Here is a 57,671-nt window from a genome sequence, read left to right on the forward strand (position 1 = left end):
GCGTAACCTGCACCTCGCAAGGGCTGGGTGACGACTATTTTGTAATATTGCTCTACCATTAAATAGATATTGATGATAAATTCGTCTATGGGCATCTCACAACTCCATTGTATTCTTGGTCGAAAACAATAGATTAGTGAGGTGCTCTTCTTTTTTCAATCACTTTCGAAGTTGAGAGTGGGGTTTATCTACTAAATTATAATAATCAGCCGTAGACAAACCCAAGACCTCTCCGACTTGTGACACTGCCGTAGTCAAACCGACTGGCTGCGCGCCCGTGATATTGCCTTTTAGTGTTTGGTATTCAAGACCGCCATATAGCCAGACATTATTGCTAATCTTACCGCCGCCCAAAAGCGTGATGCCAGTTGTCTCTACTCGCGCTTCAGTTGTACCCATGCGATTGTTAAATATATTTCCTGCAGGGTATTCGGTATCGACACCAAAGGGCTGCTCATAAATCACTGCCAATGCCGTATTGGCTGTCGGGGCAATTTTAATAGCCGCGCTGGGCAAATCAAAATCATCCATCATGTCACCGATTTTATTACCAGTGGCATCGGTGCCTTCTATTTTTGGATCAACATACGCATAAGATAGCTCGGCATAATTACCCGGCTCAAAAAAAGGCGCAACCGACTGTTTGCTGTATTCGATGCCAGCGGCATGCGCTGAGCTAATAGCGAGACTTAGCGCCGTTAAAGCACTAGCAGTGAGAAAATAGCGCGAAGAACGAGAAAGGGAAGCAGAATTCGTAAATCCTAAAAAAGGCGTTGAGCATGCGATTGTATTTGCTGGAGAAAAGCGCAGTTATTTGGTACAGAGCGCCAAGAGAGATCGTGAATTTATTGATATTTTAGAGCAAGTAGATTTGGCTTATTTTTCCTTTAAGCCCATACCAGCATTCAATGCGCCATATTTTAGAATAAGAATAGACGAGCAAGGCTGCAGCTCAGCGCAAAGATGTATTGCCACCATATTATGGTTTGAAAAACCGACCCATCTGCTAGCCGCAGGTGAAACGGCGAAGCTTGAAGGGTTTGATTTTACTTGTAATGATGGTTTTGCAGGTGGTAAGACACGCTGTACAAAAAATCTGTGGCGCCTTCCTGTGACAGTGGCACCGGCGGTGAAAAATATCGAGACGCTTACCTATCGCTTGCGCCAACCGACCACGCTAAAGTTTTATACGTATCAGCCGGACAAAGCATTAGCAGAAGAAAAAAGGCTTAAAACGCTGATGCCACTTGCCAAAGCGTTTGACATCATTACCATTCCCATTCAACTTATCATGGCAGAAGGTGCTAAATAAGTGGCATTGATTAAAAGGCTATTTATCAATTAGAAAAAAGCAATATCTTAGGATTTAAGCATCTTTTTAATAGACAGCTCTAACGACAGATAAGTACCAAACAATATCACCATTGAACCGATAATCGCTGGCGTGTCTAAAGCCTCACCAAGCAGTAGATAGCCTAAAATAATGGCAAAAATTGGAATCACTAAGGTAATGCTGGTCGCGCGCATCGGACCGATACTTTTGATGAGTTGATTCATAAAAATCAACGCGATGGCGGTAGAAAAGACGCCGATACAAATGACTGACGCCCAAGCCGTTAGGCTAATAGTTTTGCCATAGGGAAACTCATACACCGCTATCGGCAGCATAATTATACTGGCAATGATGAGCGAGCCTGCGGTAATCGCCACTGGTGAGACATCGTATAAATAATTTCTGGTGATATTGGCGCCGACTGCATAACCAACACAGGCCAATAATGCATAGCCCATCGGTAATAATGAAGAATCAGAAGCAGCGCTTTGGCTACCAAATAAGCTTTCACTCATTAAAATAATCACGCCCACTACGCCAATAATTAAGCCAAGTATCTGCTTTTTTGACAGCCTGTCTTTAAAAAAGGTGCTGGCAATAAAACCGCTCATCATTGGTACGGAGGCATTGAGCACTGCTAACACGCCAGCATTTACTGAGCGCGCCGAAAAAGCAAATAAGATAAAGGGGATAGCCGCAGAAAACATCCCGACTAGGGTCAAAACTTTCCAATTATCACGGATGCCCGCTCGGTTTTTTGGGCTGATTAAGACAAAAACCAGCATCACCAAACCGGCAAATACCACCCGCAAACTGGCAAATGCGAGCGAGCCAAATTCTGGCACGCCGATACGATAAAAAATAAACGACAGCGACCACATAAAGGACAATGTCATAAAAATAATGAGGTCGCGGTTGGACATGGGTGGATCCTATCAAGCGTTAGACTAAAAAAACCACGATGATAACTGGTTACACGCTTGAGAGCTGTTGTTTTTTTATACTGCTTGCAGATTTTTTATAGCTTTACCTTATCCAAAATAAAATCAATATCCTTATCGCCGCGCCCTGATAAATTGACCAGAATCGTCTCATCCGCTGACATATCTTTGGCGATTTTCATCGCATAAGCAATGGCGTGCGCCGACTCTAATGCTGGGATAATACCCTCAAGTCGAGATAGCGCCATAAAGGCTTGTAAACATTCTGCATCAGTCGCCGACTCATAGAATGAGCGACTCAGATTAGAAGTTCATGTCCTCAATACCACGGGCGGCATCGATAAAGTTGAGCATTACACTTGCGATAAGCTCTTCCTTAATGCTGGCAGTACGGGCACCTCAGAGCTATTATTAAAAAGCCAAGCGGAAGGCAAGCTTACTAAGCTAAACGAGCATATTGGCCAGCATTGGGGCCCAAACGGTAACATCATGACGGGGCGCAATTTTGTCCACGCCGCGGGCACCACCCAATCGACCATTCCGGTTAAAGGCATCAATATGTGGGACGGCGATAGAGATGGCTCAAAGTACAAAATCTTTGCCGAACTCGCGCCATTACCGCTAGGGCTTGAGACATGGACGACGCTATATCTCGCCATCACTGATAATCCAGAACGCGGCAACTATTACTATGATAAAGCCAGCAAAACCGTGAAACTTAACTGGAAACGTGAACAAAACGAGTACTCGGTAAATGCTGCCAAAGAGCTGATCGAAAAGCTCGCCAAAGCCAACGGCGGCTCGACATCAAGCTTACTGTTTACCAAAGGCTTCGGCGATGACTTCTGCTATCACCCGCTTGGCGGTTGTGTGTTAGGCTTGGCGACTGATGAAGTTGGTCGCGTTAAAGGGCACGAGAATATCTACGTGCAAGACGGCGCGTTAATCCCCGGTAGCGCTGGCGTTAATCCGTATGTGTTTATTACGGGGCTTGCTGAGCGTAATATGGCGGCTATTTTAAGGGAAGATTTTGGGTAGGTTATTAGAGTTTTAGAATTTTCTTAGGTGGAGAAATCTCTTGGTAGCATTTCTTTATAAATATATTCATGCCTATTGTGAATTAAGATAAAACTACTATGACTATATCAAAAATCATGTTTGGTCTTAAACGGTGGGCTACATATGCGCTAACCTATAGTCGAGTCTAAATAAAACAGATACATTATATATCAACGTGGAACTGGTATAAATTTTCTTTGCGTGCTGTGCTTGCGCTGCTCGATGCTGCATAAAACTCATCCCAGTCCCACTGTATCGTTTTTATACTGAACTCACTATACTTAGGCACAGCTCGTTAAGGCCAAACATTTTTTTAAGCGCTTACTTACAGTTGACTCTTTTCACTGATTGTCTTTAAGTATTTATTATTGCGGAATATAACCATAATAAGCTCGCAATACACTCTGACAGAGATTGCACCGAACACCATAACCATTAACCCTGCAAAAAATCCTGCCGCACCCATACCTGAGAACATCACACTAATACCGCCAACAAAAACGGCAAATAGCGATAGCCAATATATAATAGTTATAACTCTGGGTGTAATGAAAGAATCAAAGGATAATAACGAATTCATGTTCATGGTCTAATGTCCTAAATGGAATGCGGATTGTTAAAGCTAATGACAAAATAAAGCTTAATATTAAGTGTAATATTGTAGCAATATTATACCTATGTAGATTAACAAAACAATATAATTAGAGACATAAGTTCACTTTAGTCGTGATTAATTTTCATACTACTGTCAAATAATTGAAAAAGGACAAAAAATGAAACTACGCATCTTAAAATCTGCCGTGACCAACCCTTGGTTTAACCTCGCGACCGAGGATTGGATATTTAATACGCTCAATCCCGACTCGCACACGCTATTTTTATGGCGCAATAGCGAGACCGTGGTCATTGGGCGCTCGCAAAACCCGTGGGTGGAGTGCAAAATCGATAAGATGGAAGCCGACGAGGTGTTTTTGGCACGGCGGCAGAGTGGCGGCGGCGCGGTGTTTCATGATTTGGGCAATACCAACTTTACCTTTTTATCACCCAAAGACGACTATGACCAAGCAGCGAACTTTACCATTATCATCAATGCGCTAAAAAAATTGGGCATAGACGCGGATTTATCTGGGCGTAACGACATGCAAGTCGGCGATAAAAAAATATCAGGTAGTGCCTTTAAACACGCGGCGGATCGTAGCTTTCATCACGGCACGTTACTGGTCAATGCCAACATGCAAAAGCTGGGCGATTATCTCAATCCGCATCCGCTTAAACTCAAAGCCAAAGGTATCAAGTCCGTGCGTGCGCGCGTCGCCAACCTAATTGAGTTTAACGAAAATATCAATCATGAGATTTTATCTGATGCGATTATCGAGGCGTTTTGTGAATATTATCGTGACACTGAGTATGGCGACACTACGCCAGTAGAAGAATTGGATGAAGCCAGTCTCGCCAAGCAGCCGACACTCAATAAATACTATCAGCAAATGGCAGATTGGGATTGGCGTTTTGGTAAGACGCCTGAATTTAGCCATCATATCGAGACGCGATTTGATTGGGGCATTATTGATTTGCACCTTGATGTGAAACAAGCAGTGATACGCGATGTTGTCATTTTCTCTGATGCGCTAAACGTTGAGTTGATTGATTTGTTAAAAGAGACATTGACTGGCATTAAATATAATAGACATGAAGTAAAAGCCACGCTTGCTGAATTAAGCAAAGCGCATCCTGAACTGGCAGTACAAATTGATGACGTGTCTATGTGGTTAGTTAGTGAGATGGAGGGTTAAACAAAAAAACGGCAGAAAATATTTTTCTACCGTTTTTCACTCGAGATTTATTATTTTAAATCACTGATTAAATAATTGCCGCAACCTCAGCCCCATCACGAATGGCGCGTTTAGCATCTAGCTCAGCCGCTAGTTTTGCACCGCCAATGAGATGATATTGCGCGTCTGGCGCATCACCGACATTTGGCATCAGCTCAACCACTGATTCTTGACCAGCACAGACCACGATGCTATCGACACGTAACAGCTGGCTTTGACCTTGATTGTTAGTAATCCAAATACCTTCGTTGGTAATTTTGTCGTACTGCGCACCTGATACTTGGATGACGCCATGCGACTTAACATGAGCACGATGCACCCAGCCCGAGGTTTTATTGAGCCCACTGCCCAAGCGACCTTTAGTACGCTGCATTAAGTACACTTGGCGTACAGGTTTGATGCCTTCAGGTTTAATCAAGCCGCCATCTGCCTGATAGTTAGTATCAGAGGTCACGCCCCACTCTTCGCGCCAATCGCTGATTGACTGCGGTTTTGGACGATAGCTTGGGTCTTTTAGCAATTCAGGACCAAGCTCATCTAATGGCTGCCCATGATTGGCGGTTAGATATTCACTAACATCAAAGCCAATACCGCCCGCACCGATGACCGCGACGGTTTCGCCGACGGATTTTTCACCAGAGAGCAATTCAGCATAGCTAATGACTTGTGGTAAATCTGCACCTTCCAATTTGCCTTTTAGGCTTCTAGGAACAACGCCAGTTGCGACAATGACATGATGGAACTTGGCCTTCTCGAGCATCGCTTTATCAACTTTGGTATTAAGTTTAATCTCAACGCCTAAGTGCTCAAGCTCATTGATATAGTAGCGAATGGTTTCAAAGAACTCTTCTTTACCCGGGATAACTTTGGCGTAGTTAAACTGTCCACCTAAGATATCTTTTGCTTCAAATAAAGTCACATCATGACCGCGTAAAGCGGCGACATGAGCGGCTGACATACCAGCGACACCACCACCGATAACGGCAACCTTTTTAGGTTTTTTGGTCTTCTTATAAACCAATTCAGTCTCATAGCACGCTTGCGGATTGACCAAACACGTCGAGCGTTTGTTTTCAAAGGTATGGTCAAGACAGGCTTGGTTACAGGCGATACAGGTATTGATACGATCGGCTTGGCCTTCTTTAGCTTTGTTGACCCAATGCGGATCCGCTAAGAACGGACGCGCCATCTGAATCATATCCGCTTGCCCACTGGCAAGGATTTCTTCCGCCGTTTCTGGCATATTGATACGGTTGGCTGCCATCATTGGAATACTGATGTGCTTTTTAATTTCAGCGGTGAAATCAACAAACGCCGCGCGTGGTACGCTGGTGACAATGGTTGGAACACGCGCTTCATGCCAGCCGATACCAGTATTCATAATGGTCACGCCCGCTTCTTCTAGTGCTTTAGCAACGGTAATGACTTCATCCATGACGTTACCGTCTTTGACCAAATCAATCACTGACAAACGGAATAGGATAATAAAATCTTCACCCGTCGCTTCGCGAACTGCTTTCACGACATCGACCGCAAACTTCATGCGATTTTGAATATCACCGCCGTATTCGTCGGTACGTTTATTGACATGACGCGATAAAAACTGATTGAGCAAGTAACCTTCAGAGCCCATGATTTCAACGCCATCATAACCCGCTTGTTTGGCAAGTTTGGCACAGCGCGCATAGTCTTTAACGGTTTGTTCGATATTTTTGATGCTCATCTTACGCGGTTTAAACGGCGAGATTGGCGATTTAATCGGGCTTGCTGACACGGCAAACGGATGATAACCATAGCGACCACTGTGCAAGATTTGCATGATGATTTTGCTGTCATATTTATGCGCCGCACGGGTGACGCGTTGATGATTAATGACGTCAGCGCGGGTGTTCATGGTGCCGCCAGCAGGGAGCAACCAGCCTTCGCGATTGGGCGATATGCCCCCGGTAATCATCATCGCCACGCCGCCTTTGGCACGTTCGGCAAAATACGCCGCCAGCTTGCCGTAATTATAAAAACGGTCTTCAAGCCCCGTATGCATCGAGCCCATAACCATGCGGTTTTTAAGCGTAGTAAAGCCCAAATCCAGCGGCTCAAATAAATGCGGGTAGTGCTCGTTGGTGCTGGCGGTCTCAATGGTATTGGCAGTGCGGCTGGCGGTCATATCATTTTCCTTATGAATGAATTAACAAACTACGTTCTGAAAACAGAAAAGTCACGGGATTTAGCGTTGCTGCTATCGTAACACACCGCTATTATCATCAGCTATGCGGACAAGCGACTGATGAGTGAGCACTATCTTGATACCAATCCTAGACAGTCAGATGTTTACCTCGACTTTATGGCTTTTATTAAGCAAACCTCATAAAACCCGCCCAATTTTTGGGGCGATTGGCTATAATAGCGTGAGCGTTGTCAATATTTAACGTGTTTTATAACGACCGTTTTTATGACAATTGTTTTTATGACAACGGCTTCTATAATAGCCGCCTCGCTAAATCCCTGCACCATCGAATACCCGCAATACGATAAAGGACTATCCCCATGACAGACTTTCACACCGGTCTTGGCAAAAACGCTGCCAATCACCAACCGCTGACCCCTATCGATTTTATTATCCGCAGCGCGCAGGTTTATCCTGACAAGACTGCAATTATCTACGACGACCTAGAGCACAATGAGCTCACGCAGACATGGCAACAGACTTATGATCGCTGTCGTCAATTGGCTGATGGTCTGCGTAAATTGGGTATCAATAAAAATGACACGGTGGCGGTGATGATGCCGAACACGCCAGCGATGGTCGAATGCGCCTTTGGCGTGCCAATGTCAGGCGGCGTGCTTTGTACCCTTAATACCCGACTTGATATCAATGCCCTAACCTTTTGCCTGCAACACTCTGAAGCCAAAGTATTGATTTTAGACAGCGAGTTTGCTGAGCATGCTGAGATTATTGATGAAGCTTTTCCCAACCTCATCGTGATTCATGCGACCGATAAAGCGCTTGATATCGAGCGTTTTGGCACTATGAGTTATGAAGAGTTAATCGCCAGCTCAGACAATTTGGATAATTGGGAAAAACCGCTCGATGAATGGGATGCCATTGCGCTCAACTATACTTCTGGCACCACTGGTAAGCCCAAGGGCGTGGTCTATCATCATCGCGGTGCCACGCTCAATGCCGTGTCTAATATTTTAGATTGGGATATGCCCAAGCATCCCATGTATCTATGGACGCTGCCACTATTCCATTGTAATGGTTGGTGTTTCCCATGGACCATCGCTGAGCGCGCGGGCGTCAACGTCTGCTTACGTAAAATTGACGCTGATTTGATTTTGCAGCTGATTGCCAAGTATAAAGTCAGCCATTATTGCTCAGCGCCCGTGGTGCACAATATGATTGCGGGCGGTAAGCCTGAGTATAAAGAAGCCATTAACCATGAAGTCAAAGGCTGGGTCGCTGGTGCGCCGCCGTCTGAAACTATGCTCGCTGCTATGGAAGCCATGGGCTTTCATATCTCACATGTTTATGGCCTCACCGAAGTTTATGGTCCGGTCACTGTTTGTGCTGAGCAAGAAGAATGGGATGCGCTTGATGTCGCTGCTCGTGCGCAGAAAAAATCTCGTCAAGGAGTGACCTCGCATTTGATGACAGGCTTTGAGCTGTTTAAACAAGGGACCACTGAACCCGTTGCTGCTGATGGCGAAGAGATGGGCGAGCTGGCACTGCGCGGTAACATGGTGATGAAAGGCTATCTTAAAAGCCGAAAAGCCACTGAAGAAGCCTTTGTCGATGGTTGGTTCCGTACCGGTGATTTGGGCGTCAAATACCCTGACGGCTATATCAAAATCATGGATAGGCTTAAAGACATCATCATCTCAGGTGGCGAAAATATCTCTAGTATCGAAGTCGAAAACGTCTTATATAAAATGCCGGAAATCCAAAGCTGTGCGGTCGTTGCCGCGCCGCATGATAAATGGGGCGAAGTGCCCGTCGCCTTTATCGAAATTCATGCTGGTAGCACTTTGCAACGCGATCATGTCATGGAGCATTGCAAGCAATATTTGGCTGGATTTAAAGTGCCGAAATATATTATCTTTGCTGAAATTCCGAAAACCAGTACCGGTAAAGTACAGAAGTTTGAGCTACGCCAAGCCGCCAAATCATTGGCGCACGAAACGCCAAAAGTTACGGCTAGCGCTAAATAATAGCTTTTGAAAAACTTGCACTTTGAGCAATTTGCATAAAACAGGGTCAGTCTTATGATTAGGCTGACCCTTTTTTCTTGAACTAAGAACGTAAAACTTATTCTTGTAGACAGTCTGCTATAAAATAAACACAGAGCTACTGGTATTAATTTTGCGCAGCCTCTGTCTGGGTAGGCACAGCAAGCAAGGAAAATGAATACCAGTAGCGCGTTATCATACTTGTACTAATTTTATTTAGGACTGACTATAGCCAAACAACTAATTCAGCTTTGGTTCAAGCCATTGATAAACCAACATACCCATTATCATTGCTGGAATAAAAACATACGCTTGCCATTGTCCTGTCCCAAGTAGCACGATACCCGGTCCTGGGCAGATACCCACAAGTCCCCAACCGATACCAAACATCATCGCGCCGATTAGCAACTTTTTATCAATCACCGTCTTACTTGGCAATAAGATAAAAGTGCCCACCCAGCTGGTCTTTTGCCATTTGGCTAATTGCACACCGATTATCGCTACTATTAAACCGCCGCCCATCACCAGTGCCAAGGAGATATCCCACGCGCCAAAGACGTCCAAAAAGCCTTGTACTTTAGCAGGGTCAGTCATCCCTGATATCAGCAGTCCAAAACCGAATAATAATCCTGCTACTAATCCAATTATATTTTTCAGCATTTTTTCTCACACCTAATGTATTAATCCAAACAGTTATAAATAACGTGCTGTCTATGCGATTTTTAAATCAAACCCAAAACATGGCGACCGATATAAACGGTTAAGATACCAAACAACATAAAGGTCACTGTCGCCGCCATCGAGCGTGGTGACAGTCGCGCATTACCGCAAATACCATGTCCGCTGGTACAGCCTGAACCGAGACGCGTGCCAAAACCAACGAGCAGCCCTGCCGCAATTAATAACGGTATAGAGGTGCTGATATCTAGCACTGGTAACGGCTTGACCAAACGATATAATAACGGCGAGACGATAAGACCGGCGATAAATAAAACCTGCCACATCTCGACGCGCTTGGGTTTTAAGAGGCTTGAGAAAATACCACTAATCCCCGCAATACGGCCAATACCCAACAGCAAAATGGCAGTCGCCACCCCTAGCATCAGTCCGCCTACTAAGGAGATTGGCGTAAATGCCTGCCAGTCTATTTGTATACTCATAATGTTTACCTAAGCCAATTTTATCAAACACAGTTTTAAATTCGTTTTATATAAATACATTATATAATAAAATATAATAAATAGGTAAAAAAATACTGAGATCCGTTTAACAGAACTCAGTATTGTTACCTAACTTATAGTAAAAATTATGCAGGCTGCTCTGCCAATACTTCATCAAGCGCTTTTTCAAAACGCTGTACCGCACCGTCAACATCGGTCAATTTATCAAGACCAAATAGACCTAAACGGAAAGTTTTAAAGTTCTCAGGCTCGCCTACTTGTAGCGGGACACCAGCGGCGATTTGCATGCCAGCTTCAGCAAAGGCGCTACCTTTATGCATGTCATCACGGTCAGTATAAGCAACGACAACACCCGGTGCTTCAAAACCTTCTGCCGCCACGCTTTCAATGCCTTTGTCCGCCAATACTTTACGAATACGCTTACCAAGCTCCCACTGCGCCTCGCAAAGTTTATCAAAGCCGACTTCCTTAGCTTCATGAACGGTATCGCGGAACTGGCGTAAGCTATCGGTTGGCATGGTTGCATGATAAGCGTGACCGCCATTTTCATAGGCGCGCATGATATTTAACCACTGTTTTAAATCTAGGCTAAAACTATCAGATTCAGTGCTCTCTACTTTTTGCACAGCCGCGTCGCTGAGCATCACCAGACCTGCGCCCGGCGTGCTGCTCCAGCCTTTTTGCGGCGCGCTAATCAGCACGTCAATACCCAAGTCTTTCATATCAAGCCAGACGCAACCCGAGGCAATACAGTCAATGACCAATAGACCGCCAACGCTATGAACAGCCTCGGCCAATGCTTTGATATAGTCTTCTGACAAAATTATGCCTGATGAGGTTTCAACATGAGGGGCAAAAACGATGGCAGGTTTTGTTTCTTTGATTTTAGCAACCGCTTCATCGATAGCAACAGGCGCAAATGGCTTTGGCGAGTCACCCTCTTCACGATTGGCAGTCAATACTGTAGACGACTTGGCAATGTTGCCCTTGTCTAAAATTTGCGTCCAGCGATAGCTAAACCAACCGTTACGGATAATCAGGCAGTCTTCATCATTGGCCAATTGACGCGCCACGGCTTCCATACCATAAGTGCCAGAGCCCGGTACAATCGCCACCGCATCAGCGTTATAGACTGACTTTAGGTTGCTAGACAAGTCATTCATCACTTGCTGAAAGACTTTTGACATGTGGTTTAAGGCGCGGTCAGTATAGACCACCGAATATTCTAATAAGCCGTTTGGATCAATATCTTGACGTAATGCAGTCATAGGACGCTCCTAGTTTATAGTTAGGCAATATAGGTATTGGCAAATTTTAGTAATAACGAGCCAAATACTATGATAGATAGTATTTATCGGGCACTCATATCGAGTAACCATCGAGAGTATGACGCAGAGTTGACGATATAGCGCTTTATCCTAGCGCTATTGCCGTTGACGAGTATGTCGTGTGCGCTTTATTTTTATTCTAAACAGTACTACAGACGATAGGCGCGCCATTATCAGACCGTGAATGACAGCCTATTGAAACATCAATACTGAAAATTAATGAAATGAGAAGATATTAAGAGGCAATTGATAAAATTAGACTTTGAAAAAAAAGCCAAAATTAATTGATTAAAGGCTCATTATAAATAACCGCTACCACATAACCAAAAATTATCGCCACTTAATATACTCATAACAACTTGATATTAGCACTGATAATGCAGGTTGACAACGCTCAGCTTGCATAAGTCGAAAGCTTAGCCAATTTATGACTTTTAAAGATAAACCGTTTCAAAACGAAGAGTTTTAAAAGAAACGGTTTTAAGAGAAATAATAGGAAAAATAATTAGTGCATTAAAAGGAGTAATGCTTACTGACGACGACCACGATGCGCGTCTTGTAATCCCGAGACCACAAAATCTAGCAATTCATTGTCACCTTCGCGTGCCGCTTTACGCATCAGCTTCGAGGGCGCATGGGTCAGCGTCTGGGTTAAACGCCGCGATAGCTCAGTGATAATAGCTTCAGGGCTGGCGTTATCTTGTTGCAGCTTAACAATAGATTCATGCAGCAGCTTATCGACTTGGTCATGGGTGCGCGCGCGATATTGTTGAATCTCTTTACCGACTTGGCGCACCTGAAAGCGCCGATCCATCTCAACCACCAACTGACTGACCAGCAGCTCAGCATCGACCGCTGCTTGCCGGCGCTGCTCAATATTACCAGCAATCACGTGTTGCAAGTCATCAACAGAATACAAATACACATCGTCGATACGGCTAATGGTAGAGTCGATATCGCGCGGCACTGCCAAGTCAATCATCAGCATCGGCTGATAACGCCGGCTTTTAAGCGCGCGCAAGGTCATGGTCTTATCAATTAATATATGCATACTGCCGCTACAACTACTGACGATATCAGCTTCTGCCAATACTTGCGGCAACTCTTGCAGCGATTTCACTTCTACCATACGCTCGGGTCGACGCAATTCGGCGGCCAACGCTTCGGCGCGCTCAGGATTGCGGTTACAAATAATGACCCGCCCGACCCCAAGCCCAGCGATATGCGTTGCCACCAAGCGATTCATCTCGCCTGCCGCAACAACCAATAACGTGCGATTGGGCAAATCGTCAAATATCTGCGTCACCAATTTGGCTGCAGCATAGCTCAGCGATACCGCTTGAGCGCCGACTTTGGTTTCGTTACGCACGCGTTTGGCAGCAGCAAATACTTGGTCAACAATCCAGCCGAGCTGATTGCTGAGCGCTTTTTGGTCTTGCGCCAAATGCACAGAACGTTTGATTTGACCAAGTATCTGCGGCTCACCCAATATCATCGAGTCAAGACCAGCGGCGACTCGCAGCCAATGAGTCAGCGCATGGGTATCACGATGCACATAAAGATAAGGGTCAACCTCTTCCAAAGGTAACTGCTTAAAATCCGCCAGCCACGCTTTAACTTTTAAGATATGGGCGCTGATTGCCGCGGCAGAAGGCTGCGCACTGAGGACATTATTACTCGAGACAGCAGTTTGCTGCGCTGCTAAAGCCGCGCCTGACTCTGGCGATGCTGAGACTTGTGGGACGAGTGCATAAATCTCAGTACGGTTGCACGTCGAGACAATCACGCTACCATCGGTGAAGCGCTCTAGCTGCTGAAGGGCAATATTCACATCGTCACCGACAAGCGCCAAGCGCTCTCGCAGAGCGACTGGTGCGGTTTTGTGATTGACCCCAATGACCACTAATCTCATTATTGATAGACCATAAATATAACGTTTACCTGCCAGCCAAACGCTTTTAGAATGTGAAAAAACCTATTCAATCAGCAGTGCTAAAAAACAGTTTTTCACAGACAGCACTTGCTAAACTGGCTGTGAAAAAACGTCTTTAATTAATACTTGTCAATATAAACGTCTAAAAAGCGCCTATTATATCATTATTGCTGGCTTTATTTAACAAGCAGCGCTGGGCGATGATATTTGTCTGTATCTGGGCATGACGACGATAAATCAACTGCTCCAAGGCTTTAAAATAAATGCCAGTGTTATTTGTCTAACTTATCAGCGCTGGTTTACTAGCAGATGTTTAAGCTATCAGATTTTATTGAACGCTACTTAAAGTCATTTATCGTCATTAATTAATCGCCTAAATATTGTTAGTATTTGAGTAACATAGGCGCTATTGTTTATCGCTTTCATCTGCTCTTATAATGGTAATGACGAATACTTATTTAAAATAAAGAAAATAAAATCCTCCTGTTAGAATGCAAGTGGACTAATGGGAAAATATTGCTCGCTAGATTTTTTGGGTCATCCTTTAGATTGCAACCTATGTATAATGATCAATCTCGCCTCCGCGCCTTATTGCAAGCTACTATTGAGCGCCTATGCCAGCGTTATAAGCTAACCTTGTCGTTGGCCATTTGTCTATGCCTAGGATTACCCGCCCACGCCAAGTATGTCAGCCCGGCGTTGACCGCTCCCATATTAAACACTGATTTGGTCAATTCGCCTACAACTTCACCAGCCAAGAAAAGCGATATCATTGGTCATACGGCTCATGAAATACCTTCTCAACTACCGTCTACTGAGCAGTCTCAGCTAGCAGTAAATAGCGCTGATGCAAACAATCAAGCACTTACAAACCAAACACAATCAGAGCTTGGTGAGCCAAGTTTATACGCGCTGTTGGATGCCGAGTTTGCCGCAGATCGCGATGATAATAAGCGCGCGCTAACTATTTATAAGCAGCAATCTTTTAAACAAGATGCAACTGCGGTATTTGAGCGCGCCCTAAGCTTGTCTTTACGTAATGAAAGCGTTGAGGATTCATTGCGCTTTGCCAAAACTTGGCAAGACCAAAACCCCGACCACGTGCCCGCTTGGTTCTATGTGGCGCATTTGGCCCTGCGCGCGCACGACTATGAACTGGCGGGCGCCACTCTAAATCGCATTTTAAGCTATGACCCGCGAGCCGATCTGAGCGAAATCCTGATTGGCATTTATCCCAATACTGATGAAGACAAACGCGAGTTACTTGCCGCTTTGCAACCTATCGATAGCGAGCAAAACGCTTCGCTTTCGGTATTAAAGGCTGGTTTACTGTATCAATTTGATGAGCCTGAGGTTGCTATTGTCCATATCGATCGTGCCCTTGCGCGCCAGCCAGATTATGTGCCTTTTATCACTTTAAAAGCCGACATCTTACGCAAGACCAAGCCATCAGCAGCCGTGCTTGATTATATTAACCAAGCGCGCCTACGTAACCCTGATAGCAAGAGCTTATACTTATATGAGATTCGTTATTTACTCGATTTGCGGCAAAGCGAGCAGGCTTGGCAGCTATTACTTGATGCACACGGGCGCTTTGCTGATGATGACGAAGTCACTTTGCTCGCCGCGCTGGTGAGCTTGGACATTGAAGAATACGCCAGTGCCGATCAGCTGCTGAATATCTTGGCTAAAAATCCGGCTTATCTTGACCAAGCCTATTACTACCTTGGCATCAGTGCCGAGCGCCAACAGCGCTTTGAGCAAGCAAAATACTATCTCAATGGCGTGATGCAAGAGGACTTGGTGTTAGAAGCGCGGCGAAAAGTGGTGTCGTTTGAGCTGCTAAATGACGACGTCGATGGTGCCATTGCCACTTTAGAGAAGCTGCGTAAAGACTTTAGCATCTTCGCGCCTGACAGCTTTGTCATGCAAGCGGATATCTTATGGCAGCAAAATGAGCCCGAGGAGGCGCTACGGTTATTAACGCGCGCCAGCCGCAAATATCCTAATAACGAGATGCTGCTATTTGCCCGCGCGCAGCTGCTTGACGACAAAGACAACTATATCGTTAAGCGCACTTTATTGAACCATTTGCAAACGCTCGATCCAACCAACCTTGCTTATCAGCTTAGCTATGCGCAGTTATTGCTCGCCAATGAACGCAGCTCCAAGCAAGGTTTGGCGCTAGCAACAGCTATCATTCAAATCCGTTATGATGACCCGCGCTATGACAATGAGCTGCATTTGCAAGCGTTAAACGTACTCGCCGCCAATGCTTTAGCGAACGAAGATTATCAACAAGTCATCGATTATCTACAAACCCCGTACGACGTTTTTCCAACCCTGCGTTCTGGCACGCTACTGCTGCGCGCTTATCAAGGGCTAGGCGATAATGAAAAAGTTGAGGCGTTGCTTGCTGAGTTACAAGAGCGTTTTTCATTTGGACAGCGCAACGTCAATGACCGTATACAGCTTTATTAAAGTGCTTTTTGCTCAAAGCTTACTAGGGCGTGTTGAACATTCGACCATGGCACTGACAGCGACTATTTTTTAGGCGATTCGATGTTAAAAATAATAAGTTTAGTCATTCTAAGCGCTTATTTTTAACGATGAAGCGGCAAAAAAGAGTCCTGTCCCTGCGGCCTGATGCTAAAATTGCCCCATATTGCGTTACAAATCTCGCTAAGGCATCTGCATTATCGTCGCTTTGTGCCTTGTCTGGAAAAATTTTAGCGATCAGCAGTGCCTATTTGCGAATGTTCAACACGCCCTAACCGTTCGCTATTTTTTTTGCCATCAATTTGTCGCCAATGTTCAACACGCCCTAAATACTAATAATCAAATACGATTAAAAATAAAAACGTTTGCGATAAAAACTACAAGCCAGTTATAAGAAATGAACAGCCATGCATCAGCGCGTAACAAATCATGCTTAAGCTAAGCGTTTATTGTTTCATTTAATCTTTTAACAAATCTATTACTTTTAAAACTTGTTGCTTTTAAAACTTGTCTATTTTTGAGGATATATCATGTCAGTATTAAAAAAAAATCAGCCGAATAAACTGGCGCTATTTAGCGCTTTAACCGCCGCGCTCGTTATCACATCTGGTTGCCAATCATTAAAAACCGCTAATGCTACCAACCAGCCTATCGGCACGGTACAAGGTCAGAAACCTGAACAACCTAAAAAGCTTGAGAACTTTAATATCACGGGCAAAATCGGCGTTACCACACCTAGTAAGGACAATTCAGGAAACCAAGGCGGCAGTGCGTTTTATGCATGGGGACAACAAAATGACCGTTTTGCTATCGAATTGATTGGTGCGCTTGGCATTGGCAAAACCAATATCGAATATAATGGTCAGTCGGCGACTTTAGTCAGTGAAAAAACCGGTACTTTAACCGCTGATGACCCTGAAACCTTGCTCAAAAAAGCCACAGGCTGGCAAGCGCCGATTTCACAAATGCCGTATTGGATATCGGGTCGCCCAGCGCCTTCAGACAGCGCGCCACAGCTTGATGACCAAAATCGTTTGATTAGCTCGGTAAATGGTGAATGGCAAGCGAACTTTACTTATAAAGGCAACGATAAACTGCCAAATAAAATCAGTGCCGTACAGTCACAAGGCAATAAAGTAGTGATGACTATCGATCATCAAAAATAATGGCCTTATGTAGACAGTAGAAAACACTATCTTTACTTACAACTCATAAAGACATTTATTTATGACTGAACGCACCACCGCAACATCAGTTATCACGCGCTTGTCACCGGCCAAGATTAATTTATTTTTGCATATCACTGGTAAGCGCGCTGATGGCTATCATAATCTGCAAACCGTCTTTCGCCTGCTTGACTGGGGCGATTATCTGCATTTTACGTTTGTAGACGATGCAGTATTTTCTATTATAGATAAAACCTTCGACGCTACTAAGCTTTGTCATCAGTTGCTAACGCTCGCTGGTGCCGACACCATAACCAGCAGTATCGATGACAATCTGATTTTTAAAGCTGCCCGTGCATTATTGGCATTTGCCATTCACGCAAACAGACTACCTCAGCAGCTGGCGCCAGTACAAATTACCTTAGATAAACACCTACCAATGGGTGCAGGCTTGGGCGGTGGCTCTTCCAATGCCGCAACGACATTATTAGTCTTAAATGAGATCTGGCAGCTCAACTTTAATCAACATGAGCTGATAAAAATTGGCGCAAGCATTGGCGCCGATGTGCCGATATTTATCTTTGGGCAAGATGCCATTGCCATGGGTATTGGCGAGGAGCTGTCCGCCATTGATTTGCCCGAGCAGCAATATTTAGTCTTAACCCCAAACGCCCATGTGAACACGGCTAAGCTGTTCGCGCATCCAAAGCTACAACGAGATATCGACGCCCTATCCATTGACATCATCAAAAGCCAGACCAGTGACTATGTGCAACATTTAAACTTGCCTTATAACAATGTCTTTACGCCAGTGGTGACGAGTCTCGCTCCGGCTGTCGATGCAGCGTTACAGTATTTGCAAGGCTTAGAATCACAGGCACTCGGTACAGCTCGTATGACCGGCTCTGGTAGCGCCGTGTTCTTGCCATTGGATTTAAGTGTTATTGACGATAAGGCGCTGTTGGCAAAATGGATTGCGGATGCGCCTTGTGCAGGGTATCTCGTTGGCAGTTTGTAAGATGGACGTGCCCTACTCAAACTCTCAAATAAGTTGGTATTAATATGAACCATTCATATCTAAATAAGAGTCTAATAACCGCCACCGTTTTTATTTGCTTATCATCGAATTTGACTGCGTGTTCATTACTATCTAAATCTCACGATGAATCTCATGCTAATCGCTTATCCGATAAAATAACTTTGCCACAACAACTAGACATAAAAGTAAAAGACAACTCTCAAAATATAGAGGTTTCTCAGCAAGATTCCAAAGTCAGCTCGCCTACTGAACTATTCACTTATGCCGCGACTCTTTCAATGCGAGAGATAAATTTTGTTTTCAAAGGTAAATACGTTATCAAAAATAACTGCTTATACTTTGTAAAAAATAACAATGAGTATCTTAGTCCTATTTTTTATCCCGATAGAGCGATTCTTTTTGAGAATGAACAAGCCATTTCTCTAAATGGAACCAAAGTTAAGCTCGGTGAGGAGGTTGTCACTAGCGGTATAATTAAAGAGCGTATAGGTAGTTACTATTTACGAAAAGGTGATATTGTCATCGAAGACCCAGAGAATACAGCTTGTTTGACGGAACCTGCAATATTTATGAGTGGTAGAGTGGTCAATCCTCTCGTACAAAAGTAACTCGCACAGCATTAGCTTACGATTGACAGGCTTAATAAAAAGACCTCTATTCACTACAATAGTAGCGATGCAACTCAGGCTAATTCACTTAGTTTCGAATAAAAGCCATAAAAAGGCGCAAATGACTTGCAAAATCTAAATATTTATTTATAATAGGTCGCCTCAATAGGGGTATAGCCAAGTTGGTAAGGCATCAGGTTTTGATCCTGACATCCGTTGGTTCGAGTCCAGCTACCCCTGCCATTTTTAAGTGTAAAGCGTTCGATATGTCGTCATTATAAGCCGTTTTTAAATAAACGCTTATTTTATTGACATTGACAACGTTATCCCAGTTTCGGTATAGTTTGCAATGAACACCGTTAGGGAAAAGTTATGATGTAGACGGTTTATCTGTTTATACAATAACGAACAGGTCGTGACGCTATTCTAAGCATAATTTACTATAAATTATACCTAGATATCGACGTACACAGCCTAGATATTACAGGGGTATAGCCAAGTTGGTAAGGCATCAGGTTTTGATCCTGACATCCGTTGGTTCGAGTCCAGCTACCCCTGCCATTTTTTACTGTAATAGTAGTCATCAATAGTTTTCCATACTCTTTTCTAAATTTGAGCAGTTTGATACTGCTTAGCGGTCGCTGCTTGAGTTAATCAATAGGACTTCTGTCATGCCTTATTTGGCGATTTTTACGGGTAATGCCCACCCAGAATTAGCAAAAACCGTAGCCGATCATCTCCATATACCTCTTGGTAAAGCTGACATCACGCGTTTTTCTGATGGCGAAATTGCCGTGGAAATCAAAGAACACGTTCGCGGTAAAGACGTGTTTATCATGCAGCCTACTTGTGCACCGACCAACGACAATTTGATGGAAATCATGATGATGGCCGATGCCTTGCGTCGTTCTAGTGCGGGCCGTATCACTGCTGTCATGCCCTACTTTGGTTATGCGCGTCAAGACCGTCGTCCGCGTTCAGCACGTGTGCCTATTTCGGCCAAAGTCGTCGCTGACATGCTAAACATCGTCAGTATCGATCGCGTCATGACTGTTGATTTGCACTCAGATCAGATTCAGGGTTTCTTTGATATCCCAGTTGATAACATCTACGGTACGCCTGTCTTATTGAACGATCTTAAAAAACAAGATTATGACAACATCATGGTAGTGTCACCTGACGTTGGTGGTGTGGTACGTGCGCGCGCGATGGCGAAGCAGTTGGGCGATACCGACATGGCGATTATTGATAAACGCCGTGCCCGTGCCAATGAATCACAAGTGATGCACATCATTGGTGATGTCCGTGACCGTGACTGCGTCATCGTTGATGATATGGTTGATACCGCAGGTACGTTATGCAAAGCCGCTGAAGCCTTAAAGCAAAATGGCGCACGCCGCGTACTCGCTTATATTACTCACCCTGTCCTATCGGGTAATGCGCTAAAAAACATCAGCGAATCGGAATTGGATGAGATTGTGGTAACTGATACCATTCCATTGTCTGACGCGGCTAAAGCCTGTAGCAAAATCCGTCAAGTAAGTATCGCACCGATGCTTGCTGAAAGCTTACGCCGTATCAATAACGAAGAATCTATCAGCGCTATGTTTGATGCCTAGTTAATGCTTAAGATTTTCTTTCGCTAAAAAATATATTACTAAAAAACGCTAAGTTTAATGACTTGGCGTTTTTTTATGTAAGATGGTCGCGCACCATTTTCTCTAGGTCTTTATTATTGTTAAAGAATCACGTATAATGCGCGCCTGTATTCATCATTCGTTAACCCCTATTATTTTTAGGTATTTTATACTTAGCGACATGATTGATACTTTCTAAAGTATTGATTATCCGGTGATAGACTGGTCGCAAGTCTGTTATTGCTGGTAGATACTTCACATACTCTCTATAGGATTATATCCATGGCTATTGATCATTTTGCAATCAACGCAGTTGACCGCTCTGCTGAACAACAAGGTAAAGGTGCGAGCCGCCGCCTACGTAAGCAGAACCTAGTTCCTGCTATCATTTACGGTGGTGGTGAAGAACCAACTGCTATTTCTATCAAAATCAACGAGCTCGTAAAATCGCTTGAATATGAAGCGTTTTTCTCACAAATTTTGACCATCACTACCGATAAAGGTGATGAGCAACAAGTGGTTATCAAAGACTTGCAGCGCCATCCTGCTAAAGGTTTCCCAATGCATGCAGATTTTCAGCGCATTGTGAAAGGTCAAAAAATCAACATGCACGTACCGCTACATTTTGCTGGTCGTGAAGAAGCGCCAGGTACGAAAGCGGGCGGTATCTTATCTACGCTAGTATCTGATGTTGAAATCGTTTGCCTACCATCACAATTACCTGAATACTTAGAAATCGACGTATCAGGCATGGAAATTGGTGATCTATTCCGTCTATCAGACATCAAACTGCCTGAAGGCGTAATCATCTTTGATCTTGACATGGAAGATGCGCACGACCGTACCGTTGTGAACATGCAGCCACCAACAGTTGAAGAAGTTGACGAAGACGCTGACGAAGTTGATGCAGCTGACGTACCTGCTACTGAGCAAGGTGCTGAGCCTGAAGACAAAGACGCTGAATAATAATCTTTATAACGCTTATATAGCAGCCTTATGGTTGCTCGGTTATAAAAGATTGGTTTAGTCAAAAAATAGCAGGTGATGAATGTCTCCTGCTGTTTTTGTAACTGAGGTTTGAAAAGAAGGTTTAAAAAGTAGGATAAGCACGATCAGTTCATCTTACTTTTCAAACCTTATCTCTTATTTATTAAATTTAAGCAGGGTGTTTTTATGGCCATAAAGCTTATTGTCGGTCTTGGTAATCCTGGTCAGCAGTATATGTTTACGCGTCATAATGCCGGGTTTTGGTTCGTCCATCATTTGGCGCAGCAGTTTAATATTGCCCTCGCCCCTGACAAAAAATTCCACGGGGTGACGGGACGCGGGCAAATTCATGGTCACGATGTGCGCCTGCTTATGCCTCTGACCTTTATGAATAAATCTGGTCAATCGGTGGTGCCGATGGTCAATTTTTATGGTATTAACAATAATGAGCTGCTGATTGCCCATGATGAGCTCGATATACCCGCTGGCAGTATCAAGCTCAAAACCAACGGCGGACACGGCGGGCATAACGGTCTGCGTGATATCACCCCGCACATTGGCAACGACTTTCATCGCCTGCGTATCGGAATCGGTCATCCGGGTCACAAATCTAAAGTCAGCGGTCACGTATTATCGAAAGCGGCGCCTGATGAGCAAATGGCTATCGATAGCGCGTTAAGTGCTGCTTTTGACGCCTTACCGTTATTATTAGATGGTGATATTGAAAAAGCACGCTCGCAGATTAATGGCTTTAAATTACCAGAATAATCTGCCGTTGATGGCAAACATTTAAGTCATTTAAATCGCCAAAGCGTAAATTTAGCCGTGACTTTTAGGCAAATAACTTTTATTCTACTTACCCTGTCCCCATTAAGCTTTTGATTTGGTTCATTTATATCAGTTACCCTAAGGAAGCAACCTATGCTACTTAATATGCTCAAGTGCAAATTACATCGCGCCCGTGTTACCCATGCTGAACTGCACTACGAAGGCTCATGCGGTATCGATGGTGACCTACTAGACCTCGCTGGTCTGCGTGAAAACGAATCTATCGATATCTACAATGTCACCAATGGCAAGCGTTTTCGCACCTATGCGATTCGCGCTGAAGCGGGCTCTGGCATTATCTCGTTAAACGGTGCCGCCGCGCATATGGCAGACCTGGGCGATATCGTCATCATTTGTGCTTATGCCCATTTTGATGAAGTAGAAGCCGCTACCTATCAGCCAAAACTGGTGTATTGCAACGAAGACAATACCGTGAAAGACACTGCCAATATCATTCCGGTACAAGTGGCTTAATTATCCATGACTGCTATTTAAGTGATCAATAAAAAAGCTGAATCTAATTAAGATTCAGCTTTTTTTATGCTATTTATTTATCCTGCTTACGGTTTCTAATCACCCGCCATAGCCCTTCATTTTCTGTTTTCGGCATTTTTAAAGTGATGGTATTTGATAGCATGTCTTGTATTGCCAAACCGCGACGATTAAACAGACAAAAGGCATAGTTGAAAACAAAGCCCAAAAAAGCACTGGTCAATAAGATAGCGCGTGAACCACCGATGACACTACCGATGAGTCCAAATATCAGCGGCATCAGGCTCGCCGCCAAGATACGTTTGAACGACTGCCCCCACGTAAGCAGGTGACCATCATTATTGACCGTTTTTAAGCGCCACGTTTGCATACCTAGTGTTTGCCCACCGCGGCGCCAAAATAGCCCGTAGAAGCCCACCAGCGTCAGGATAAACGAAGGGGTCATAATAAAGTTTTGATACCATGTCGGTAGCGATCTGGCTTGCTGTGACTGCGTGCCCGTCTCCATCGTCAATAGCGTACCAATTACTGTCAGCACCGTACCAACCAAAAACAGTAGTGCCAAAATCAACATACCATCATAAAGGATGGCCGCCATACGCGTGCCTGGCTTGGCAATCACTGCCTCTTCGGCAACGGAGTCTTGATGCGCTGAGTTGTTGCGTGGCGATTTTGCTTTAGTAGCAGCTTTTGGTGATGATTTTGACATGATACCAGCCCATAACAAGCGAAAAATAGAGCGCTCATTGTACCGTAATTCAGGCACTTAGCGTACCTTATGATAAGACAAGACTTTTGCTATAAAGACAGGAGATTTGAATTTAGGAAAAAATAACAAGGTAAGATTGTACTGCTATAAAAACGACAGACATAAAAAAATCGCCAAATTGTCATAAGACAGGCGATTAATTTAGTTTTAGCTTAATAGTTAAATAAACAAATAAGCTAGTATGCAAATGGTGCGCTTGGAGAGATTCGAACTCCCGACCCCTTAGTTCGTAGCCAAGTGCTCTATCCAACTGAGCTACAAGCGCGTACTTTGCACATTATCTACTGAATTATTCAAAAATAATTGCAGTAAATTAGGTTGGTTATTATATAGATAATCTCGCTTGTGTCAACTCATTTTTTAATTAAATTCAAATTATTTTTGAATGTTAAACTAAAAAATTATTAACGCTATTTTTGCGTCATTACTCTTTATAACAACTGAATAAATGGCGGTGAAGGAGGGATTCGAACCCTCGATACGCTTACACGTATGGTTCCTTAGCAGGGAACTGGTTTCAGCCACTCACCCACTTCACCGGACGATTTAAGACGCTTATCAAAATATTTTTATAAAAACCATTTCTCTAAACACAGTATCGATGCTAATGATACGTCTTATGCCGTGGGCGAGTATTATAACAAAGCCGAAACGAATTGCAAGCCTTGTCTACAGATTTAATGCCGCTTTTGTCATAATTATTAATTTAAATGGTTTTATCATTCTCTAGTCATAAGGAATATCTTATTTAGCGGTGAATATCCGAGTTTTTAGACTTTATTACTTATAATCAAAATATCCCAAAATCGCTACGGGATTGCTGATATCAATTTTTCGTGGCCTCTGTCTGCGCAGGCACAGCAAGCAAGAAAAATTGATATCAGCAGATATATTGATATTACTTTCCACTGATTATATTTAACAAAATCTGCTGGCTATGGCTTTTTGGTCAATGGATAGCTATAGTATTTATCATTCATTATAGGATAAATAAAAGGAAGGGTTATGCGACCGGTAGTACTGTGTTTTTCAGGATTGGATCCGTCAGGTGGTGCTGGGTTACAAGCGGATATCGAGGCAGTCGGTCAAGCAGGTGCCCATGCCGCTATCGCTTGTACGGCGATCACCATTCAAAACTCGCAGCAAGTATTTGGTTTTGAGGCTTGTGCGGCCGACTTGGTAGCAGCGCAGGCGACTACCGTGCTCGATGATTTGCCTGTGCGCGTGGTTAAGTCAGGTATGCTTGGCAACACTGACAATATCGCCATGCTGACGCGTTTATTTGCCGAGCAGGTTATCGCAGCTGAGACGCCATTTGTCCTCGACCCGGTATTGGTTGCCAATAGTGGCGGCAGCTTGGGCGATGAGCAAACCTTGGTAACGGCGTTTAGAAAACTACTGCCCTATGCGACGTTAATCACCCCAAATACGCATGAGCTACGCGCCTTAAGCGGCGAGCAAGATTTGCATATCGGTGCGCAAAAACTATGCGCCCAAGGCACCCAAGCGGTATTGGTCAAAACTTCACACGACTTTGATAGCGGTGATATCGAGCAATATTTATATATCAAAGGCGAGATGGTGTATAAAAGCGTTTTACCGCGCCTAAAAGGCGAATTTCACGGTTCTGGCTGCTCGTTAGCGAGCTTTATCGCTGGACGTTTGGCGATGGGTGACGCGCTTATCGAGGCAGTAAAGGCGGCGGATCATTGGATTACCCAAACGCTGCGTGCCGCTGATGCGCCGCACCCTAATAATGCCAACGCTCAATTGATACCCAATCGCTTTGTAGAATTTTAGAACAATCTATAGATGGTAAATAAAGAAAGGCGCTCTATAAAATATAGAGCGCCTTTTGTATCTTTTATAGAATCGCTAGTTTTTTAAATTTTATTAAGCCAGCCTAACCCAACATCGGCATAAAGCTTGATGCTAAGCCACCGATAAAGATTTCCAGCAGATAAAAGGCAAAGAAAGCAATCATTGGCGATAAATCAATCATGCCCAAGTTCGGCGTAATACGACGAAACGGCGCTAAAATTGGCTCAGCCAACATAATAATAATACCAATAATCGGATGCTGAGACTGGGTAAACACCACAATCCAGCTGACAATGATAGAACCGATGACCAGATAGCGGCACATGCGTAAAAAGTCTAATATCAAGCTGATAGTACCAGTAAAAAATAGCGGCACAGGCGCGATACCTTTATGGGTCAATGCCGCCTTGCCAGAGATATCAATCAGGCGAATTAAAAACATCAAGACAATGGCAGCAATACTGATACGACCTTGGCCGACGGTGGGGAAAATACGCCCAAATACATCAACGATATGGGTGGCTCTATAAGCAGGCGCAATCATAGGGTTGCTGGCATCCATGCCTGCAAACTGCAGCATAAAACGGATAAATACCAACATCATGGCGAAGGTGGTGATCAAATCAAAAATTTGCAATAACAGGTTGTTCATGAAGTCTACTCAAGGTGACATTATTAACGGGATTTAGGATGACGAATGTCATTATCAGGCATTTTTATGACTTTAAGTTTTTTATGACTTTAAGTTCTTATAATTATTAATAAGGCATCTCATCAACCGCGACATGCCCTATCAATAGCGTACTAGCTATTCAGTACTATTTACTCATCTCTTCGCTTAGCGCTTGGCTACGATCGGCGCAAGCTTGCATGGCTTCAACGATTTGACGGCTGATGTCATTGGCCTGCATGGACTCGATAGCTGCTTGGGTGGTACCATTTGGTGAAGTGACTTTACGGCGTAGCTCGCTTGGTGCATCTTCACTACGCAGCGCCATTTTCGCCGCGCCAAGCATGGTTTGCATCGCTAGCGCTGAAGCTTGCTCTTTATCCAATCCTAACGCGACTCCGCCATCGACCATCGCTTCGATAAAGTAAAACATATAAGCGGGCGCTGAGCCTGATACGGCGGTGACCGCATGCATGTGCTCTTCATTATCGACCCACATGACCAGACCTGACGCTTCCATTACCGCAGTTGCCAATTGCTTTTGTTCGGCAGAAATATTATCCGTACCGTACAGACCAGTCGCACCCATTTGAATCATCGCTGGCGTATTTGGCATCGCACGAACGATATTGCTATAGCCGCCGAGCATATTTGATAACAGCGCAGTCGATAACCCTGCTGCCACTGAAATCACCAGCTGCTTATCTAAAGCATCAGCAAAACCACTGACCACCGCTTTCATGACTTGCGGCTTTACCGCTAGTACCACGATGTCAGCACCGATAACCGCCGCTTTTGCATCGGCCGTTGGATCAACCGTATTCAATCCTTTAGCAGCCAATTGCTCGCGCGCATCACTGCTCGGATCAGCAACGGTAATCAGGCTCGGTTTGACGCCGCAGCTGATAAGTCCACTAATCAAAGCCTGCGCCATATTACCGCCACCGATAAAGCTGATTTTTTTATTATCTAATACTGACATACGTGTCTCCTATTCAAAAAATGCAAAGGCACTCAAACTAACATAATGATAGGTAAAATGACACTCAGTTTACCATACTGTACTGGCGTCGTTTGATAAATTCAAATGCTTAGTCAAGAGCTTGCAGCTTAAATAAACTCTAAATCGGACACCACATATCATCATTTAGAATGTTTCAATAATATTTAAATGGCTTTCGATAATCTCGGCTATCTGATTTATGTCAGCATTCATACTCGAGTATTCAGTCTTTAACATCCAACTTTTAAAAGGCGATATTAATAAAATAGGCAGTTCTATCAAGTGCTCACTTTCTAAAAGCTCATTTTTACTACTTTCTTTATTCATAAAAGTAACGCTCACTACTATCAAACTCTCACGCAGCCATGATGGAATAGCCAAGTATTGATAGAGCTTTTTGCCCGCTTGCGGACGCGACGCCATTACCGTTTGCACACGCTGATTGCGACCTAATGGCGCAAAGGTAATCTTAAACTTATCTTTATCGCTTTCTACGTTATAGCTTTCTAATAGCTGCGTTACTTCATTTGGCGCAATCTGAGTTTGCCAAGTAAATTGACCATCTTTGCGTAAAGTAATTGAAATAGGCTTACTGTCAGCAGCAGTGAGACTGCATAAGACCTGCATCTGCTTAGTAAGCGGCAACTCTAACCATTTGAGCCAATCACTGCTGAGACGGTAAAGCTGTTGACGATAACGGCGAACAGTATACGACTGCTTGCGACCTTGCCAAAATAGCACCGTTTGATGGTCATTATCATCACGTTGGCTTAGGCTTAACACATCATCGACGAGCTGTTTGGCGGGCGGTAAAGGCTCATCTTGACCAAGCCAATGATGCAATAATTGTCGCTGACGATAAATCGGTAGTTTTTGCAATTTATCTATATTTAGCACGCGCTGGGCAGGCGGCAGCTGTAATGAGGCAACCTCTGTGTGCTGCAAATCCTCGCTTGCTTGGGCATTGATTATTAATTGCGCGTCACTTAATAACTGCGCGCTACGAGCAATATTATCAATAACGTTGGAGTTATAGCTCGCCAATATCGGCATGATGTCTCGACGTAGGCCGCTACGCACATTATCACCAGCATCGTTGGTTGGATCGTCGATATATGGCAGCTTTAAACGCTGAGTATAGGCGCTGATAGTGGCGCGTTTGATAGTCAGCCACGGTCGCCATAATACTATGCGATGTGTGCCCTGCGTTTGAATGCGCCACGGCTGCATACCAGACAAACCATTCACCCCAGCGCCTTGAATCAGACGCATTAAAACCGTTTCCGCTTGGTCATCGGCATGATGAGCTAATAATAAAACGTCATCTTGATTAAGTTGCCTTCGCATCGCATCATAACGAGCTTGCCGTGCGGCTTGTTCATCTCGACCATTGAGCTGCGCCTGTAAAATTCGACAGGGTATATTTTGCGCCTTCGCCCAATTAGCAACGTGCTGCGCCCAAGCGCCACTAGCCGCTTGCAGATGATGATTGACATGCAGTAATTGCGGCAAAAATGGCAGTTTACCGTGGCGATAAAGCTGCACACATAGCGCTGCTAATGCCAACGAATCTCGCCCCCCGCTACACGCCAGCCAAACTCGCCGACCATGTAGTTGCTCGCCATATTCAGCTAGACTTTTTAACAATGCCTCTGCTAGAACAGCATCGATAGGCAGCTCTGCAATTGGTTCAATGGGGTGTGGAAGGATGGCGCTACTGGTCATAATCTTTCTTATTTACTGAGTGGTTTTATTTACGTATCAATCAATTAAAACATAAACAAGTCGGCACAAAAAAAACGCGCCATAAAATGACACGTTTTTATTTTAACATTAAGCGCAAAGCGATGTCGTTAAAAGCTAAGTCTAAGTAACTTAGCAATATACTTTCATATAAATGCTTAGCAAGGCAACATCACTTCTGAGTTAAAAGACTTCAATTTCTCATAACGCAGCTCACAGCGCTCATGCGCATCCATATCTTTAAGCTCATCTAATTGCTCAACAATTAATGCTTTTAGCGCCGTCATGACTGGCTGCGGCTGAAGATGAGCACCCTCGCCTTCATCGATAACTGCGTCAATTAGGCCCATTTGATAAAGGTTAATGGCATTCAGTTTTAATGCTTCACTGGCATCTTGGGCTTTTTCAGCCGCTTTCCACAGGATAGACGCACAGCCTTCTGGAGAGATGACTGAGTAAATACTGTTTTGCAGCATATTTACTTTGTCGCCAACGCCAATTGCCAATGCGCCACCTGAGCCGCCTTCACCAATAATAGTGACGATAACAGGTACTTTAAGGCTAGAGAACACAGCGATACTTTCGGCGATGGCTTGCGCTTGCCCGCGCTCTTCAGCACCAATGCCGGGGTAGGCACCTTGGGTATCGACAAAGGTCATCACCGGAATGTTAAAACGCTCAGCCATTTTGACCAAACGAATGACTTTGCGATAGCCTTCAGGGTTTGCCATGCCAAAATTATGAGCGATACGCTCACGCGTGCTACGACCACGATGCTGACCAACCACCATCACAGGCTGACCATCTAGACGCGCAAGACCGCCAAGAATAGCCTTGTCATCAGCATAAGCACGGTCGCCATGCAACTCATCAAATTCGGTAAACAGCTGATTGACATAGTCCATAAATAATGGACGTTTGGCATGCCGTGCAAGCTGAACGCTATCCCAGACGGTACTCATAGACGCTTCCCTTTCGTAATTCTATATAATATGGTGATGGTTAATAATGGCTGTGTTAGGTAATACTGTTATCGACTCTCAAATAATGAAAGTACAGTTGTAAACTCAATAGAAGCTATAGTAGCACATCTTAAATCGCATGGCATTACTGACAACGCCGCTTTTGTTACGTTAATCCGTAGCGCCATTATTATAATAGTAACGGCTTCGCATTAAGAATCAGTATTAAGAATCAGTATTAAGAGTCGGCATTAAGAAACAGTATGAGCAATCAGCGCTTATGCCTCAACCATACTTCCATCAACAACACTCAGCTTTACGCCCCATTTAGCAAACTGCTCAATCTCCGTATGCAAGTCTGACAATAAGAAAGTATAGTGCTCACTACTTTCACCAACGGTAATTTGCCAGCGGTTATTGTCAATCACTTTTAAACCCAGTTTTGGTAATTCATGCTCGCTACGGCTATGATGCGCAAGCACCGCCAAACGTAGCAGCAAACACAGATAAACCAGCGAATCGCCACCGATTATACAAGCCTGCTCTAACATATCCGCTTTGAGCTTACGGCGATGATTGAGCATCAGCTGCGCCATGCGTTTTTGATCGACCTGCGAAAAACCTGGAATATCAGAGTATTCAACCAAATAAGCACTGTGCTTATGATAGCCGCTATGCGCAATCGCTAAACCGATTTCATGTAATGACGCCGCGCGTCTAAGTAAATCACCATCTTCTGTACTAAGTCCGAGCTTTTCTTTGACTTGCTCAAATAAACTGCGGCTGGTTTTGACCACTTGTTTGGCTTGTTTTTTATCGCCAGAGTAGCGTTTAATCAGCGCAAGCACACTGCGGTCACGCACATCTTCGCTAGCAAAACGTCCAAGCATATCGTACATAACGCCTTCACGCAGCGCGCCATCTGAATACACCATGGTCTCAATGCCGAGCACTTTCATCACCGCTCGCAATACCGCAACGCCCGCTGGGAAAACCGCTTTACGGTGTTCTTTGACGCCTTCTAATTCAATGTCATCGACGTTGCCAATTTTAAGCAATAATTTTTCTAACTTTTTAACACCTTTATAGGTGATGCGTTCTTGTTCATCTGCCCAGCCTTTTGACACAAGGACGTTGCGCACCGCTTTAATCGTCCCACTTGAGCCAACCACACTACTCCAGCCGGTTTTTTGGTAACGACCATTAATCGCCAGCACTTCTTTGCGCGCCGCTGAGATGGCATTATTAAAAGCTTCTTTGGTAATTAAGCCGTCCGCAAAATACTTTTGGGTAAAGGCGACGCAGCCCATTTGTAAGCTTTCGGTCAATAACGGATCGAACTCTTGACCGATGATAAACTCTGTCGAACCGCCGCCGATATCAATAACCAAACGCTTATCGCTACTGGCATTGGTATGCGAGACGCCCAAATAAATCAAACGTGCCTCTTCTCGTCCAGCGATAATCTCAATCGGTTTGGGCAAAATTTTATTGGCCCGAGTAATAAAGTCATTGGCGTTTTTTGCTTGGCGTAGGGCGTTGGTCGCTACCACGCGAATACGCTCGGGCGGCACCGAATCCAAACGCGCCACAAAGCGGCTTAAGCATTCAAGACCGCGCTTTTCAGCCGCCGCGCCCAAGATATTATTCTCATCGAGTCCGGCAGCGAGCTGCACCTTTTCAGACATAGACACCACTTTTCGCACTTCACCGTGGTCGAGACGCGCAATCGCCAGATGAAAACTGTTGGAGCCGATATCAATAGCGGCCATCATTTCATCTTCAGCAAGTGGTGGATTTTTTAGGTAGTCTTTGGGCATAAGCGAGATTGTTACCGTATTAGATAAAGTGGTATTTAAAAGCTTTCAAGCTTTTAAAATAAAAAATATGAGCAAGTTTTGCCATTAAAGCATTTATGCCAAACGCTGGCAAGTCAGCGGCTACCATCGCTAAACACAGCTTGCAAAAACATCCAAATATCTAAGAAAACTCGATTAAATACTGGCTAAATAGTGATTAAACCAGAACCTTAAAGTCAGTCTCTAACGCTTGTTTTAATGCAATCGGTTTGCTACATTAAAAATGCGTTAGAATCTCATAATTAGCCGGTATATTGTAATAGATAACAAGCACTTACTTATATTATAAACATTGGTTATATAAGCTCATTACATAAAGCAGCCCTCAATTTTGCGATTGAGCATTCATAACTCATTGATGATTTAAAATAACTAATTTGCAAGGAAGCAAAGTCATGAATCAAGCCACTACCCAAACCTTACAAAACAAAGCTGCCCAAACTGAAAGTGCCGATACTCATATTAATAAACAAAGTAATGGCGAGCTTATCAAGGTAGCAGACCTCGCCAAACATAAATTTTATGACTTTTATCTAAATGAGCATCAAAATATGGCTTGCCGCCGTTTGCATTTCGCGGGTAGTAGCTTTGGCTTATTAGGCTTAGCAAAGTCTGTCAAAAATCGCTCAGCCAAACCGCTGCTTAAAGGCATCGCTGCGGGATATGCTTGCGCGTGGGTCGGGCATTTTTTCTTTGAGAAAAACAAACCTGCTACTTTTAAATACCCATTACAAAGTTTTGCTGGTGATATTCGTATGTTCACCGACGTGCTCCGCGGTAATTTGAGCTTAAAAGACCGTAAGTTCGATAAAGCGCGTTAAATTTATTGATAATAAACAGAAAAAACAAAAACTGGGCCAGTTTAAGACGCTAGCCCAGTTTTTTATGTTGTTATCAAAAATCTATTATTTAGCAGCTATTTAGCGTAAAGACTTACGAAGTATTTTACCTACAGCGGTTTTTGGTAACTCATCGATAAAATCGTAAGCTTGCGGACGCTTATAACCGGTCAAACGCTCTTTGGCAAACGCCGCCAATTCCTCAGCCGTTAAGCTGGAATCTCTTTTAACCACAAACGCTTTTGGCACTTCGCCACTGTGCGCATCTTCAATGCCAACGACAGCCACCTCGAGCACTTTAGGATGTTCCGTCAGCGCCGCTTCCACTTCATTTGGATATACATTGAAACCCGAAACCAAAATCATATCCTTTTTACGATCAATCAATGTCAAAAAGCCATTTTCATCTAACATGCCGATGTCACCGGACTTAAAGTACCCATCATCGGTAAAGGTCTCTGTATTATCCAAACCCCAATAACCCTGCATCACTTGTGGCCCTTTAATACCCACTTCGCCGGGCACGCCAACAGCGCAGGCGGCTCCTTGCTCATCAATGATTTTGATATCCATCATGGCTAAAGGTAATCCGACGCTGCCATTAAAGCTATCTATGCCCGGTGGATTAAAAGAGATAACCGGCGACGTTTCTGACATGCCATAACCTTCATTAATAATCATGCCTGTAGCGCGCTGCCATCGGTCAGATACCGCTTTGATAATCGCGGTGCCGCCACCGATAGATAATGCCAAGCGACTAAAATCAAGCTCGGTAAACTTTGGATGATGGAGCATGCCGTTAAATAACGTATTGACCGAAGGAATCACATGCGGCTGATGCTGTTCAATGCTATTTACTAAGCCATCGATATCGCGCGGATTGGTGATCAATATATCTTCCCAGCCGCCATAAATACCCAGTAAACTTGCTCGTAAGCTCGCTGCCATAATGGCGGAACACGGCTACTTGGCGCATTATTTTCAAAGCTATTATCCATCAAATTGCATCCTTGCTAAAACGTGATTGGTGCTCTCAGAATAGCACAACTTAGTCGTTGTATTATAGGTTCTAGAACAAGGATACTTTTAGGTTATAGATTATTTTCAAGCCTAAAAAACTTCCACCATTTATTAAAAATTCGTTTTATTAATACGCAGGCACAAAAAAACCAGCACGATAATCCTGCTGGTTTTTTTGTTGCAGATATAAATTCTAAAGAACATTAAACTTTAAATTTTAGACAAGTAATTTTAACCAAATGATTTACGCTTTTGCCATTTCAGCAAAAATCTCATCAGCGGCGTTAATAGACGCTTCAATGTCTGCATCACTATGCTTGATCGACATAAAGCCCGCTTCATAGGCAGATGGCGCAAGATAAATACCGCGCTCTAACATGCCATGAAAAAAGGTATTAAACACATCCATATCGCACTCGGTGACGTCATCGAAGTTTTGCGGTACGTTTGTCGCCTTGTCTTTAACAAAGAACATCCCAAACATGCCGCCCAGTTTATTGGTGCGCAGATTGATACCATGCTTGTCCGCTGCCGCTTGGATACCATCAATAAGCTGGTCTACTTTCGCAGATAATTGATCATAAAAACCATCAACGGTTAAGTCTTCAAACATCGCGATACCGGCGCGCATAGCCAGCGGGTTACCTGATAACGTACCCGCTTGATAAACGCCGCCAAGTGGCGCGATACAAGACATCACTTCTTTTTTACCACCGAAAGCACCAACGGGTAAGCCAGCACCGATAATTTTACCAAAGCAGGTCAAATCAGGGTCAATGCCAAAATGCGCTTGCGCGCCGCCAAGTCCAACGCGAAAACCGGTCATTACTTCATCAAAAATCAATACCGCACCATTGGCGGTACATTCTGCGCGCAAAGTATCATGGAATTCTTGGGTCGGAATGACCATATTCATGTTGCCGGCGATTGGTTCGACAATCACGCAAGCAATCTCACTACCCCATTTTGCAAAGCACTCTTTAATCGCTTGCGGGTCATTATAAGGAATGGTAATCGTATGCTTAGCAAAATCCGCTGGCACGCCTTTTGATGTTGGTTCGCCAATATCTAGCATCCCTGAACCCGCTTTTACCAGTAAGCTGTCTGAATGACCATGGTAGCAGCCTTCAAATTTGACGATTTTGTCACGCTCAGTAAAGCCACGCGCCAAACGAATCGCGCTCATGGTCGCTTCTGTACCTGAGCTTGTCATGCGAATCATCTCGACACTTGGGACGATGTCGCAAATCTTATCGGCCACGGTGGTTTCAAATGGCGTTGGTGTACCAAAGCTCAAACCATCATCAGCGGCTTTTTTAACCGCATCAATGACTTTTGGATGCGCATGACCCAAAATCATCGGCCCCCAAGAGCCGACATAATCGATATAAGCATTGTCTTCGGTGTCATAAATTTTGCTGCCGTTAGCACGGTGCATAAAAATAGGCGTACCACCAACGCCAGCAAAGGCGCGAACCGGTGAGTTTACGCCGCCAGGAATATGTTTGCGGGCTTGCGCAAAAAGTTGTTCATTTTTAGTGCTCATAATTAGTCTCTACTTATTTTTTTGGTGTTATTTTATTAACGATAGCTTAATTAACAATCACTTAATTAACAAAAACTTAAGCTTTTTTAACCACTGACGATTTGAGCTTCATCGGTCCAAAACCATCGAGTTTACAGTCGATATCATGACCGTCAGAGGCATCTGGCAACAGACGAATCCCTTTTGCTTTGGTGCCGACTTTGATAATGGTTGATGATCCTTTGACCTTTAAGTCTTTAATCACGGTGACGGTATCGCCATCTTGCAGCTCGTTACCGACCGCATCACGAATGACCGCATCTTGCGCTTCAGCCTGCGCCGCATCGGTTTCAGCCGCGGTCCACTCATGAGCACACATCGGACATACCAGTAACGCACCATCTTCGTACGTATATTCAGCATCGCATTTTGGGCAATTGGGTAAGCTCATAATTTCCTCGTCAGCCGTGATAAATTGGGTGTATTCTAACGCTAACATTGTACCGTAACTCGCCAGCTTTCACCAATCGCTCCGCTTGTAAACACAGAACTGTGACTAATTGATACATTCGCTTATCCCTTAACGCGGACGTTTTTTATCACGTGGTTTTTTGTGGTACTCTGCTGTAACCAAATTTGATTTGATAACCATTTGTCTTTAGGTACTAAAAAGATGGTAAAAAACTTAAATAACGACTTTTTCGCATTATTTTAACAGTAAGTCTTATAACGACTTTAATCACTCAGTATTAACCCTAATATCTGAGGCTATAGCGACTCATAAATAGGACAATAATAATGACTCAATCAACATTGCCACAATTTGTTCAACTAACCATTCAAGGTGAAGATGCCGCAAAGTTCTTACAAGGGCAGCTAACCTCTGATGTCACTAAGCTTGGGCTTAGCTATCAAGCAACGGCGCTTAGCAATTTAAAAGGTCGTATCGATTTTGGCCTTTGGATTAAAAAACAAGACGAAAAGCATTTTGATGTAGTCATCAGTACCGATTGCGCTGAGGCTTTGCAAGCGCATCTTAAAAAGTTTGGCGCCTTTTCAAAGTTTGATACCAGTACACCAACGCCCATTTATCCTTGCGTACTCGATGGAGTGCCAACCTTTAGTCATAAAGACGAGCATAATACTATCGATGACACTCAAGCGTGGATGCAAGCGAGTCTTACAGCAGGTAACTATTGGATAGTCGCGGACACACGAGGCGAGTTTCAGCCGCAAGAGCTGCGCCTACATCAGCGCGGCGGTATGGATTACGATAAAGGCTGCTACCTCGGTCAAGAAGTCATTGCCCGTATTTACTTTAAAGCCGCGCCAAAAGCGTTTTTACATTATGTTAGCGGCACAGGTGAGGTGCCAGCCGCAGGTGATAAGCTAGAGAAAATTCAGGTGGTCAATGCCATTGCTGATGATGATATAAATGCCAATAGCTTTAAAGCTTTGGTCGTTGCCCGCCCAGAGCATTTGGCCGATAGCGAGCTTACGATATTAGACTTACCACCAACACTACAAGCGGATGTCGCCCGTCAAAAATAACGGGAAAAGTTTGGTAGTCCATTTGGTATTTTAAAAAGTACTTTTACTAAAAACGCAGCAGAGCAATTTATGACCCATATTGCGGTACTCGGAGCAGGTGTGGTGGGCGTGACCAGCGCATGGTATCTACGGCAAGCAGGCTACGATGTGACCGTCATTGAGCGCGAATCTGCTGCTGGTATGCAAACCTCATTTGCCAATGGTGGGCAGATATCCGTCTCGCACGCAACCCCGTGGGCGAATCCGAGCACGCCGATGAAAGCGCTGAAATGGTTGTTTCGTGAAGATGCACCACTGCTCTACCGCTTGCGAGCTGATAAAGCGCAGTTGAAATGGGCAATGCAGTTTTTACAAGAATGCCGCGCAGAACGAGCCGATGCCAATTTGGTACAGATGGTGCGTTTGGGCTTGTACTCACGCGAAGCATTGCAGCAGCTGCGTGCTGATATTGGTATTGATTACGAGCAGCAAACGCGCGGTATCATGCATTTTTATACCAACCAAGCTGAGTTTGATGCTGCCATCGCGCCAACCGAACGTATGCAAGAGCTCGGCTGTGAGCGTTATGTGATAGATATTAATAATGCTATTAGCCTTGAGCCTGCGCTTTACCCTATCGCGCATAAGCTCAAAGGCGCCACTTACACCAGCCGTGACGAATCGGGTAATGCGCATTTATTTACCCAGCGTTTGGCGCAGCGCTGCATCGATGCTGGCGTGAAATTTTTATACGATACCGACATTTTGGCGTTAAACACCGACGCCCATTCTGCTCGCCCGCACGTGCATAGTATGACCATTCGTCCCAAGGGCGAAAACGCACAGACTTTTAGCGCTGACGATTATGTACTGGCACTTGGCAGCTATAGCGTATTGCTCATGAAACCGCTCAATATCCATCTGCCGATTTTCCCTGCCAAAGGGTATTCAGCCACTTATCAAGTCAATCCGCGTGCGCCACATTTAGCACCTTTCGTCAGCCTTATTGATGATGAGTTTAAATTAGTCACCTCGCGCCTTGGTGACAAATTACGCGTCGCAGGTACGGCGGAATTTAACGGCTATAATATGGATTTAAATAGCACGCGCTGTGCAGCCATTACTCGTCGCGTACAGCAGTTATTTCCCAAAGGTATCATTGCCAATTCTGTGCAATATTGGACAGGACTGCGCCCAATGACGCCATCAAATGTACCATTAATAGGGCGCGCGCATCATGGTCAAGTCCGTCATGGTAGTGTCAATACAAACGCCAGCTTTGATAATTTATGGCTAAATACCGGTCATGGCACGCTTGGCTGGACGCATGCTTGTGGTTCGGCAAAGGCGATCAGTTTATTGATACAAGGCGAGACACCGCAAGTAGACTTTGATTTTATAGGTTTAGGAACTTAAAATTAAAAACGTAAAGAAGGCACTTTTTTAAGTGCCTTTTTAAATTAAAGACTTTTATTTTAGAGCTATTTTATGCAGCGCTTCCTGATTTAATATCAGCATTAACCTCAGTATCAACAGTTTCCAAATCAACCACCTCTGGCTCGATTGCTTGCAATTGCACAGGTACGCCATTGACCGCCGCATTACCACTTAGCTGGTCGATTAAGGTATCGTCCGTCAAGTCATTAACACTGACACCGGCATGCGCTTGCGCAATCTTTTGCTGCACACCTTTACGACCATGACCCCAACCATGAGGAATACTGACTACGCCAGGCATTAGCTCATCGGTGACTTCTGCTACGATCGTCACACTACCAACGCGCGAGGTCACTTTTACTTCCTGTCCATCCTTAATACCATATTCTTTCGCTGTTTCAGGATGCATCATCAGCGTACAGCGAGGCTTGCCTTTGACCAAGCGATAGCTATTATGCAGCCATGAATTGTTACTGCGTACATGACGACGACCGATAAGTAAAATCTGTTTGTCATCATAATCCTGCATCATCGTTTGCACGCGCGCTAAATCGGCTTGATAAAAATCGATATTAAGATGAATTTGCTTATCTTTATGCTTTATTGCTTGCGGTAGCATTCTTTTGAGCGTGCCTAAATCCAGTCCATGTGGCTTTTTCTTGAGTTTATTTAGATTCATGCCAGCATAAGGTCCACGTCTCAAGCCTTGATCAAGCAAAAATTTTGGTCCTAAAGTCTTAACCAATCGGCGCTCAATTTTGGTCGTAAGCGGCGCTTTTTTATCGAGGCGTTTTGCTAATTCCAAATAGATTTGCCAATCATGTTTGGCACTTTTTTTCTTAGAAAACAATGCTGGAGAGTATTTAGCGACATTATGTACAGCAAAATTATTAAAGGTAACGTCATAATGGTCACGCTCTAGCGGCGAGACGGGTGGCAAGATAATATTGGCATGCCGGCTGGTTTCTGTGACAAAGTAATCAATCGCGACCATAAAGTCCAAATTGGCAAAGGCTTTATCTAACTTTTCACCATTTGGCGTACTGAGGACAGGGTTGCCTGCAACGGTCATAAAGCCTTTTAATTGACCCTCGCCTGTTACCAGCATCTCGTCACCCATCGCTACGACAGGATAATCACCATTGAAATCAGGCAAATTACTCACGCGGCTATGACGTTTGCCTAAATAACCTGGGCCGGAGTTATTGACCACATCAAGCGCAGGATTGGGGAACATGAGGCCGCCTACTTCATCCAAACGTCTGGTGACGATATTAATCACCATAATCAAATACTGGCTTAATAAGCCAAATTCCTGCACCGATACGCCCATGCGCCCATAGCAGACGGCGCTTTTGGCTTCGCAAAACTCTTTGACCAGTCTTTTAATCTCATTTGCGGCAATGCCAGTAATATCAGCAACTAACTCTGCGCTATAGTCTTTAGCGAAATCTGCCAAGCGCGCAATCTCTGGCGCAAGCGCCGCCGCTCTATTATTAGTCCGTGCTTTGTCCGCGTAACCTTGGTCATAGATTTCATTGAGCATAGCAAGCAAAAATAAAACATCGGTTGCTGGACGGATAAAATGATGCTCGCTTGCAATGTCAGCAGTTTCGGTACGTCTTGGATCAATCACTACTACTTTGCCATCGCGGGCTTTGATGTCTTTTAGCTTTTGGCGCATATTTGGCGCGGTCATAATACTGCCGTTAGATGCCAGCGGATTGCCACCAATGATGAGCATATATCGGGTGCGATTGACGTCAGGCACGGGGATACGCAGCATATGCCCAAACAGGTGCATGCTGACGATATGGTGCGGTAATTGATCGACCGAGGTTGCAGAAAAACGACTGCGGGTCTTGATACTGCTTAATAGATGCTTAATGGTCAGCATGCCGCCCAAATTATGGACGTTAGGATTGCCTAAATAAACACCGAAAGCATTTTGGCCGTGTTTCTTTTGTACTGACTGAATACCAGCAGCTACTTTATCAAGCGCCTCCTCCCAGCTGATTGTTTTCCAACCGTTAGCCGTCCTCTCGATGGGATGACGCAAGCGATCTGGGTCTTCATGTAAATCTTGTAAAGCAGTTGCTTTTGGGCAAATATAACCTTTAGAAAATGGGTCATTTTTATCGCCTTTAATCGATAATACTTTTGCTCCATCGTGCTTCACTTCAATACCGCACATCGCCTCGCACAGATTGCAGGTTCTAAAATGTGTTTGCTCATTCGTCTTGGTTTGTTCACTAGCCATGGTCACGCTCCCTGTGATCGTTACTATCGCTTTCGCTAACTAAATTCCGTTTTATGGTTTTATGGTTTTATGGTATGAATCGATTCGTTAGTCTTAAAAATTTTGCGAGCTCCACATTCATTAATTTGCTCACTAGCTACTTATTACTTGCTGATTATTGATAAAAAATCCACCAAAAAGCCTATCAAAGTTTTTGCACAACATCCCAATCGCTTGCTGCTGTGAATAACGTCTTTGATGACAGCCTAATATCAACTCATGAACCTGCGCGCTCGCACTATCAACGCAGAGATAAACTTCAAACGTCTCAAAAGAACACTCGGCTGACTGCAATCCTTGGATAAATATTTTTGTCCATTCCTCGCGTATGTCGGTAAACAAACTTCCCAAACCTTTATCTTCTACTCGCAAATCAAAGCGCAGACTGTCTTCGAGTAACCGTTGGAATAACCTAATATTTTGAAAGGCAGCTGTAAAAATTAGCGTCAAGCAATGCTGACAGCGCTGATTGAACGCCGCCCTAGACAGCGTTGGATAATCACCAAGCATATCTGCCCACGCCTTACGCATCAGTGATAAATAATTGTCTTTTAATTGCCTACTCAACTCACTTTGTAGCGTTTCTACGCTGTCAAAGTGATTATAAAAACTTGGCTGAGCGATTCCCGCCCCTTTAGCGATTTTGTTCATACTCATGCCGCAAGCGCCTTCCAAGCTATAAAGCTGCAGCGCACTTTTTAATAAGGCACGACGGGTTTTGGCTTTTGCCAGCTCACGCTTCGTATCTAATCTTGTGGCGTTTACGGTATTAATTGGACTCACTGTTATTCTGTCCTCATTGTCTAAGGCTTATGATTTCAGCTATAAGCTTATAGTTATTTAAATAACAAGTCTATAATCAGGGGCGTAAAAGATTAGATTTTCCATTAATAGCTTTAGAATTAGGATTGATAAAGACATAAAAAAGGACAAAGCACTATATAGGTAGAGATTTGGCTGCTGGTTTTCTTTACGTATCGCTCTGAAAAAGTACCCTGTCTATTACACAACTATGCCCTCCATAACATAGCAAGAGCAATGACCATAATTAAGCAACACTACAAACATTGCTCATACAGACACGGCGGTCTAACATTTATATATTGGTATCACAAGTTGGCCACGGGCTAGCTGTAAAGTACTTAAAACAGTACGAGATAAACAAGAACAATCATAAATAATAACTTGCTCCTAAAGCACTTTACGGTTTATAGCGTTAGAATTTTTAAACTATTTACCTTAAAGATTTGATAACTAAAATAAGGATTATAATAATGAACGAACATACGCTAAAAGGTGATTGGAAACAGATGAAGGGTACGGTCAAGCAGAAGTGGGCTGACCTAACTGATGATGATTTACTACATATCGAAGGTAGCCGTGATAAGCTCGTGGGTAAAGTCCAAGAGCGTTATGGTCACAGTAAAGATGACGCTGAGCGCGAAGTAGATGCATGGCGCGTTGAAAACAAATACTAATTTGTCTTATAAGAATTTTCTTACATATAGATTTTTATAAGCTGTTTATTGAGAAAGGTCACATTGATTTAATGTGGCCTTTTTTATCGTCTATGCTTTTTTATTGTCTATAAGTAACTACTCATCATATTGGCTTATAGATTTTAACGATAAAAATATGAGGTCGTTATCATTTGGGATAACGGGTATGATAGAAGTTTTCTGAGGAATACACGTTCTGAGAAAATCTGAATGGAGAATTCTTAACACCCAGACACGATAAAACCGCATAGCAATTAATTGTTATGCGGTTTTATTGTTAACCATCCTTGTTACCCATCACCACTCTAATCGCTGCATCCTTGCAAGATATTGAGTATATTATGATAGCCGGGCATCCTGCCCATTTGTTCTGACTACTACTGGCATTAGATGCCTGCAGCACGGGTCATGTGTCCTTATTCCAATTGCCTTTATCATCCTGATGCTAGCGATTGAACTATTATCCTTAATACGGTTAACTCAATCCTTGAGTCACATTCCCTTATGCCGTGTGTGTATAGTGTCAAATTATCCATCACGTGTTAAGTCGCGTAAGCGTCATTGCATGTAAGCATATGCTTACGTCGATTTTAAGATAGCCACTATCTCAATCTAAGTTATTGATAAATTTGAAATAATCTTTACGTATATCTTTAATTGTTTCGTACTCCCTATATTAGTCATTAAAAGTGTTAGCGATATTGAACAAATTTAGAAACGCCCTAGTCACCTAAAGTGTCGAATGTTTACGCAACTATTTGCAAAATTTACAACTTATTAACATCAAAGATATGGAAAGATGATTTTTAAGTCTTACTATGTGTATGTAAGAAAATATTTCAATATTAAGAAACAAATATTGGCTTTGCAGGCTTATAAGCTACCAATCACCTATTGTTAAAAGTATCCCTGTTAAATAATCGTTCCTTATTCAGATCATCGGTACTCCAAAGGAGATTTTATTGTGAAAACTCTATCCGCTTTCTCATTTAAGACCGCAATATCTGCTGGTTTAGCGCTGACTTTGTTAGGAACGGTGGCTGGTTGTGCCGTTGTTGATCCAGGTTATGGAAATTACCCAATATATGGTGGTAACAGCAATTACGGCAATGCTGACTATAAACGCGTTAGCCAGACTCTAAGCAATAATCTACGCCGTCAAGGCTATCAAGTCATGGACATCCGCTCTGATAACTATCGTGGCAACCATGCTATTACTGCCATCGCTAGAAAGAACAATCAAACCTACGAGCTTAAATATAGCTATCCAGACTTAAGACTCATCAGCTCAAACAAAAGAGGTTCCTCTAATGTTTGGCAAGATGATAGAAACGATAAAGACCGTTACGACAAAGATGATTATAAAAAAGACAAGTATAAAAATCATGGCAAATATAAAAACAATAAGCGCTATAAAGACGATGATATCGAAAACAGTATCAAACGAGATTCTCGTTACCCAGCGATTAAGCAGCGGGCTGTCAATAAAGTAAAGTCAATGGGCTATAGCGTTAAAGATGTAGAACTCGATGAAAAGAACGGCCGCGGTGTGTTCGAGATTGAAGCCAAACGCGGCTCACAAGAATATGAGATTTTACTTGGCTATCCAAACTTAAATGTCATTAAGATTGAAAAAGATTAATATAAAAACGGTTTGAAGTTTTGTATAAATATTTTATGCCACAAATGAGAATAGCTGTAAATAAAATAGGTATAAATGGATGAGATAAAAATTTTGGCATCGTTGATGACTTGATGCCCTTGGTCAAATAAGCCAGCCCTTGGTTTAGTTGACCATTTTTTTATTGTGTCGTTTTTAGCATAGAACCTTGCTTATATAGACGAGCTACCAATACCTTTAATAGCATAGCATGAGAGAATATTATGAAAAAATATACGTTATTAAAAACCACGGCGGCGAGCAGTATGATTGCCGCGTTACTGTCCATAACGACTGGCTGCGTCACCGCGCCCGGCTACAATGCTTATGGCGACCTTTACGAGGACATTTATAAAGACACCAAGGTCTACAAGAAACACAAAAAAAACATCAAATCCATTGATAAAGAGCTTTATCAGCCTGCTATCGAGCAGCGCGCGGCCAATCAGGTTAGCAATATGGGTTATCGGGTCAAAGACGTCAGATATAAAAAAGGCGACAGTAAAATAAAAGTAAAAGCTCGCCGCGGCAGTAAAGACTATAAAATTGAGCTTGATTATCCAAGCTACAAGGTGATTAAAATCAAAGAAGACTGATCATTTCTGATAATAAATTTAAGATCTTAAAAGTCCAATACTTCAATCACATCATAGGCAGGCGTTTCATAAGGATGCGTCTGCTTTAATGCTTCAATCACTGGCTTAATATACGCGTCGGCTACCACCATCTCCACGCGCCATTCTTCGACCGTTTCAAGTGTATCCTGCGTGCCAATATGCGGCTGACTGCCTGCTAACGGCATAAACTGCCCTGTTCCTTCCACCTGCCAACAGCATTGTTCATAGTTGCCAATCTTGCCAGCACCGGCCGCAAACACGGCAGTCTTTACTTGCTCTAGTGCTTCATTGGGAATAAAAACTGTCAATTTATACATCGCTTACCCCTTTCATGCTCTTTAAAAAATTACTAACAACTATAGATTGGCTACTTTTTGGACAGCGAAACATGGTCGGTCCAAACATAGCGCAGTAACCAATCTTTCGCCGTGCCCGCATAATCAATGCCAATACGTGGGCGCAGCGATACTGGCGGCTGACAGCCGTCGTCTTCGACCCAAAGCCCTGACGCAGGCATGATAGGCGCACCATATAACTCGCGGTCAATTTGCAGCCGTTTGGTTAGCTTGCCAGGACCTGCAAATTGCTTGGGATCGGTTAGCTGTTTATCTGCGCTCAGTAATTGCTCGTCGATTAAGCGCGCGCTATCGTCTGTCAAAAACCCTGCGCGTATTAATACCGCTTCTGGCGACTCTGCCGGCCCACTGACCAAATTGAGCATATGATGGATACCATAAGTCAGATAGACATAGAACACCCCACCCTCGCTATACATAATTTCGGTACGCGGCGTGCGCGTGCCAGCATGGGCATGACAAGCGGCATCACCTTCGCCAATATAGGCTTCGGTCTCTGAGATGCGCATCCGTAGGGTTTTTTTCTTACCATCACTATCGATTAGCTGTCGGCATAAAATCTTGCCAATTAAATCTGCCGCTACCACGCAGGTCGGGCGGACAAACCAGCTAGGTTCTAAAACGGAGGGTTGTATATAAGGTAATTTGTACAATGACATCAAAGATAACCTTTTTTATAGCGGCGTTTATATTGACGATATAAATTTAGCATAAAAAACCACTCAAAGCGGCTAAGCGTTAGACCTTATTACCTATTGCAACTGTTGCTATACAGACAGTTAACTCATTCTAATAGTAAGCTTAGAATTCGCCAATCAATTTTAAAGTTAAAAAACTAAAAACATCCAACACTAAAAAATACAAACAAAAGGATATAACAATGACTAACTCTAATACTAACAATGATAAGCAGCACAACAACGATAGCAATAAAAATGCTAGCGAAAAAGATACGAATAAAAACGCAGTGATGAAAGATAACAACACTAATAACGGTAATAATGCTTCCAAAGGCAACGCTACTAACGATTCAAAGGACAACGCCTCAAAAGATAGTCAGTCTAAGACAGATGATAACAGTAAGAACGACAAGCAAAATAGTCAGTCACAAAGTAAAAACAGCAAAGACGATAAGTCATCTAATCAAGACAATACTAATGACAAAAAAGATGATAAAACGTCGGACAAGAACGATAGTAAAGATAGCGATAATGATAAATCGTCTGATAAAAACAATAACGGTGCCAAAAAAGACGATCAATCAGACGCTAAAAACGACAGTAAAAATGGTGACGATTCTGACAAGAAGGATAAAGATAGTAAAGATGATGACTCTAAATCTAGCGAAGACAAAGAATCTTCTTTAAAGGACACTGCTACCACTAAAGCTAAAGAAGTGGTTGGCACATTAGCGGACAAAGCTGCCGATGCGATGGAGATGGCAGCGAAGAAAATCAAAGAAGCGCGTAAAGACAAATAACATAGCAATCTTTAACATAACGGTTTTTAAAATGCTTATCCCCATAAAAAAACTGAGCGCATGGCTCAGTTTTTTATTTTTTAAATATTTTATATTTCTAGTTTAACGGCACACCGATACGTTTTGCTACTTCTTCATAGCCTTCAATCACATCACCCAATGATTGACGGAAACGGTCTTTATCGAGCTTTTTCTTGGTCGCTTTATCCCAGATACGGCAGCCATCAGGCGAGAACTCATCACCTAGAACGATACGATCATGGAATACGCCAAATTCAAGTTTAAAATCTACCAGTATTAAATCGCCAGCATCAAACAGCTCTTTTAGCACTTCGTTTACTTGGTGACTGAGCTCTTTCATTTTCGCCAATTGAGCCTCGTTCGCCCAACCAAGCGAGATAGAGATGGACTCATTGACCATCGGATCGCCAAGCGCATCGTCTTTATAAAACAGCTCATAAGTAGGCGGCGTTAATGCTTGACCTTCCTCTAAACCTAGGCGACGTACCAAACTGCCCGCAGCAAAATTACGCACCACGCATTCAACCGGAATCATGTCTAAACGCTTGACCAGCACTTCATCGTCTGACAACTGCTTTTCAAAATGGGTTTCGATACCAGCGTCAGCCAGTTTTTGCATGATAAAGGCGTTAAAGCGGTTATTCACCACGCCTTTACGAGCAAGCTGTTCGATACGCTTACCATCGAGTGCGGAGGTATCGTCGCGGAAGTGTAAAATCAGCAGATCATGGTCTTCTGTTTCATAAACAGACTTGGCTTTGCCTTTATAGAGCAGTTGTTGCTTTTGCATGAGGGAGTTCCTGTTCGTTCAAGCTTATGTGGTAAAAACGCGCAGTGACCGCCAAGCCATTTGTATTTAGGTATAAAACAAACCTGCTTAACCATAATAAAAGACCAGCGGTATAGATAGGGATAAAAAGGGGTTTATTCTGCTGCTTGGGTCGCAGCAACCGTACGCTGAGGTCTTGGCAGCTGATATTGTTTACCTGACTCATTTTCTAGTTTCAAGGTATTAGCACCGGCATTAGGCGTTGGGTATAACGGCACAAATGGCGCTGTTTCTTGCGCCGCTGGCAATTCTAATGGTGCCAGTTTTTTGCTTTGCTGATACTCAAGGCTACCATTATCGCGCTTACCAAACAGACCTTTGGTCGCTTGGCAGCCGCTCAACACTAACGTACTACCCAAAACCACGGTCATTAGCATCGGGAATATTTTTGCAGGGTTTGATGATACTGTCATCATATTATCTCTCTGAGTTAGCAGTTATTGCTTATTTGGTGCGTATGTAGGCAAAGCGTTTATAGTTTTACTATGTCTAACTTTTTTACTTAATAGTCGAAACCTATAGAGCCACTATAAGCGGTATGTTTATTAAATTTATAAAAACCTAAAGTAAATTTGCACGGATTAGAGCTTCATCAATGGTCGCATGGTGCTTTTCAGCCAACCATACCAACGGCAAACGAATACCGGTATCTATCATGCCCATTTTATGTAGGGCGTATTTGGCAGGGATAGGACTTGACTCGATAAATAGGTCGCGGTGTAAGTGTTTTACCACGTCATGGACTTTATGAGCGGCATCAAAATCACCGCGTAAACCCGCACTAAAGGTTTCGCTCATGGCTTTTGGGGCAATGTTGGCAGTCACTGAAATATTGCCTTTACCACCCAATTTCATCAATTCAAGGGCAGTACCATCATCACCAGATAGCACCACCATTCTGTCACCGACCGCTTTGATTAATTGCTCACCGCGAATCGTAGAACCTGTAGCATCTTTAATAGCGACAATGTTATCGATATCAGCAAGCCGTTCAACCGTTTCTTGAGCGATATCAACAACGGTACGACCCGGTACGTTATAAAGCATCTGCGGTATTTTTACCGCTTCAGCGATGGCCTTATAATGCTGAAACAAGCCTTCTTGTGGCGGTTTATTATAATAAGGGGCGACCAATAACGCACAATCAGCACCTGCTTCGGCGGCATCTTGGGTTAGCTTAATGGCTTCCATCGTATTGTTTGCACCAGTACCTGCAATCACAGGCACACGACCTTTGACATGCTGGACAAAGTAACGAATCACATCGCTGTGCTCTTGCATTGATAAAGTGGCCGATTCGCCAGTGGTGCCAACAGCAACCAAGCAATGCGTACCTTGCTCAATCTGCCAATCTATGAGGTCTGCCAGACGTTTATAATCGACCGTGCCGTCAGGATGCATGGGCGTTACCAAGGCTACCATTGAGCCTTGTAGTCGGGTTTTAATATCGTCGTATGCTGTGCTCATAACCGTGCCTGTATATCCTAGCTTTTATTAAAGCTATCACATGATAAGTCGTTTGCAAGTGTGCCTATCTGCTCTATGGAGCTGAACGTTTGGTTTGGTAAAATAACGTCAGGGCAAGACCTTGCGTGATGTTCATACTGTGTATTCATTCTACTAACGTATTTAATGCTATTTAGATGCCGCCACTTGATTGACTGCAAGCCATAAAAACGCCTGCTAGTGTAGCATATTTTGCCTTCATCGCTATCAAACAATTCATGCTTAACACTTCTATAAAGCGAAAAATTTGCAATCTATCATAATGCTAAGTGCGATGTTATTTGGCTTAAAAAATAAGCCTGAAAACTAAATAGTTAGTGTAACGTAACTGCTTAGTGTAGCGTAACTAGTTAGTAGCAATAAAACCTTTTTAGGTATTTTAACGAATCGTCAACATAGCAATGGTCGGACGATATGTATTACTGTCAATAAAGACAGCCGATTCATAACGCTGCTAATCACGCACGCTATCCTTTGCTATTCAATGCGCAAACCAATGATACCTGGGATGCCCTGACGCACTATCTCAATCGTCACCACGCCTTTTTCGGGCAATGATGCCACGGCGCTAGAAAAATCATTGACCGTTTTAATCGGTTTTTGGTGCAAATTGGTGATAACGTCGCCTGCCAGTATACCCGAGCGCGCCGCGAGTCCCGTCGGCTCAATAGCGGTGACCAACACGCCGGTCTTATTATCAGCAGCCAGCTCTATTTGCTCCTCCGGCGTTAAATTGCGCAGCGCCAGTCCCAAGCTGATGCCGTTGGCTTGCTGTGCGCCGGTTTGCGATTGCATAGCATTGGAAGCATTACTAAGCTTGCCGGTTATGATAGCTTGTTTACCGTCGCGCTGAATGTGAACGCGAAAGATATCGTCAGGCCGCGCTCGATTAATCAGGTTTAATAAATCGGAGGCTTCCATAATTAAGACATCATTGTATTTTAAAATAATATCGCCTGGCTTTAGCCCCGCTTTTTGCGCCGGTGAGTCTGGTGAAACGCGAGTCAATAATGCCCCTTGCGGACGCGCTAAATTATAAGCTTCGGCTAAATTACGGTCGATATCTTGCGGAAAAATACCCAGATAGGCGCGCGCAACTTCACCGTTATCTTTTAACTGCTCATAAATATCCATCGCCGCATCAATCGGGATAGAGAATGACAGACCCATATAGCCGCCCGTGCCACTAAAAATACGCGAGTTAATACCAATTACTTCACCGCGCTGATTAAATAATGGGCCGCCAGAGTTACCCGGGTTTAATGCCACATCAGTTTGGATAAAGGGTACGCTGGTTTCACGGGAAAAATTGCGCGATTTGGCACTTACAATACCTGCCGATGCTGAATAATCGAAACCAAAGGGCGAGCCAATTGCTAATACCGGCTCCCCTACTTTTAGCGCATTAGAATCACCGATTGGCAAGGCAGGGAATTGGCGCCCCGTGACCTTGAGCACCGCCACGTCTGAGCGCTCATCACTGCCAACCAATTTGGCATCAAGCTCGCTTCTGTCATTGAGCGTCACAGTAATTTTGTCCGCGCCTGCCACCACATGATGATTGGTCAGCATATAACCATCACGGGTGACAAAAAATGCAGTGCCATATGCATGTTCAATCGCAGGCGTCGCTGCTTGGTCAGGAATATGTAAGCGATCACCAAAGAACTTCCGCAATAGCTCAGCCGTTTGGGCTTTAGCAAGCTCTGCCTCGCTGACAGTTTTGGTGACGTTTACTCGCGCGACCGCTGGCGTGACTTGCTGTACCAAGCCCGAAAAATCTGCGGTGGTAACGGCCGCTTGGGCAGTTGGCACGGTCGCGATGTTGATACCTGCCGCCATAGTAGTGGCTACCGCTATGGCCAACGCGCTCTGCTGTAACCAACGGCTCAAATCGGCTGTATTCGACGTTTTAGACATATTTTTAGGCATGTTACCCTCCATATAATGGGTCTTTATAATTGTTATAAACGGTTTGAATAGGACCGTTATGAATAATAATTCTGGCGTTTTATTTATATATTATGCTGATAATAGCTCAGTTTACTCATTCGCTAACCTCTAAAGCTAACATTTAAAAACTGATTTTTATATTGGTCTTTGCATTGCTGGCTGAGAGATTTTACCGCTTGCTTTTGTTATCTGCGTTCAGCATAAACTTTGGGAAATGCAAACTTGCAAAGAAGAATGCTTGTTAGTTTACCGTCCATTTTCGACTTATGGTATAAAACTTTATCTTTTCTATCATAAAGATAGCCTTATTGCTAACATGCCAGCACTACTCCCCTTTAATAAGCGTTCTTAGCTGAGAATCAAGTGGCGCAAAGATTGCTCTAGAATACGTCAAATAAAACCATGTTATGACAACAAGCCAAATAATCTATATGGCAAACAAAAGTTAATTTTTGTAGGTCGTTATTTTAGCAAATTGGCGATCATCAGCTTATTTTTTCATCTTTTGCTTTTTAGATTCTGCTTAGGGATCTAAAAAGCTTTTGTCTTTACAGCGATATCGTACTGATAGCCAACCTCACTTGTGCTTTGATTACTTGTGCTTTGATTACTTGTGCTTTGATTATAGTGTGGTTGATGCTTTTATTAACAAGCGCTAGATTTAGCGCTCAGCGGTGACAGATATTGCAACACTATATTTAGACGACTTTTGCTGCGGCTTACGCTAGCAGCGCTGGTAGTGCGCCTGAATAGATATAAAATATGACAAGATTATAAAAGGATTAATTTATGGATACCGCCTTATTGTTATCCGGCGTGGTTGGGCTCGGTATTGCCGCCCAATGGTTGGCTTGGTATTTAAAGCAACCGTCCATTTTGTTTTTATTACTGATTGGTATTATTGTTGGCCCGATATTGGGCGCTTTTGACCCAGATTTGGTGCTCGGCGAGCTGATGTTCCCCTTTATCTCATTGGGCGTGGCGATTATTTTATTTGAAGGCTCGCTGACTTTAGAGTTTGATGAGATTAAGCAGCACGGCTCTGTGGTACAGATGCTGGTGTCGGTCGGTGTGCTTATTACCATTATCATTGTGGCGCTATCGACTTACCTGTTGTTCGATGTCGACCCCTTGATTGCTTTGCTATTTGGGGCGCTGGTTTGTGTGACTGGTCCTACCGTCATTATGCCGTTACTGCGTAGCGTGCGTCCAAATAAAACCATTTCTAACATTTTGAAATGGGAAGGTATCATCATTGACCCTATCGGCGCGATTGCGGTGGTTTTGGTCTATGAATATATCATTTCAGGCGGCGAAGCCAGTAGTATCTTACTGTTTGCCAAAATTGTAGTATTGGCAGTGGCCATGGGCTTAGCGGGCGCGTGGTTATTGGCGTTTTTGATGCGCCGCCATATGATTCCTGAGTTTTTACGTAATGTCTTTACCTTAGCTTTTGTACTGCTCCTATTTTCTATCTCCAACCATTTAGAGCACGAGTCCGGCTTATTAACGGTCACCGTCCTTGGCGTGGCGCTGGCTAACTGGCCAAAATTCCCGCGGGAGACGATTTTAGAGTTTAATGAATCGCTGACCATTTTATTGGTATCGGTATTATTTATCATTCTTGCGGCTCGCGTTGAGCTTGCAAGCTTGCTTAGCGTTGGTTTTGCAGGCTTGGTGTTGCTCGCGATTGTGATGTTTGTCGCGCGTCCTTTGTCTGTTTGGGCATCGTCTATCGGCTCCAATCTAAAAACCAATGAAAAGCTAATGATTAGCTGGATTGGGCCGCGCGGTATCGTTGCCGCTGCAATCTCGTCTCTTTTTGCCATTCGCTTGCAAGAGTATGATATTCAAGGCGTTGAGCTGCTCGTACCTTTGGTTTTCCTCGTCATTATCGGCACAGTAATGATTCAAGGTTTGGGCGCCAAAATGGTTGGTAATTTCTTGGGCGTCCGTGAGCCTGAAACCAACGGTATCTTAGTCGTTGGCTCCAACCCTATCGCTTTATTGGTAGCGACGTCTTTAAAAGACCAAGGTTTTGATGTCATCGTCGCCCATAATAACTATACTAATATCGCCAAAGCTCGTATGAGTGGTTTGCGTACTTACTTTGGCAATCCTATCTCTGACCATGCCGACCATCACTTAGACCTTATCGGTATTGGGCGTCTGTTTGCCATGAGTACCGATAGAGAAATGAATACCTTGTCTGAAATTCATTACCGTCATGAGTTTGGCGAGCGTAAAATCTATCGCCTTAAATTCAGTGATGAAAAAGTCAAAAGCGAGCGCGATGATAAGCAAGGCAACTTCCATTCGCAGTGGTTGTTTGGTAAAGATGTGACTTATGCCAAGCTTGCCAGTATGCTGTCGAAAAAAGCGCGTATCAAAATTACTAATATTACCGACAGCTATAGCTTTGAGCAATACAAAGCCGATAATAAGCAATTCGTGCCGCTTTATACCGTCGATAAAGAAGGTAAACTGCACGTGATTACCGATAATTTCGATGGGGTGGTGCCGCGTGATCGTAAGCTGATTTCATTGGTCGTCGATGATGAAGTGCAACCAAAAGCGGTCGATGTAACGGCAAAACAAGAACAGGCACGCGCGGCGGCAGATGCTAGCTTTGAATCCAGCTCGAAAGCGCCTGAAAAGCGTAAAGAAATAGAGCTTACCGATGACAGTAATGACACAACTACGTCAGAGACTGCAGCAACCACTGCTAAAGAAGTTAATGTAGCAGAAGTCTTCGAGTCAGAAAAGGTACAAGACAAACAGGCCAATAGCGTTATTGATACGCCTAATAAAACTCATGTATTAAGCACGACGGTTAAGAAAGATAACGTGCAAACAACAGAGTCTGATGCTACTGCTCCTAATAGTTCTACCAATGCTATAAATAAAGGTGTCATGTCGGATAATTCGACCGCAACTTCGAAAACCAAAACCTCTAGCAATACCAACGGTAATGGCAGCGCACCGAAAACCAAAAAAGGCGCGCTTGATCCTAATCGTTTACCCGACTCCAGTGGCGATAACCTTGATAGCATTGATATAGATAAAGACTAGCGCAGTTTTGAAAAATTATTTTTATAAAATATAAAGCCCCAACTGCTGAGTTAGGGCTTTTTGCTTAATTGCTGTAGGCTAACAATAATAATGCTAAATAGTATTAATCTGCTAGCCTTAAAACAACATCAAACTAATGCAAATTTTTCCTGCACCGCTTGCCAAATACGCTCGCTGACTTCTTCGGCACTGCCTGACGCATCAATACGCTGGATACGCTCCGGCTGCTCGCTGGCAAGGACACTAAAACCTTGATGAACTCGAGTAAAAAACTCCGTCGCTTGCTGCTCAAAACGGTCAGCAGCGCTACGTTTATTGGCGCGCGCCATGCCTTCTAATACTGGCAAATCTAGCCACAAGGTCAGCCCTGGTAACTGTTCAACAAATTGCTCAATCAGCATAGCAATTTTAGCACGTACCGTACTATCGCCATGCGCGCGTCCAAAACCTTGATAGGCAACGGTCGAATCGGTAAAGCGGTCACATATCACCCAAGTACCGCGTTGCAGTGCAGGCAAAATCACTTGCTGCAAATGGTCACAGCGCGCCGCAAACATCAGTAGCAGCTCGGTATCATCGTTAATTTCGGTATCAGGGTCTAATAAAATAGCACGCAACTGCTCGGCAAACGGACTACCGCCCGGCTCGCGGGTACGCAGATAATCGATGCCCTTTGCTTGCAAATGGACGCAAAGCTGCTCAATAGCGGTGGTTTTGCCAACGCCTTCGGTACCTTCAAAGCTGATAAAGCGCCCTTGATTGGACGCTGTACTAAAAGATGCGGTATTAGTAGAATGCTTAGGCGAATTTATTTGCGCTAATTTTTCTTGCACTGATTTATCTGGTAGGGATGCTGACATGATATGACCTTATGTCATTGATGAGCGTTATGGCGTTATATAGATAGCTATATAACGCCATAACGCTCAGTACACGATAGGTTTTTAGAAATATAGAGGATTAAATTATGGCGGCGGTGTTTGTGCTTTTTTCTGACGCATGACGCTGAGATAGTCTTTGACCGCTTGGTTATGCTCATTTAAGCTATTGGTAAATTTGTGACCGCCGTTACCGGTCGCCACAAAATATAACGCTTCGCTATCAGCAGGATGCAAGGTCGCTTCAATCGAGGCCGCAGATGGCAGCGCGATTGGTGTTGGCGGCAAACCATCGATTTGATAGGTGTTATAAGCGGTCTTTTCATCGATGTCTTGACGGCGAATATTGCCTTCATAACGGCTGCCCATCCCATAAATAATGGTCGGATCGGTTTGCAAACGCATATTTTTATTCAAACGATTGCTAAATACCGCCGAGACCAAAGGACGCTCTTCTGCCACGCTGGTTTCTTTTTCGATAATCGAAGCCATTACCAGTGCTTCATACGGACTATCATAAGGCAGATCAGGGTCGCGATTTTCCCACGCTTTGGTCAATGCTTGCTGCTGACGCTTATACAAATCAGTCAATACCTGCTTATCCGTGCTGCCTTCGCCATAATAATACGTATCAGGCGCAAACCAGCCTTCAAGATTGTGATTGACGATGGGGTCATTACTATTGACTACCGCCTCTGGCAAAATGCCAACCAAATCCAGCTCCTGCGCGATGCTGGCATTCGTGCTATCCGCCGTCAGTACTTCTTTTTTGATGCCTTTATTATCTCGTAGCGCCTGATATAAATCTTTTGAGGTTTTGCCTTCGATAATCTGTACCTTGACCATCGCCGCTTTTACCCCTTGTCCCAATACTTCTAAGGCTTCAGCAAAGGTAGGGTTTTCTGGTAATTGATAAATACCGGCGTGCAATGGGCCATCGATTTGCGTTTTCATATAAAGCTTGGCAATCGTGGCAGAAAACAGCGGTATTTGCTGCTGCCACTGCGGTAATAGCCCATAATACGTCTGACCCGACTCAATCGTCACCATCTGCTGCGGCTGCTCAATACGGCCAAACAGCGTCTGATACACCATCACCAAAAAGAACGCTGCAATCAGCCCAAGCACCAATAACACCTGATAACCACGCTGCATAAAAAACGAGGGATTATCAGCTTTATAGTGGCGCGGTTTAGTACCACCGCTAATGAGTGAGATATCTGTCGCCGGTACTTCCTCTGCGCTAACGTCGTCAATGATAGGTTTTTTGTCTGGCGCTGTCCTCTCAACAGGCTGCTCCAGCGCGGCGTCATGTTCATTTTTTGGCGACTCATCAGGGCGTTTAGGGGGTATTTCAGGTGTTGGCTTGCTCATGGCAACTCGCGAGGCAGAAGTTTGCTAGAATTTAGCACTGAACTGGACGATTTTCAATGGTATTTGCTTAGCTTATCGATTAACTTACTATTTGGCTTGAGAGTGATGGCTTAATATTCATCCTCTTTTATTATTATTTCCCCGCTTGCCCATTGGTCACGAAAACTTATTATGAACCTAAATTTCAATCAAAGTCTTGCCAAAAACTATACATCTGAATCGCAAAAAATTCGTGTGCTTAGTGAAGATTGGGTTGCTAAGCAAAGTTATTGCCCCCGTTGCAATGCCGAACCATTGGCTGAATTTACGAACGGCAAGCCTGTTGCGGATTTTTATTGCGAACATTGCAGCGAGGAGTATGAGCTAAAAAGTAAAAAGGCAAAATTAAGTCAGATTATTAATGATGGCGCTTATGACACCATGATTGAACGTATCAACAGCGACAACAATCCAAACTTTTTCTTTTTAACGTATTCCCAAGCATTGAGCGTGAATAACTTTTTAATCATTCCCAAGCAATTCTTTAAACCGGACATGATTATAAAACGCAAACCATTATCTGTATCTGCCAAACGTGCCGGCTGGGTCGGCTGCAATATTGATTTGCATAAAGTACCTGAATCAGGGAAAGTGTTTTTGGTTAAAAACGAGCAAGTTATACCACGCAATAATGTCACCGAGCAATTTCAAAAAACCTTGTTTTTACGTGAGCAAACTATTGCTTCGCGTGGTTGGACATTGGATATTTGGCAATGCATCGACAGACTCGACGCCAACTTCTCTCTCAATCAGGTTTATGCGTTTGCCGACCTATTAAAACTCAAACATCCTGAAAACAACCACATTAAAGATAAAATCCGTCAGCAATTACAAGTATTACGTGATAGAGGTATTATTGAATTTATCGGTCGTGGGCATTATTACAAATTATATTAAGCGCTTTTATTATCTTTTACTCACTTCACAAAAGACGATCACTTCTTTTAATCACCTTTGCTAACCTAGCGGATATAAATCCTAAAGAAATTTTGATAAGCATGTATTGAGAATAGTGATGATAAAAAGTGATAAGACAGTAGAGAAAATCTTTCAGATAGAGATTGTCGAGACGTTAAGTAACATCATAGAGATTAGCGCAGAGAACGAGCAAGAAGCACTATTAAAAGCGCAAGATATGTATAAAAAAGAGGAAGTTATTTTGTACGCAGATGATTGTATTGATACCAAGTTTAATATTCTTTAAATACAGTTAAATCGCTTCAAAACTCACCACTTCACCCGACAATAACCTCAGACTACTCATGGGCATAATACCGCGCAGCGCATTACAAAAGAAAAGCCGCGTTATCCGTGGTAAATCCTCATCATGTAATGAACGCATGACTACTGGTCGTTCTGTATTCGCAAGTGCATCAATGATTACTTGTCGCATGACCCCAGCAACACCCGACTGCGCCATAGATGGCGTATACCATTGACCTTGGGTTAAATAGTTGCTGCTGTTATTTTGAGAGTGTGGACGATTGGACGATTTTGCGACTGGCGCTTCTACTAATTGATAAAACACATTACTCATCGTGCCCTCAACCCACTGCCCGCTCATATCGCGTAGCAGACCTTCGGCGATGCTTGGCTTGATAGTGCCTGCCAATGTCTTAGCTTTGATAGCTTGCAGCTCGCCACTTGCCAGCACATTATCGAGGCGATTTAAGCTTTTAAGTCCAGCAAGCGTTGGCGGCAAACAAGCAATTTGAGAGGATAAGCAAATGGCGCTCGCGGCAGGTTGTAGTGGGAGGAATTGATTATTAGCGAGTGGCAGCGATCGTGCGGTAGTAATGGCCATCGGTGAGGATTTAAGC

The 57,671-nt window shown here is 43.7% G+C and carries 51 protein-coding genes, 4 tRNA genes and 2 pseudogenes (1 of these 57 running past the window's edge); 25 read left to right on the forward strand and 32 right to left on the reverse strand.

Annotation, left to right across the window (positions count from 1 at the left end):
* Together FOR85_RS03560 and FOR85_RS03565 are read right to left on the reverse strand one after the other, a co-directional pair.
* Positions 1–95, reverse strand: a pseudogene (locus FOR85_RS03560) (IS982 family transposase); the annotation flags it as partial.
* Positions 96–159: 64 nt separating this feature from the next.
* Positions 160–531 (reverse strand): hypothetical protein, encoded by a 372-nt coding sequence (locus FOR85_RS03565; RefSeq protein ID WP_144296753.1) that lies wholly within the window; start codon positions 529–531, stop codon positions 160–162.
* Between the two features lie 283 nt (positions 532–814).
* Here FOR85_RS03565 and FOR85_RS03570 point away from each other — a divergent pair, with 283 nt between their 5' ends.
* The gene (locus tag FOR85_RS03570) at positions 815–1,312 is read left to right on the forward strand and encodes a hypothetical protein (protein WP_144296754.1); all 498 of its coding nucleotides are present in this window, start codon (positions 815–817) and stop codon (positions 1,310–1,312) included.
* A 47-nt stretch (positions 1,313–1,359) separates the two neighbouring features.
* On the opposite strand, the gene FOR85_RS03575 is transcribed toward FOR85_RS03570, so the two are convergent.
* Both FOR85_RS03575 and FOR85_RS03580 read right to left on the reverse strand, forming a co-directional pair.
* Complete coding sequence (locus FOR85_RS03575; protein ID WP_144296755.1) at positions 1,360–2,256, reverse strand: DMT family transporter; 897 nt, start codon at positions 2,254–2,256, stop codon at positions 1,360–1,362.
* Positions 2,257–2,351: 95 nt separating this feature from the next.
* Positions 2,352–2,576 (reverse strand): annotated as a pseudogene (locus FOR85_RS03580) (tryptophan synthase subunit beta); the annotation flags it as partial.
* Positions 2,577–2,763: 187 nt separating this feature from the next.
* Here FOR85_RS03580 and FOR85_RS03585 point away from each other — a divergent pair.
* On the forward strand, positions 2,764–3,312 hold the full coding sequence (locus FOR85_RS03585) for a GMC oxidoreductase (RefSeq protein ID WP_223808495.1): 549 nt from the start codon (positions 2,764–2,766) through the stop codon (positions 3,310–3,312).
* Between the two features lie 346 nt (positions 3,313–3,658).
* Here FOR85_RS03585 and FOR85_RS03590 read toward each other — a convergent pair whose 3' ends face one another.
* Complete coding sequence (locus tag FOR85_RS03590; protein ID WP_144296756.1) at positions 3,659–3,919, reverse strand: DUF4282 domain-containing protein; 261 nt, start codon at positions 3,917–3,919, stop codon at positions 3,659–3,661.
* A 187-nt stretch (positions 3,920–4,106) separates the two neighbouring features.
* Between FOR85_RS03590 and FOR85_RS03595 the strand changes: the two genes are divergently transcribed.
* Positions 4,107–5,126 (forward strand): lipoate--protein ligase, encoded by a 1,020-nt coding sequence (locus FOR85_RS03595; protein WP_144296757.1) that lies wholly within the window; start codon positions 4,107–4,109, stop codon positions 5,124–5,126.
* Between the two features lie 67 nt (positions 5,127–5,193).
* Here the strand turns inward: FOR85_RS03595 and FOR85_RS03600 are convergent, their stop codons facing one another.
* Positions 5,194–7,329 (reverse strand): NADPH-dependent 2,4-dienoyl-CoA reductase, encoded by a 2,136-nt coding sequence (locus FOR85_RS03600; protein ID WP_144296758.1) that lies wholly within the window; start codon positions 7,327–7,329, stop codon positions 5,194–5,196.
* Between the two features lie 380 nt (positions 7,330–7,709).
* On the opposite strand from FOR85_RS03600, the gene FOR85_RS03605 reads away from it, so the two are divergent.
* Entirely contained in the window at positions 7,710–9,374 is a 1,665-nt protein-coding gene (locus tag FOR85_RS03605) for an AMP-binding protein (RefSeq protein WP_144296759.1), read from the forward strand.
* Positions 9,375–9,632: 258 nt separating this feature from the next.
* On the opposite strand, the gene FOR85_RS03610 is transcribed toward FOR85_RS03605, so the two are convergent.
* The 4 genes from FOR85_RS03610 to hemA all read right to left on the reverse strand — a co-directional run bounded on the left by FOR85_RS03610 (position 9,633) and on the right by hemA (position 13,813).
* A complete protein-coding gene (locus FOR85_RS03610) occupies positions 9,633–10,052 on the reverse strand; it encodes a DUF6691 family protein (RefSeq protein WP_144296760.1) in 420 nt (139 codons plus the stop codon).
* 62 nt (positions 10,053–10,114) lie between these two features.
* Positions 10,115–10,552, reverse strand: coding sequence for a YeeE/YedE family protein (locus FOR85_RS03615; RefSeq protein ID WP_144296761.1), 438 nt, complete (start codon positions 10,550–10,552; stop codon positions 10,115–10,117).
* Between the two features lie 146 nt (positions 10,553–10,698).
* Entirely contained in the window at positions 10,699–11,841 is a 1,143-nt protein-coding gene (locus FOR85_RS03620; protein ID WP_144296762.1) for an aminotransferase class V-fold PLP-dependent enzyme, read from the reverse strand.
* Between the two features lie 589 nt (positions 11,842–12,430).
* On the reverse strand, positions 12,431–13,813 hold the full coding sequence (hemA, locus tag FOR85_RS03625; RefSeq protein ID WP_144296763.1) for a glutamyl-tRNA reductase: 1,383 nt from the start codon (positions 13,811–13,813) through the stop codon (positions 12,431–12,433).
* A gap of 579 nt (positions 13,814–14,392) precedes the next feature.
* Here hemA and FOR85_RS03630 point away from each other — a divergent pair.
* From FOR85_RS03630 to panD, 10 genes are all read left to right on the forward strand, one after another.
* Entirely contained in the window at positions 14,393–16,315 is a 1,923-nt protein-coding gene (locus tag FOR85_RS03630) for a tetratricopeptide repeat protein (protein ID WP_144296764.1), read from the forward strand.
* A gap of 548 nt (positions 16,316–16,863) precedes the next feature.
* Complete coding sequence (gene lolB, locus FOR85_RS03635; protein ID WP_144296765.1) at positions 16,864–17,499, forward strand: lipoprotein insertase outer membrane protein LolB; 636 nt, start codon at positions 16,864–16,866, stop codon at positions 17,497–17,499.
* A gap of 61 nt (positions 17,500–17,560) precedes the next feature.
* Positions 17,561–18,517 (forward strand): 4-(cytidine 5'-diphospho)-2-C-methyl-D-erythritol kinase, encoded by a 957-nt coding sequence (gene ispE, locus FOR85_RS03640; protein WP_144296766.1) that lies wholly within the window; start codon positions 17,561–17,563, stop codon positions 18,515–18,517.
* Positions 18,518–18,561: 44 nt separating this feature from the next.
* Positions 18,562–19,146, forward strand: a complete 585-nt coding sequence (locus FOR85_RS03645) for a hypothetical protein (RefSeq protein WP_144296767.1) — start codon at positions 18,562–18,564, stop codon at positions 19,144–19,146.
* A gap of 167 nt (positions 19,147–19,313) precedes the next feature.
* A tRNA-Gln gene (locus tag FOR85_RS03650) sits at positions 19,314–19,389 on the forward strand.
* Positions 19,390–19,631: 242 nt separating this feature from the next.
* A tRNA-Gln gene (locus FOR85_RS03655) sits at positions 19,632–19,707 on the forward strand.
* Between the two features lie 110 nt (positions 19,708–19,817).
* Complete coding sequence (locus tag FOR85_RS03660; RefSeq protein WP_068404706.1) at positions 19,818–20,765, forward strand: ribose-phosphate pyrophosphokinase; 948 nt, start codon at positions 19,818–19,820, stop codon at positions 20,763–20,765.
* A 300-nt stretch (positions 20,766–21,065) separates the two neighbouring features.
* Positions 21,066–21,749: a 50S ribosomal protein L25/general stress protein Ctc gene (locus FOR85_RS03665; protein WP_068404709.1), complete on the forward strand. Its 684-nt coding sequence runs from the start codon at positions 21,066–21,068 to the stop codon at positions 21,747–21,749.
* 207 nt (positions 21,750–21,956) lie between these two features.
* Positions 21,957–22,538, forward strand: coding sequence for an aminoacyl-tRNA hydrolase (gene pth / locus FOR85_RS03670; protein ID WP_144296768.1), 582 nt, complete (start codon positions 21,957–21,959; stop codon positions 22,536–22,538).
* Positions 22,539–22,691: 153 nt separating this feature from the next.
* On the forward strand, positions 22,692–23,072 hold the full coding sequence (gene panD / locus FOR85_RS03675; protein WP_045443274.1) for an aspartate 1-decarboxylase: 381 nt from the start codon (positions 22,692–22,694) through the stop codon (positions 23,070–23,072).
* Between the two features lie 73 nt (positions 23,073–23,145).
* Here the strand turns inward: panD and FOR85_RS03680 are convergent, their stop codons facing one another.
* The 3 genes from FOR85_RS03680 to FOR85_RS03690 all read right to left on the reverse strand — a co-directional run bounded on the left by FOR85_RS03680 (position 23,146) and on the right by FOR85_RS03690 (position 24,398).
* Positions 23,146–23,799: an RDD family protein gene (locus tag FOR85_RS03680; RefSeq protein ID WP_068405779.1), complete on the reverse strand. Its 654-nt coding sequence runs from the start codon at positions 23,797–23,799 to the stop codon at positions 23,146–23,148.
* Positions 23,800–24,047: 248 nt separating this feature from the next.
* Positions 24,048–24,124 (reverse strand) — tRNA-Arg (locus FOR85_RS03685).
* Positions 24,125–24,308: 184 nt separating this feature from the next.
* Positions 24,309–24,398, reverse strand: a tRNA-Ser gene (locus tag FOR85_RS03690).
* A gap of 466 nt (positions 24,399–24,864) precedes the next feature.
* On the opposite strand from FOR85_RS03690, the gene FOR85_RS03695 reads away from it, so the two are divergent.
* The gene (locus tag FOR85_RS03695) at positions 24,865–25,659 is read left to right on the forward strand and encodes a hydroxymethylpyrimidine/phosphomethylpyrimidine kinase (RefSeq protein ID WP_144296769.1); all 795 of its coding nucleotides are present in this window, start codon (positions 24,865–24,867) and stop codon (positions 25,657–25,659) included.
* 103 nt (positions 25,660–25,762) lie between these two features.
* On the opposite strand, the gene FOR85_RS03700 is transcribed toward FOR85_RS03695, so the two are convergent.
* The 5 genes from FOR85_RS03700 to ppx form a co-directional block, all read right to left on the reverse strand.
* On the reverse strand, positions 25,763–26,332 hold the full coding sequence (locus tag FOR85_RS03700; protein WP_144296770.1) for a YggT family protein: 570 nt from the start codon (positions 26,330–26,332) through the stop codon (positions 25,763–25,765).
* A gap of 166 nt (positions 26,333–26,498) precedes the next feature.
* Positions 26,499–27,332, reverse strand: a complete 834-nt coding sequence (gene proC / locus FOR85_RS03705) for a pyrroline-5-carboxylate reductase (RefSeq protein ID WP_144296771.1) — start codon at positions 27,330–27,332, stop codon at positions 26,499–26,501.
* Positions 27,333–27,497: 165 nt separating this feature from the next.
* Positions 27,498–29,078 (reverse strand): tRNA lysidine(34) synthetase TilS, encoded by a 1,581-nt coding sequence (tilS, locus tag FOR85_RS03710; protein ID WP_144296772.1) that lies wholly within the window; start codon positions 29,076–29,078, stop codon positions 27,498–27,500.
* Between the two features lie 176 nt (positions 29,079–29,254).
* Positions 29,255–30,058 (reverse strand): acetyl-CoA carboxylase carboxyltransferase subunit alpha, encoded by an 804-nt coding sequence (locus FOR85_RS03715; RefSeq protein ID WP_144296773.1) that lies wholly within the window; start codon positions 30,056–30,058, stop codon positions 29,255–29,257.
* Positions 30,059–30,336: 278 nt separating this feature from the next.
* A complete protein-coding gene (ppx, locus tag FOR85_RS03720; protein WP_144296774.1) occupies positions 30,337–31,878 on the reverse strand; it encodes an exopolyphosphatase in 1,542 nt (513 codons plus the stop codon).
* Between the two features lie 434 nt (positions 31,879–32,312).
* On the opposite strand from ppx, the gene FOR85_RS03725 reads away from it, so the two are divergent.
* The gene (locus FOR85_RS03725; protein ID WP_144296775.1) at positions 32,313–32,738 is read left to right on the forward strand and encodes a DUF962 domain-containing protein; all 426 of its coding nucleotides are present in this window, start codon (positions 32,313–32,315) and stop codon (positions 32,736–32,738) included.
* A gap of 99 nt (positions 32,739–32,837) precedes the next feature.
* Here the strand turns inward: FOR85_RS03725 and FOR85_RS03730 are convergent, their stop codons facing one another.
* The 3 genes from FOR85_RS03730 to FOR85_RS03740 form a co-directional block, all read right to left on the reverse strand.
* Entirely contained in the window at positions 32,838–33,704 is an 867-nt protein-coding gene (locus FOR85_RS03730) for an AMP-binding protein (RefSeq protein WP_144296776.1), read from the reverse strand.
* A gap of 316 nt (positions 33,705–34,020) precedes the next feature.
* Positions 34,021–35,322, reverse strand: a complete 1,302-nt coding sequence (hemL, locus tag FOR85_RS03735) for a glutamate-1-semialdehyde 2,1-aminomutase (RefSeq protein WP_144296777.1) — start codon at positions 35,320–35,322, stop codon at positions 34,021–34,023.
* A gap of 76 nt (positions 35,323–35,398) precedes the next feature.
* A complete protein-coding gene (locus tag FOR85_RS03740; protein WP_068405853.1) occupies positions 35,399–35,752 on the reverse strand; it encodes a zinc ribbon domain-containing protein YjdM in 354 nt (117 codons plus the stop codon).
* A gap of 347 nt (positions 35,753–36,099) precedes the next feature.
* On the opposite strand from FOR85_RS03740, the gene FOR85_RS03745 reads away from it, so the two are divergent.
* Positions 36,100–36,852 (forward strand): folate-binding protein YgfZ, encoded by a 753-nt coding sequence (locus tag FOR85_RS03745; protein WP_144296778.1) that lies wholly within the window; start codon positions 36,100–36,102, stop codon positions 36,850–36,852.
* Positions 36,853–36,921: 69 nt separating this feature from the next.
* Complete coding sequence (locus FOR85_RS03750; protein ID WP_144296779.1) at positions 36,922–38,247, forward strand: D-amino acid dehydrogenase; 1,326 nt, start codon at positions 36,922–36,924, stop codon at positions 38,245–38,247.
* 70 nt (positions 38,248–38,317) lie between these two features.
* Here FOR85_RS03750 and FOR85_RS03755 read toward each other — a convergent pair whose 3' ends face one another.
* On the reverse strand, positions 38,318–40,528 hold the full coding sequence (locus FOR85_RS03755; protein WP_144296780.1) for a molybdopterin oxidoreductase family protein: 2,211 nt from the start codon (positions 40,526–40,528) through the stop codon (positions 38,318–38,320).
* Positions 40,529–40,660: 132 nt separating this feature from the next.
* Positions 40,661–41,350 carry a TetR/AcrR family transcriptional regulator gene (locus FOR85_RS03760; RefSeq protein WP_190295490.1) on the reverse strand — a complete coding sequence of 230 codons (690 nt, stop codon included), beginning with the start codon at positions 41,348–41,350 and terminating at the stop codon, positions 40,661–40,663.
* A gap of 491 nt (positions 41,351–41,841) precedes the next feature.
* Here FOR85_RS03760 and FOR85_RS03765 point away from each other — a divergent pair, with 491 nt between their 5' ends.
* The 3 genes from FOR85_RS03765 (at position 41,842) to FOR85_RS03775 (ending at position 44,322) form a co-directional block, all read left to right on the forward strand.
* Complete coding sequence (locus FOR85_RS03765; RefSeq protein WP_068405819.1) at positions 41,842–42,045, forward strand: CsbD family protein; 204 nt, start codon at positions 41,842–41,844, stop codon at positions 42,043–42,045.
* Between the two features lie 985 nt (positions 42,046–43,030).
* Complete coding sequence (locus tag FOR85_RS03770; RefSeq protein ID WP_144296782.1) at positions 43,031–43,708, forward strand: hypothetical protein; 678 nt, start codon at positions 43,031–43,033, stop codon at positions 43,706–43,708.
* A gap of 242 nt (positions 43,709–43,950) precedes the next feature.
* Positions 43,951–44,322 carry a hypothetical protein gene (locus FOR85_RS03775; RefSeq protein WP_144296783.1) on the forward strand — a complete coding sequence of 124 codons (372 nt, stop codon included), beginning with the start codon at positions 43,951–43,953 and terminating at the stop codon, positions 44,320–44,322.
* A gap of 26 nt (positions 44,323–44,348) precedes the next feature.
* Here the strand turns inward: FOR85_RS03775 and FOR85_RS03780 are convergent, their stop codons facing one another.
* Both FOR85_RS03780 and FOR85_RS03785 read right to left on the reverse strand, forming a co-directional pair.
* Positions 44,349–44,660: an NGG1p interacting factor NIF3 gene (locus FOR85_RS03780; protein WP_144296784.1), complete on the reverse strand. Its 312-nt coding sequence runs from the start codon at positions 44,658–44,660 to the stop codon at positions 44,349–44,351.
* Between the two features lie 50 nt (positions 44,661–44,710).
* Positions 44,711–45,358, reverse strand: a complete 648-nt coding sequence (locus FOR85_RS03785) for a DNA-3-methyladenine glycosylase (RefSeq protein WP_144296785.1) — start codon at positions 45,356–45,358, stop codon at positions 44,711–44,713.
* 221 nt (positions 45,359–45,579) lie between these two features.
* Here FOR85_RS03785 and FOR85_RS12605 point away from each other — a divergent pair, with 221 nt between their 5' ends.
* A complete protein-coding gene (locus tag FOR85_RS12605; protein ID WP_190295491.1) occupies positions 45,580–46,179 on the forward strand; it encodes a hypothetical protein in 600 nt (199 codons plus the stop codon).
* Positions 46,180–46,276: 97 nt separating this feature from the next.
* On the opposite strand, the gene purC is transcribed toward FOR85_RS12605, so the two are convergent.
* From purC to FOR85_RS03810, 4 genes are all read right to left on the reverse strand, one after another.
* Positions 46,277–46,990 (reverse strand): phosphoribosylaminoimidazolesuccinocarboxamide synthase, encoded by a 714-nt coding sequence (gene purC / locus FOR85_RS03795; protein WP_144296786.1) that lies wholly within the window; start codon positions 46,988–46,990, stop codon positions 46,277–46,279.
* A gap of 134 nt (positions 46,991–47,124) precedes the next feature.
* The gene (locus FOR85_RS03800; protein ID WP_223808496.1) at positions 47,125–47,445 is read right to left on the reverse strand and encodes a hypothetical protein; all 321 of its coding nucleotides are present in this window, start codon (positions 47,443–47,445) and stop codon (positions 47,125–47,127) included.
* Between the two features lie 145 nt (positions 47,446–47,590).
* Positions 47,591–48,496: a 4-hydroxy-tetrahydrodipicolinate synthase gene (gene dapA, locus FOR85_RS03805; RefSeq protein WP_144296788.1), complete on the reverse strand. Its 906-nt coding sequence runs from the start codon at positions 48,494–48,496 to the stop codon at positions 47,591–47,593.
* Between the two features lie 516 nt (positions 48,497–49,012).
* Complete coding sequence (locus FOR85_RS03810; protein ID WP_144296789.1) at positions 49,013–50,467, reverse strand: Do family serine endopeptidase; 1,455 nt, start codon at positions 50,465–50,467, stop codon at positions 49,013–49,015.
* Positions 50,468–51,277: 810 nt separating this feature from the next.
* On the opposite strand from FOR85_RS03810, the gene FOR85_RS03815 reads away from it, so the two are divergent.
* Complete coding sequence (locus tag FOR85_RS03815) at positions 51,278–53,560, forward strand: cation:proton antiporter (protein WP_144296790.1); 2,283 nt, start codon at positions 51,278–51,280, stop codon at positions 53,558–53,560.
* 128 nt (positions 53,561–53,688) lie between these two features.
* On the opposite strand, the gene tmk is transcribed toward FOR85_RS03815, so the two are convergent.
* Positions 53,689–54,420 (reverse strand): dTMP kinase, encoded by a 732-nt coding sequence (gene tmk / locus FOR85_RS03820; protein ID WP_144296791.1) that lies wholly within the window; start codon positions 54,418–54,420, stop codon positions 53,689–53,691.
* A 105-nt stretch (positions 54,421–54,525) separates the two neighbouring features.
* On the reverse strand, positions 54,526–55,812 hold the full coding sequence (gene mltG / locus FOR85_RS03825) for an endolytic transglycosylase MltG (protein WP_144296792.1): 1,287 nt from the start codon (positions 55,810–55,812) through the stop codon (positions 54,526–54,528).
* Between the two features lie 171 nt (positions 55,813–55,983).
* Between mltG and FOR85_RS03830 the strand changes: the two genes are divergently transcribed.
* Positions 55,984–56,748 carry a DpnI domain-containing protein gene (locus FOR85_RS03830; protein ID WP_144296793.1) on the forward strand — a complete coding sequence of 255 codons (765 nt, stop codon included), beginning with the start codon at positions 55,984–55,986 and terminating at the stop codon, positions 56,746–56,748.
* A 118-nt stretch (positions 56,749–56,866) separates the two neighbouring features.
* Positions 56,867–57,055, forward strand: a complete 189-nt coding sequence (locus FOR85_RS03835; protein WP_190295492.1) for a DpnD/PcfM family protein — start codon at positions 56,867–56,869, stop codon at positions 57,053–57,055.
* A gap of 6 nt (positions 57,056–57,061) precedes the next feature.
* Here the strand turns inward: FOR85_RS03835 and FOR85_RS03840 are convergent, their stop codons facing one another.
* Positions 57,062–57,671: the 3' portion of an aminotransferase class IV gene (locus FOR85_RS03840; RefSeq protein ID WP_144296794.1), read on the reverse strand. It continues 341 nt past the right edge of the window; 610 of the gene's 951 nt are visible here — the last part of the coding sequence; its start codon lies off the right edge, out of view — the gene reads right to left on this strand; the stop codon is at positions 57,062–57,064.

The organism is Psychrobacter sp. YGAH215, from assembly GCF_007280595.1.
Classification (GTDB): domain Bacteria; phylum Pseudomonadota; class Gammaproteobacteria; order Pseudomonadales; family Moraxellaceae; genus Psychrobacter; species Psychrobacter faecalis.

Bases quoted from the DNA above. Each gene is read 5' to 3' on its own strand.
- FOR85_RS03750 (WP_144296779.1), top strand. From the start codon at position 36,922: ATGACCCATATTGCGGTACTCGGAGCAGGTGTGGTGGGCGTGACCAGC.
- FOR85_RS03830 (WP_144296793.1), top strand. From the start codon at position 55,984: ATGAACCTAAATTTCAATCAAAGTCTTGCCAAAAACTATACATCTGAA.
- FOR85_RS03585 (WP_223808495.1), top strand. From the start codon at position 2,764: ATGACGGGGCGCAATTTTGTCCACGCCGCGGGCACCACCCAATCGACC.
- FOR85_RS03755 (WP_144296780.1), bottom strand. From the start codon at position 40,528: ATGGCTAGTGAACAAACCAAGACGAATGAGCAAACACATTTTAGAACC.
- FOR85_RS12605 (WP_190295491.1), top strand. From the start codon at position 45,580: ATGACTAACTCTAATACTAACAATGATAAGCAGCACAACAACGATAGC.
- FOR85_RS03725 (WP_144296775.1), top strand. From the start codon at position 32,313: ATGAATCAAGCCACTACCCAAACCTTACAAAACAAAGCTGCCCAAACT.
- lolB (WP_144296765.1), top strand. From the start codon at position 16,864: ATGTCAGTATTAAAAAAAAATCAGCCGAATAAACTGGCGCTATTTAGC.
- panD (WP_045443274.1), top strand. From the start codon at position 22,692: ATGCTACTTAATATGCTCAAGTGCAAATTACATCGCGCCCGTGTTACC.
- FOR85_RS03800 (WP_223808496.1), bottom strand. From the start codon at position 47,445: ATGATGACAGTATCATCAAACCCTGCAAAAATATTCCCGATGCTAATG.
- dapA (WP_144296788.1), bottom strand. From the start codon at position 48,496: ATGAGCACAGCATACGACGATATTAAAACCCGACTACAAGGCTCAATG.
- FOR85_RS03695 (WP_144296769.1), top strand. From the start codon at position 24,865: ATGCGACCGGTAGTACTGTGTTTTTCAGGATTGGATCCGTCAGGTGGT.
- FOR85_RS03765 (WP_068405819.1), top strand. From the start codon at position 41,842: ATGAACGAACATACGCTAAAAGGTGATTGGAAACAGATGAAGGGTACG.
- purC (WP_144296786.1), bottom strand. From the start codon at position 46,990: ATGCAAAAGCAACAACTGCTCTATAAAGGCAAAGCCAAGTCTGTTTAT.
- FOR85_RS03780 (WP_144296784.1), bottom strand. From the start codon at position 44,660: ATGTATAAATTGACAGTTTTTATTCCCAATGAAGCACTAGAGCAAGTA.
- FOR85_RS03815 (WP_144296790.1), top strand. From the start codon at position 51,278: ATGGATACCGCCTTATTGTTATCCGGCGTGGTTGGGCTCGGTATTGCC.
- FOR85_RS03775 (WP_144296783.1), top strand. From the start codon at position 43,951: ATGAAAAAATATACGTTATTAAAAACCACGGCGGCGAGCAGTATGATT.
- FOR85_RS03700 (WP_144296770.1), bottom strand. From the start codon at position 26,332: ATGAACAACCTGTTATTGCAAATTTTTGATTTGATCACCACCTTCGCC.
- FOR85_RS03620 (WP_144296762.1), bottom strand. From the start codon at position 11,841: ATGACTGCATTACGTCAAGATATTGATCCAAACGGCTTATTAGAATAT.
- tmk (WP_144296791.1), bottom strand. From the start codon at position 54,420: ATGTCAGCATCCCTACCAGATAAATCAGTGCAAGAAAAATTAGCGCAA.
- proC (WP_144296771.1), bottom strand. From the start codon at position 27,332: ATGTCAGTATTAGATAATAAAAAAATCAGCTTTATCGGTGGCGGTAAT.
- ispE (WP_144296766.1), top strand. From the start codon at position 17,561: ATGACTGAACGCACCACCGCAACATCAGTTATCACGCGCTTGTCACCG.
- pth (WP_144296768.1), top strand. From the start codon at position 21,957: ATGGCCATAAAGCTTATTGTCGGTCTTGGTAATCCTGGTCAGCAGTAT.
- FOR85_RS03715 (WP_144296773.1), bottom strand. From the start codon at position 30,058: ATGAGTACCGTCTGGGATAGCGTTCAGCTTGCACGGCATGCCAAACGT.
- FOR85_RS03745 (WP_144296778.1), top strand. From the start codon at position 36,100: ATGACTCAATCAACATTGCCACAATTTGTTCAACTAACCATTCAAGGT.
- FOR85_RS03645 (WP_144296767.1), top strand. From the start codon at position 18,562: ATGAACCATTCATATCTAAATAAGAGTCTAATAACCGCCACCGTTTTT.
- hemA (WP_144296763.1), bottom strand. From the start codon at position 13,813: ATGAGATTAGTGGTCATTGGGGTCAATCACAAAACCGCACCAGTCGCT.
- FOR85_RS03615 (WP_144296761.1), bottom strand. From the start codon at position 10,552: ATGAGTATACAAATAGACTGGCAGGCATTTACGCCAATCTCCTTAGTA.
- tilS (WP_144296772.1), bottom strand. From the start codon at position 29,078: ATGACCAGTAGCGCCATCCTTCCACACCCCATTGAACCAATTGCAGAG.
- FOR85_RS03590 (WP_144296756.1), bottom strand. From the start codon at position 3,919: ATGAACATGAATTCGTTATTATCCTTTGATTCTTTCATTACACCCAGA.
- FOR85_RS03740 (WP_068405853.1), bottom strand. From the start codon at position 35,752: ATGAGCTTACCCAATTGCCCAAAATGCGATGCTGAATATACGTACGAA.
- FOR85_RS03605 (WP_144296759.1), top strand. From the start codon at position 7,710: ATGACAGACTTTCACACCGGTCTTGGCAAAAACGCTGCCAATCACCAA.
- FOR85_RS03810 (WP_144296789.1), bottom strand. From the start codon at position 50,467: ATGCCTAAAAATATGTCTAAAACGTCGAATACAGCCGATTTGAGCCGT.
- FOR85_RS03785 (WP_144296785.1), bottom strand. From the start codon at position 45,358: ATGTCATTGTACAAATTACCTTATATACAACCCTCCGTTTTAGAACCT.
- hemL (WP_144296777.1), bottom strand. From the start codon at position 35,322: ATGAGCACTAAAAATGAACAACTTTTTGCGCAAGCCCGCAAACATATT.
- FOR85_RS03660 (WP_068404706.1), top strand. From the start codon at position 19,818: ATGCCTTATTTGGCGATTTTTACGGGTAATGCCCACCCAGAATTAGCA.
- FOR85_RS03630 (WP_144296764.1), top strand. From the start codon at position 14,393: ATGTATAATGATCAATCTCGCCTCCGCGCCTTATTGCAAGCTACTATT.
- mltG (WP_144296792.1), bottom strand. From the start codon at position 55,812: ATGAGCAAGCCAACACCTGAAATACCCCCTAAACGCCCTGATGAGTCG.
- FOR85_RS03565 (WP_144296753.1), bottom strand. From the start codon at position 531: ATGGATGATTTTGATTTGCCCAGCGCGGCTATTAAAATTGCCCCGACA.
- FOR85_RS03730 (WP_144296776.1), bottom strand. From the start codon at position 33,704: ATGGCAGCGAGCTTACGAGCAAGTTTACTGGGTATTTATGGCGGCTGG.
- FOR85_RS03575 (WP_144296755.1), bottom strand. From the start codon at position 2,256: ATGTCCAACCGCGACCTCATTATTTTTATGACATTGTCCTTTATGTGG.
- FOR85_RS03595 (WP_144296757.1), top strand. From the start codon at position 4,107: ATGAAACTACGCATCTTAAAATCTGCCGTGACCAACCCTTGGTTTAAC.
- ppx (WP_144296774.1), bottom strand. From the start codon at position 31,878: ATGCCCAAAGACTACCTAAAAAATCCACCACTTGCTGAAGATGAAATG.
- FOR85_RS03665 (WP_068404709.1), top strand. From the start codon at position 21,066: ATGGCTATTGATCATTTTGCAATCAACGCAGTTGACCGCTCTGCTGAA.
- FOR85_RS03680 (WP_068405779.1), bottom strand. From the start codon at position 23,799: ATGTCAAAATCATCACCAAAAGCTGCTACTAAAGCAAAATCGCCACGC.
- FOR85_RS03835 (WP_190295492.1), top strand. From the start codon at position 56,867: ATGATAAAAAGTGATAAGACAGTAGAGAAAATCTTTCAGATAGAGATT.
- FOR85_RS03610 (WP_144296760.1), bottom strand. From the start codon at position 10,052: ATGCTGAAAAATATAATTGGATTAGTAGCAGGATTATTATTCGGTTTT.
- FOR85_RS03600 (WP_144296758.1), bottom strand. From the start codon at position 7,329: ATGACCGCCAGCCGCACTGCCAATACCATTGAGACCGCCAGCACCAAC.